Raw genomic sequence first — 48328 nt, 5'->3', positions numbered from 1 at the left:
GCTGCTGGACACCCAGCGACGCCTCCAGCGTCCTTGATGAACCGCCGTATGCGGAACCGCACGTACGGTGGTGTGGGAGGGCTGAGGGGGTGACCCCTCACCCTACCCGATGCGCACCGTTGCGGCTGTTATGGCGAGAAGCTGTCCGGCACTTCGGTCACGCGACGTTGCTTCATGCCGCTCATCCAGTCGCCAGCGGTGTTGTCCGTGCGGGTGGGCGCGCGTGGTGTCGTAGCGCTGCCTGTCAACGTGGCGGCCCAGGTCTTGATGGAAGCGTAGTCGTCCGTTGCGACGGTGGACGCCGGATCTGGCGAGAAGCGACCCGTAGCAGATAGCGCGGCATCGGGACGGCGCGTTGTCACGATGTGTTGATCTCCAGTCGCGATGGCATTCGAAGCAGGAACACGACGGTTCGCACTCGTGAATTGCGTTGTCCTGCGCTGTTCTGCCTTCAGCGATTTTGCATACGTCGTGCCTGTTGCGTCGCGCGTCGCCTTGCGCGATGACTTCACGTTCGCGCGGGCCACTTCAACGGAATGCCTGCGTGTGGGGCGCTGTGTTGCGTCACGAGCGGGTGGGGCGGAGGCGGTCGTAGCAGTCGCGGACTGCCTGCGATCCGGCGCTCGCGTCGTAGCAGCCAGCCTTGCATCGTCGTGACGTGTTGTGTCCTGCGCCGAACGAATTTGCGGTGCAGCAGGGACCTCAGCTTTCGCGACTTCGTCGGCGCCGGTGCCGGGTATTACGGGCGGGGAATGAGACGACGACAGCGCGATCCATGCGAGCACGGCCGCGCCACTGACCGCGCACACACCGTCTGCAACTATCCGCTTGCGACTGGACGCGCGTCGCGCAAGCGGCGGCATCCGCAGATCGACGTGCGCGGCGCGCGCCGGTGCCGCAGGCGCACCCGATGCCGCAGCGACAGAGGCGACGGTTGCCGGACTGGCGTTCTTCAGCTTGAGCGGTTCCCAGCGGCATGCAGAGCGAAATGCGTCCGCGCTCAGACAGAACGTGTGCAGCATTGCTGCATACAGCGCCTTGAGTTCGGCACGAAAGCTGATATTGGGCGGCAGTAGTGCCCATTCGCGACCAAACGAACGCGGCAGGCGTTCGAGCGGATGCGTTCTGGGCAGCGCCATGGCGCCTTCGATCAAGGTGAGGGGAATTGTCGACATCGTTCTTCTCGCGATGCCGCGTGGCTGAGGTTGGCCGCTCGACGTATGCCGCGACGCCGATGCACCGCGACATGCAGTGGCCGACCCCGACGCGGGCCGTCTCGGTAAAAGCCATAGCTGGAAGCGGCCGATGATGCCTTCGCGTTCAGGCGCCAACGATCAGAAACATCTGAAAGTGCCTGGCGTTATGTCGGGTTCTTTTCGCTGCGTCACATTGATGCGGGCAGACGCGTGTGATCTACGCGGCGACTGCGTCGAGCCGATAGACGTAGCGCAGCGCTGTGATGTCGACACCGCCCATGAAGTCCGGCTCCGCGCCCGCTGCCTGCCAGCCCTGTCGTTCGTAGAACGCGATCGCTGGCGCGTTGCCTTCGAGCACATACAGATAGAGCTGGCGCTCGCCCTGCGCGCGCGTCCAGTCGCACGCAGCGCGCATCAGCAGCTTGCCGACGCCGATTCCCTGATGTGCCGGCAGCGCATGCAGATTATCCAGCAGCACGCCCCATTGCGAATCGGTCTGACGTTCGACGCACACGAAGCCCATCGCTTCGCCCGCACGTTCGGCGATCACGACGAGCCTCCTGTCGGCGCCTGGCGCTGCGAGTCGCGCCTGCCAGTGCGCGGCGCGATCCCGCGCGACGTCGTTGTCCAGAAACGCGTCGGGCAGCAGGCCGCGATAGGTGGCCCGCCAGCTGACGGCGTGAATCGATGCGATGAGCGCGGCGTCATCGACAGTGGCAGGACGCAGGGTGAGATCGGACATGACAGAAGGTGCATAAAACAGAGGGTCGGCCGCGTAGTGTACCGCCCGTTGCGCGACGGCTTTAGTAAGCATTTTGTATGAAATGCAATGCGCCGTGAGGAGCGGTAATATCCTGCCCAGGAAGGCGCTCGCGTCCGTCCCAGGTGTTACACGGATATCGCGTCGATGCGCTGCGCATCACCATGAAAATGGCCCGCGGCGCTTCACATCCCGATGCTCATCCCGATGTTGCTGCGCGCGTCTCTCGCTGACGCCGTGGTCGTTTCAACTGCCATTCATCGTCGCCAGCGCGGTGAGGGGCCAATCAGAGAATGTCATGTCTACTGCGTCCCACGCATCTCCTTCAAACGAGTCGAAGTTCAAGACGGTATTCCGCGTGGTCAGCGGCAACTTTCTTGAGATGTATGACTTCATGGTCTACGGCTATTACGCTGCGGCGATCGCCAAGACCTACTTTCCGAGCGGCGACGAATTCGCATCGCTGATGCTGTCGCTGTCGGTGTTCGGCGCGGGCTTCCTCATGCGTCCGCTGGGTGCGATCGTGCTCGGCGCCTACATCGACCATCACGGCCGCCGGAAGGGGCTGATTCTCACGCTCGGTTTGATGGCGCTCGGCACGCTCACCGTGGCGGCGATTCCTGGATACGCGACGATCGGTGTGCTGGCGCCGGTGCTCGTGCTGTTCGGGCGGTTGCTGCAAGGCTTCTCCGCGGGCGTCGAACTGGGCGGCGTCTCGGTGTATCTGTCGGAAATCGCGACGAAGGGCAACAAGGGCTTTTATTGCTCATGGCAGTCGGGCAGCCAGCAGGTGGCGGTCGTGTTCGCCGCGCTGATCGGCGTGGTGCTGAACCAGATCCTGCCCGCTGACCAGATGACCGCATGGGGCTGGCGTGTGCCGTTTCTCGTCGGCTGCCTGATCGTGCCGTTCCTGTTTTTCATCCGTCGTTCGCTGCAGGAAACGGAAGAGTTTAAGGCCCGCAAGCATCGTCCTTCGATGGGCGAGATCATGAAGTCGATGGTGCAGAACTGGGGCATCGTGCTGGCCGGCATGGGCATGGTGATCATGACGACCGTGTCGTTCTACATGATCACCGCGTACACGCCGACGTTCGGCAAGGAAGTGCTGAAGCTCTCGTCGATCGACGTGCTGATGGTGACGGTGTGCGTGGGTGTGTCGAACCTGATCTGGCTGCCGCTGTCGGGCGCGCTGTCGGATCGCATCGGCCGCCGTCCGGTGCTGTTGACGTTTACGATTCTCACGATTCTCACGTCGTATCCGGCCGTGCAGTGGCTCGTCAGCGATCCTTCGTTCGTGCGTCTGCTGATGGTGGAGCTGTGGCTCTCGTTCCTGTACGGCAGCTACAACGGCGCGATGGTGGTCGGCCTGACCGAAGTGATGCCGGTCGAAGTGCGCACTGCGGGTTTCTCGCTCGCCTACAGCCTTGCGACGACGATCGGCGGTTTCACGCCGGCCATCTCGACGCTGCTGATTCACACGACGGGCAACAAGGCCGCGCCGGGCCTGTGGATGGGCGTGGCTGCAATCGTCGGCCTGATCTCGACGCTCGTGCTGTATCGCACGCCCGAGGCGCGCAACCAGTACCGCACAGCCTAGTTCGACGCACGCGCCGCACGTGTCGCACGGAGTGTGCGCTGCGTGCAGCGCGGCGTAACAGCGATGGATCGATCAGGAAGCCCCGCGTTCGCCATGAACGTGGGGTTTTGTTTTATGCGTCACGCAAAGCGAGCGCGACGGTCTGCACGACGTCGTCCCACGCGCCCGCTTCCGGCTGGCGCACGAGCTCGACGCCGGGATACCACGGGCTGCTCGACGCGCCGGCGAACCAGCGCCAGTCGGCGGCGAACGGCAGCATCAGCCAAAGCGGCTTGCGCATCGCGCCGGCAAGGTGGGCAATCGAGGTATCGATCGATACGACGGCATCGAGGCGTTCAATGATCGCGGCGGTATCCGCGAAGTCGGCGATGCGCTGCCCTAAGTGATGAATCGATGCGGCGCGCGGATGCGCCTGAAGGGCTGCGCGCTCCTGCTCTCGCAGGTCGGGTTGCAGCACGATCCAGTCGATGCCTTCGAGCGCGAAGAGCGGTTCGAGCGCGGCGAGGGGCATCGTCCGGTTTTCGTGCTGCTGGATACGGCCGGACCACGCGAGACCGATCTTGCGTTTCGCGTGACCGCCAAGCGAGCCGCGCCATTTGCGCTGGTACGCCGGCGGCACGCTGAGATACGGCGTGCGTGCAGGGATCGTATCGAACGTCGTGCCGAGCGCGAGCGGCAGGCTCAAGAGTGGGCAATGCAGATCGGCGCGCGGGCGCGGCGCGCCCTGCGCGATCAGCATGACGCGCCATTCCTGCGCGGCGGGTGCGAGAGCCGGCAGCAACTGCGGCTGCACTTCGAGCACGACGCGCACGCCGCGACGCGCGACAAGCGGCACGAAACGCACGAACTGGAGCGTGTCGCCGAAACCCTGTTCCGCGTGAATGAAAAGCGTCTTGCCTTCGATGGGTTCGCCGCGCCAGCGCGGCATCGGCAGAGTGACCGGCAGCGCGGTTGTCTCCAGCCGCCATTCGTATTCCGGCAGGCCGCGCGCGAAGTCGCCCTGCGTGAGCCAGACGAGTGCGCGGTTCATATGCGCCGACGCCAGATCGTCGCGCAGACGGAGCGCCTGATCGAAGGCGCGCACCGCGGCATCGAGCGCGCCGAGCGCGTGCCGTGCCGTGCCGAGTCCGAGCCACGCGAGACTGAACGCCGGATCGAGGCCCACCGCGCGCTCGAAATGCTGCGCGGCCTGCGCGTGCTGCCCGAGCGCGGCGAGTGCATTGCCCAGCCCGAACAGCGCGGGAGCGAGATGCGGTTGCATCGCGAGCGTTGCTTCGAATGCGACGACGGCTTCTGCGTGCCGCCCGAGTGCATCGAGCGTATTCGCCAGATTGAATTTCGCGGCAACAAAGCGCGGCTCCGCGGCGAGCGCCGCCTGAAACTGCGTAATCGCGTCGTCGGGCTGGCCGAGCGCGTTGAGCGCCATGCCGAGATTGTTGTGCGCGCCGGCGTGACCCGGGCGTAGCGTCAGCGCGCGCTCGAATGCGGTCACCGCCTCGCGATGCTGACCCAGCGCGTGCAGCGCGTTGCCAAGATTGTTGTGCGAGGACGCATCCGTCGGCTGCAACTGCAGCGATCTGCGGAACGCATCGGCGGCGTCTTCGTGCCGTCCGATCTCCGCGTATGCGTTGCCGAGGTTGTAGTGCGCCATCGGGAACGTCGGCGCGAGCGAGAGCGCGTTGCGAAACCGCTCGATCGCGCCGTCGAGGCGGCCGAGTGCCTTCAGCGCATTGCCGAGGTTCAGTTGCAGCGCGGCGTCGTCCGGGCGCAGGTCGGCCGCGCGCTTCACGAGATCGGCGGCGGCGGCGTGCTGGCCCTGCTGGTGGCGCAGAACGCCGAGCAGATGCAGGGCGTCGACGTGGACGGGGTCGGCGGCGAGGGTCGCGAGGTAATCGCGTTCGGCGTCGTCGAGTCGACCGTCACGATGCGCCGCCCAGGCGCGGTCAAATACAGGTTGCATGACGGTGGGAAGGCAGTTCGGTGAGACAGACGCCGCATTTTCCCACACTCGGCGCTCCACCCCCGGATTGACTCTGGAGCGTGCAGCGCATAACATATGAACAAGTGTTCACATGTATATCTTCAATGACTCCTTCGACTTTCGATGACCGCGTCGTTCAGCTCGCGGATTTGTTCCGGCTGCTGGGCGATCCGACGCGTTTGCGCATCGTGCTGGCCTGCGCGGAAGGGCGGCGCCCGGTGGGTGCGATTGCCGAACTGCTGGGCCTGTCGCCTTCGCTCGTAAGCCACCACCTGCGCCTGCTGCGCGCGGCGCGCATCGTGCGCGCGGAGCGCCAGGGCAAACAGGTGTTCTATCTGGCGGCCGATCTGCATATCAGCGCGATGCTCGCGGGCATGCTCGAACACGTGGCCGAGCCGGTCACAGAATTTTCCATGGATCAGGAAACATGAATACGAAGAACCGGAACCAGCCGGCCGAAGAGCGGGAAGACGAACACGCGCCGTCATCGGTCGAAAATTCTGGCACCGATGCCGGCGACAGCACGCGTATGCCCGCTTCGCAGATGAAGTACCGGCCGGCTTCCGCATCGGCGCATCGTCATGGCGCGGGTTGCGACCACGCGGGTCATTCGCACACCGCACACAATCATGTGGAGCACGCGGATCACAAGCATGCCGAAGACGATCATCAGCACGACGGTCACGCCGGACATAACCATGGCCACGGCCATAGCCACGGCCACGGCCACGGTGGCCATCACCACCATCACGCGCCGGTAGCGGGGCAGGGCCGCGCGTTCGCGCTCGCTGTCGGGCTGAATGTGGCGATCGTCGTGATCCAGGCGGTGTACGGCGTGCTCGCGAATTCGACCGCGCTGCTCGCGGACGCCGGCCACAATCTCTCCGACGTGCTCGGCCTGCTGCTCGCCTGGGGCGCCATCTGGCTCACGACGCGCCGTCCGTCCGCGCGTTACACGTTTGGTCTGGGCAGCTCGTCGATTCTCGCTTCGCTTGCGAATGCCGGGCTGCTGCTGTTTGCGTGCGGCGTGATCGTCGCCGAGGCGATCGGGCGTCTGTTCCATCCGGCGCCGGTTGCCGGTCTCGACGTGTTCATCGTCGCGACAGTCGGCATGCTGGGTAACGGCTTTTCGGCGTGGCTCTTCATGCGTGGTCAGGAAAAAGACCTCAACATTCGCGGCGCGTTTCTGCATATGGCCGCCGATGCGTTGATCTCCGCCGCAGTCGCCATCAGCGGTCTCGTGATCCTGTTCACGAACTGGACGTGGCTCGATCCGGTGATGAGCATGGTCGTGGTCGCGGTGATCGTGTACGGCACGTGGGGACTCGCGCGCGATTCGATGAGCCTCGCGCTCGACGCGGTGCCGCCGGGGGTCGACCTGCAGCGCATCCGCGAGTACCTCGGCTCGCAGCCGGGCGTCACGGGCGTGCACGACCTGCACGTGTGGGCGCTGTCGACAACCGGCAACGCGCTGAGCGCGCACGTCGTCATGCCCGACGGTCATCCGGGCGACGAATTCCTCGACGGCGTCGTGAAGACGTTGCGCGAGCGCTTTGAGATGCATCACGCGACGCTTCAGGTCGATCTCGGCACGACCGATCATCACTGCGTGCTCGATCGTCCTGCCGCCAGCCACTGACACGCCATTGACGCACCGCGTCGTCGGACGCAAATACGGCGGCGTACACTAGACCCCGTGTCAGTGTCTGGAGCCCTGCATGGCCGCTGTTCCTCTCGACGCGCCGCCGGTCCTCATCGTCGGCGCGGGTCCGACCGGGCTTGCTGCCGCGATGAGCCTCGCCCGGGCGCGCATACCGGTGCGCCTCATCGACCGGGCATTACAGCCCGCGCCCTGGTCGCGCGCGATCGGCATCCAGGCGCGCACGCTCGAACTGCTCGAACAACACCGTATCGTCGAACCGTTTCTCGAACTCGGGCACCGTGCACGCGCCGCCAATCTCTATTCGAACGGGCAACGCCGTGCGCGGCTCGATTTCGATCCGCTGCAGACGCGCTATCCGTACCTGCTCTTCATCGATCAATCCATCACCGAACGGCTTCTGACCGGACACCTCGAAACGCTCGGTGTCACGATCGAACGCGGCGTCGAGATGACGGGCTTCGCGCAGGGGTCGGCCGGGCTGAACGCGACGCTGCGACGCGCCGACGGTCACGTCGAGACGCTTCACCCTTCGTATCTGATTGCCGCCGACGGCGCGCATAGCGGCGTGCGTCACCGGCTCGGCGTGAGCTTTTCGGGCAAGACGTTCGAGCAGACGTTCCTGCTCGCCGACATCGTGGCCGACGTCGACTGGCCCGACGACGAGTTCCATATCTTCGCGTCCGGTGACGGGCTCGCCGGCATGTTTCCGATGGGCGAGGAGCGCTACCGGCTGATCGCCGATCATCCCCTTCAGCCGTTCGCGACCATGAGCATGAACGGCGAGGCGGCGCCGCCTTCGGAGATGCCTTCAACGCCGCCTTCGCTCGACGAATGCACCGCAATCATCGGACGACGCGTGCGTCATCCTGTGACGTTGAAATCGCTGAACTGGTCGTCGTACTTCCATCTGAACAGTCGCATGGTGGGCCAGTTGCGGGCCGAGCGCGTGTTTCTCGCCGGCGATGCCGCGCATGTGCACAGCCCGGCCGGCGCGCAGGGCATGAACACCGGCATCCAGGAGGCGTTCAACCTCGGCTGGAAAATCGCCCGCGTGATGTCCGGCGAGGCGCCCGACCGGTTGCTCGACACGTATCACATGGAACGTCATCCGATCGAACGCGACGTGCTGCGGCAGACGAGCTTCGTCACACAACTCGCCGAGGCCGACCATGGTCCGCTCAAGATGCTGCGTGAACGCGTGATGCCGGTGCTGTCCGCGCTCGGACCACTGCGCGACGCCGCACGCCGCACCGTCAGCGAACTGTCGATCCAGTACCGCCGCAGTCCGCTGACACTGGAGCGCGTGCTCGACGGCGGCCCGCGCGCGGGTGAACGCGCGCCCGATGCGTACGTGCACGTGCTGGATGGTCCACTGGGACGCGCGCCGGGCGTCGGCTGTCTCTATGACCTGCACGATCCGGCTTTCTTCTCGCTGCTGCTGCTGGTTGCGCCGGACACGGAAGAGGAAGCGACGCACGATCCGGTCACGGCCCGCGAGGCTGCGCGCGATGCGGACCTGAAGCGCTTCGTCGAAGAAATGGCGCCGCTGATGCCGGGCGCAATGCGCATCTGGCGCCTGACGGACGTGCAGGGCGAGGGCGGCCCGACGCTGACCGACTCCTACGGCCGTACACGGCCCGCGTTCTATCTGGTGCGACCGGATGGCTACATCGCGGCGCGCGGCCGGCCTGCGTCGGATCTGAACGGCCTGTTACGCCACTGCGAGGCGTGGTTCACCAAAAGCACGCAGGCCGAGCGCGACATCGGTTGATCCACGGCAGCGAAAAACCGGCGCATAAAAAAACGCCGGACGCATGGTGCGTCCGGCGCCCTGTGCTGCTACTGCGAGAATCAGGCGGCGACCGGCATCAGATCGTCACGATGTTTCGTGAGTGATTCCCTGACGATGGCCGACATCTCGACTTCGGTCGCGTCGGGTTTGTCGAGCGTCGCCAGAATCGCCCGACGCATCCGCGGTTCCCAGAAACGCCGGATGTGATCGGCGATGCTGGTCAACGCTTCTTCGTGATCAGGCAGCGAACCGAAGAAGTCGCCGATCCGGTTCGCCATGTCGATCAGGTTGTTGTCATCCATGTTTCGCCCTCATTTACCCGACGTGACGTTAGCCACTTCGCGCTGCTCGTGCAGATCGAGCTGCTCGGCGTTGAAGCGCGAGTACTCCTTCTGCCACTCGGACGGCTGTTCGACCGGCATCACCTGCACCGCCGTGACCTTGTACTCAGGGCAGTTCGTCGCCCAGTCGGAACTGTCGGTGGTGATCACGTTCGCGCCCGATTCGGGGAAGTGGAACGTCGTGTACACGACGCCCGGCTGCATGCGCTCCGTCACCTTCGCGCGCAGCACGGTCTGGCCCGCGCGCGATTCGATGCCCACCCAGTCGCCCGTCTTGACGCCACGTTCCTCGGCGTCGTGCGGATGCAGTTCGAGCCGGTCCTCGTCGTGCCAGCGCGAATTCTCCGTACGACGCGTCTGCGCACCGACGTTGTACTGCGACAGGATGCGCCCCGTCGTGAGCAGGAGCGGGTACTTGCGCGTGACCTTTTCCGGCGACGCAATGAACTTCGTGATCACGAACTTGCCCTTGCCGCGCACGAACGTATCGATGTGCATGGTCGGCGTGCCGTCCGGCGCGCTCTCGTTGCACGGCCACTGGATGCTGCCCAGCTGGTCGAGCTTTTTGTACGAGACGCCATGGAACGTCGGCGTGAGTCGCGCGATCTCGTCCATGATTTCGGACGGATGTCTGTAGTCCATTTCGTAGCCGAGCGCACGCGAAAGCAGCAGCGTCACTTCCCAGTCGGCGTACTGCGCGAGCGGCGGCATGACCTTGCGCACGCGCGAGATACGACGTTCCGCGTTCGTGAACGTGCCGTCCTTCTCGAGGAACGTCGCGCCCGGCAGCAGCACGTGTGCGTACTTCGCGGTTTCGTTCAGGAAGATGTCCTGTACGACGATGCATTCCATCGCCGACAGCGCGGCCGCCACGTGGTGCGTGTTCGGATCGGACTGGACGATGTCTTCGCCCTGGCAGTAGAGACCCATGAACGTGCCGTGCGTGGCCGCATCGAACATGTTCGGAATGCGCAGGCCCGGCTCGGGTTGCAGCGTGCAGTTCCATGCCTCTTCGAAGAGCGCGCGCGTCGTCGTATCGCTGATGTGCCGATAGCCCGGCAGTTCGTGCGGGAACGAGCCCATATCGCACGAACCCTGCACGTTGTTCTGGCCGCGCAGCGGGTTCACGCCGACGCCTTCGCGACCGATGTTGCCCGTCGCCATCGCAAGGTTCGCGATGCCCATCACGGTCGTCGAACCCTGTGCGTGTTCCGTGACGCCGAGGCCGTAATAGATTGCGGCGTTGCCGCCCGTCGCGTAGATGCGCGCTGCGGCGCGCACCGTTTCCGCCGGCACGCCGGTGACGTTGGACGTCGCTTCCGGCGCGTTTTCCGGCAATGCGACGAAGTCGCGCCATTGCTGGAACGCGCGGTCTTCGCAACGCTCGGCGATGAATGCGTCGGCGAGCAGGCCTTCCGTGACGATCACGTGCGCAAGTGCATTGACCATCGCGACATTCGTGCCGGGGCGCAGCTGCAGGTGGTGGACCGCCTTCACATGCGCCGTATCGACGATATCGATCACGCGCGGATCGATGACGATCAGTTTTGCGCCTTCACGCACACGGCGCTTCAGACGCGAGCCGAACACCGGGTGTCCGTCGGTCGGGTTCGCGCCGATCACGACGATCACGTCGGCCTTGTCGACCGAGGCGAACGTCTGCGTGCCGGCCGATTCGCCGAGCGTCGTCTTCAGGCCGTAGCCCGTCGGCGAGTGACATACACGTGCACAGGTGTCGACGTTGTTGTTGCCGAATGCGGCGCGCACGAGTTTCTGCACGAGGTACGTTTCCTCGTTCGTGCAGCGCGACGACGTGATGCCGCCGATCGAATCGCGACCGTGCTTTGCCTGGATGCGACGGAATTCCGAGGCGGCATAGCTGATCGCTTCTTCCCAGCTGACTTCGCGCCACGGGTCCGTGATCTTCGCGCGGATCATCGGTTTTTTGATGCGATCCTTGTGCGTCGCGTAGCCCCACGCGAAGCGGCCCTTCACGCACGCGTGGCCTTCGTTCGCGCCACCGTTCTTGTACGGCACCATGCGCACGACCTGGCTGCCCTTCATTTCCGCCTTGAACGAGCAGCCGACGCCGCAATACGCGCACGTCGTGACCACCGAGTGTTCGGGCTGGCCGAGCATCACGACGGTCTTCTCCTGCAGCGTCGCGGTTGGGCATGCGGCAACGCACGCGCCGCACGACACGCATTCCGATTCCATGAACGGCACGTTTTCGCTCGCTGCGACGCGCGATTCGAAGCCGCGACCGGCGATCGTCAGGGCGAACGTGCCCTGCGTTTCTTCGCAGGCGCGTACGCAGCGGTTACAGACAATGCATTTCGACGGGTCGTATGTGAAGTACGGATTCGACTCGTCTTTTTTGTCCTTCAGATGGTTCGCACCATCGAAGCCGTAGCGCACTTCGCGCAGGCCGGTGACGCCCGCCATGTCCTGCAGTTCGCAGTCGCCGTTCGCCGGGCAGGTCAGACAGTCGAGCGGGTGATCGGAGATGTACAGCTCCATCACGTTGCGGCGCAGCGATTGCAGACGATCGGTTTGCGTGCGCACTTTCATGCCGGCTTCGACCGGCGTCGTGCACGACGCGGGATAGCCGCGGCGACCTTCGATCTCGACGAGGCACAAACGGCACGAGCCAAACGGTTCGAGCGAATCCGTGGCGCACAGCTTCGGCACGTTCACGCCGACTTCGGCTGCCGCGCGCATCACTGAGGTACCAGCGGGAACCGTGACCGATTCGCCGTCGATTTCGAGCGTCACGCTGACGTCGGCGTGACGCAGCGGCGTACCGTAGTCGGTTTCGTCAAACGGATCGCGTGCCTGTGATTTGCACGCGCAGTTGCCGGAGCCGCAGCCACCAGCTTTCGGGTTGAGCACGTCGGACATGTTGTGGGGCTCCATCGTCAGGCCGCCGCCGCTTTGGGCGCGGTGTCGAGACCGAAGTCTTCGGGGAAATGGTCGAGTGCGGACAGCACCGGGAAAGGCGTCATGCCGCCCATTGCGCACAGCGAGCCGGCGACCATCGTGTCGCACAGGTCGCGCAGCAGTTGAACCTGCTTCGTCGAGGTGTCGCCGTTGCGGATGCGCCCGATCACTTCGACGCCACGCGTCGAGCCGATCCGGCACGGGGTGCATTTACCGCACGATTCGAGTGCGCAGAAGTGCATCGCATACTGCGCGAGGTCGGCAAGATTCGACGTGTCGTCATGCACGACGAGACCGCCGTGACCGACCACCGCGCCGACTTTCGCGTATTCCTCGTAGTCGAGCGGAATATCCCACTGGCTTTCGGGCAGATACGTGCCGAGCGGACCGCCAACCTGCACGGCGCGCGCTGGACGTCCACTCGCCGTGCCGCCGCCGTAGTCGTACAGCAGTTCGCGCAGCGTCACGCCGAACGCCAGTTCGACGAGGCCGCCCTGTTTGACGTTGCCTGCGATCTGGAACGGCAGCGTGCCGCGCGAGCGGCCCATGCCGAAGTCCTTGTAGAACGCCGCGCCCTTCGCGAAGATGATCGGCACTGTCGCGAGCGTGATCACGTTGTTGATCACAGTCGGCTTGCCGAAAAGACCTGCGAGCGCGGGCAGCGGCGGCTTCGCGCGCACAATGCCGCGTTTGCCTTCGAGCGATTCGAGCAGCGCGGTTTCTTCGCCGCATACGTAGGCGCCCGCGCCCTTCGCGACAAAGAGCTCGAACCGGTGTGCCGAGCCAAGCACGCTGTCGCCGAGCCAGCCGGCGGCGCGGGCTTTCACGATCGCCGCTTCGAGCGTCGCGATCGAATGCGGATACTCGCTGCGCACGTAGATATGACCGACGGTCGCGCCCGTCACGATGCCCGCGATGATCATCCCTTCGATCAGCACGTACGGATCGCTTTCCATCACGAGACGGTCGGAGAACGTACCGGAGTCGCCTTCGTCGGCATTGCAGACGATGTACTTCTGGTCCGCGAGCGCCGCACGTACCGTGCGCCACTTGATACCGGCCGGGAACGCCGCGCCGCCGCGTCCGCGCAGGCCCGATTCGATCAGCGCGTCGCAGGCCGCGGCGCCGTCCATTGCAAGCGCCTTGTAGAGACCGACGATGCCGCCGTTCGCCACGTAGTCTTCCGTCGACAGCGGATCGGTGATGCCGATGCGCGCGAACGTCAGACGCTGCTGCTTCTTCAGATACGGGATCTCGTCGACGATGCCGACGTGACGTGCGTGTGCGTTGCCTTCGATAAAGCCCGCGTCGAACAGCGAAGCGACATCGCTTTCCTCGACGTTCGCATAACCTGCGCGACCCGCGGGCGTTTCCACTTCGATCAGCGGTTCGAGATACAGGAGACCACGCGAGCCGTTGCGTACCACTTCGATGGCGATGCCGCGACGCGCGGCTTCCGCAGCGATGGCTTCAGCAATGGCGTCCGCGCCAAGCGCGAGCGCCGAAGAATCGCGGGGAATAAAGATGCGCGTCATACCGTTTCCTCCACACGTTGCGTGGCGGCAGCAAGGATCGCATCGAATTTCTGCGGCGTGACCCGGGCGTGCAGCGTGTCGTTGACCATCATGGCTGGCGATAGCGCGCACTGGCCGAGGCAATACACCGATTCGAGCCCGACCGTATCGGTATGGCTATGATCCGCGTCGAAGCGGCAGCCGGTGCGCGACTCGATATGTTTCGCAAGCGCCTCGGTGCCCATGCTGCGACACGCTTCCGCGCGGCACAGCTGCACCGTGACGCGCGCAGCCGGCTGCGTGCGGAAATGGTGGTAGTAGGTGATGACGCCGTGCACTTCGGCCCGCGACAGGTTCATTGCCTTCGCAAGCGGCCCGACGGCCTCGGGCGGCACGAACCCTGTTTCGTCCTGAATGGCGTGCAGGACGGCCAGCAACGACATCCCCGGGCGCGCATGGCGCTGGACGAGCTCTTCCGGCGTGACGGTTTTTGTAGTGTTCAAGTGGGGGCTCCTCCAAAGTCAAATATGCACTTGTGATTCATAATGTGTGCATCTATGCTTTTGTGTATCTGGTATATCTGAGTAGAAAGATAGGTGGACAACCCGTCTGCCGCAATAGGAAATATCGTTACATATATGAACTCATGATCAAGATCGAATGTCAGGCACAACTCGTGGTGCGCGATCAGGACGGCCGGGAGGCCAGTCTGACGGACGTTGTGCCGCTTCTCTCGCTCGTCAACGAATCCGGCAGCATTTCGCAGGCCGCCACGCTTAAGGGTTTGTCCTACCGTCATGCGTGGGGTTTACTGCGCGCCATCGAGGAGCGGCTGGGCGGCGCGTTGATCGCCAAGGAGCGCGGCCGCGGCTCGGTGCTCTCCGAGCTGGGGCTGGCGGTGCTGCGTGCACAGCGTCTGTGTGGCGAGCGGCTCGACGGCAACATGCAGGCGCTGGCGAGCGAAGTCGCGAGCGACCTGAACCGCTGGCTTGCGCCACCGACCGACAACGTCCGGATTTACGCATCGCACGGCTACGCGGTCGCGGCGCTCGTGACCGAGCTGGTGACGCGCGATATCGGCGTCGAAATCAAATACCGCGACAGTGGTGAATCGGTGACGGCGCTTGCGCGCGGCGAATGTGACCTGGCGGGCTTTCACCTGCCGCGCGGCGAATTTCGCGAAGCGTGCGCGGATGTCTATCGACACTGGCTCGATCCGCAGCGCCACGTGCTCGTGCATCTCACGCAACGCAAGCAGGGGCTCTTTCTCGCGAAGGGCAACCCGAAAGAAATCGCGGGCCTCGCCGATCTGAGGCGCGACGACATCCGCTTCGTCAACCGTCAGCCAGGGTCGGGCACGCGCATGCTGCTCGATCTCGCGTTGCGGCGCATCGATATCGATCCGGACCGCGTGAACGGCTATGCGTCGGCGGAACTGACGCACTCGGCGATTGCGGCGTTCGTTGCGAGCGGCATGGCCGACGTGGGCTTCGGTGTGGAGCCGGCTGCGCATCATTTCGGGCTCGACTTCGTGCCCGTGGTCGACGAAGACTATTACTTCGCGTGCGAGCGGCAGGCGCTGGAGCGCGCGCCGCTTGCCGCGGTGGTCGCACTGCTGCGTAGCGGCGCATTTCACGAGAGTGTCGCGCGGCTGGAAGGCTATGATCCGCTGCACTGCGGCGAAGTCTTCGATCTCGACACGGGCCTTGGCGGTGCGGTGGCGTAAGCGCGCGTAACATATGCAGCGCCCGCGGGCGCTGCACCGCCGCGCGGATTGCGATACTCTCTAAGCTTCGCACTTCGCTTTACGCGCGTATCACACTGCGCCGGATCCCTATGAAATTCCTGATCAATGTGTGCGCTGCCGCGATCTCCGCCGGCGCACTCTTCGGTACTGTTTCGATCGCGTTCGCGCAGAATTCGCCAGGCGTGCCGGGCGGCATCCTGCAGGACGAGTTCCGTCTGAAGGAGCATCCGCAGATGCCGTTCGCCGCTTCGGCACCTTCGAAGAAGTATCAGAAGGGCGATCCGTCGGCGCGTCGCAAGAAGGGCGACCTCGGCGATCCGAACGGCTGCAACCTGCAGTGCCCTGAAGACGAGTGATGTGGTGCGACGCCGCGAACCTGCGCGTCCGCGGCGTGTGTAACCAGACTGATCCCTTCAGCCTGCTTCAGGCCGCATCACGGCTTCGCCGTGTGCCACATGTCCTTGAAACCATCGCCGTTCATGTCTCCCGCCTTGGTGTCCTTCGCGAAGCGATACACCGGCTTGCCTTTATACGCCCACTGTTTCTTGCCATCGGCTGACGGAATCACCGTCCAGTCGCCCGAAGGCTTGTCGTACGAGTCCGCCATCGCGGCCGGCCACGCCGTTGCGCAACCGCCCGAACAGGCGCTTTTGCCAGGCGTCGTGTCCTTGTCGAACGTGTAGAGCGTCATCCCGTTTTCATCGACGAAACGGCCATCGACGGTTTTAGGCATTTCGGCGAAAGCACTTTGCTGGATCGCGAGAAGGGCGAGTAAAAGCATCGTCTTGCGCATGATGTGATCTCCTTTGTGGACGTTCTGTGATTGAGTTTAGGCGCTCAGCGCGAAGCGCACATGACGAAAGCGTCGTGTGCTTTCGATAAACGGACGCGGGTTGGGGATTATTCCGCACGCCTGGATTTTTATATCGCGTGTCGGGGAATTCGGTTTTCTGTGTAGGGATTTTCTGCGTCGGCGTAGTTTAATTCAAATTTATTATTCTGAATAAATAATCGATCGACTTGATCGAGTCCGGCTTTCTGATTTTATGGTCAGCTTGTTTTGGTGCCCGGTAAGGGGGTTGTCATGCGTGTGCCGTCGCCAGGGCACGACGGCCCGACCGGTAGGCTGCGTACGTGAGTTCGCCAATGCAAGGAATTCGTCCGGATTTAACGCGACGGGGCATTTTCCATCCCCTGTTTAAACCTGGGTGGGTCGATGTAAATAATCGTCATCGAATTTTATATTAAAAAAACTTCGGGCTATGATTCGCGTCGCTAGAGGGGATTATCCGCTCGGGCAAAATAAAATAACCAGTCATCAATGAGGTAACTGAAATGCAAAAGATCGAACGTACCGAACTGGCCAAGGCAGCTGTCGCTGGTGGTTGCTGCAAGTGTTGCTCGGCGCCGGCACCTGCCAAGACGGCAGCAAAACCGGCAGCGACGAAGCCGGTAGCCTGAGTATCGGCTAGCTGACAGGACGGCCCCGCAAGGGGCCGTCTTCATGTTGGCGCGCTTCATACGTCAATGAATATCGGGTCGCATGACGCCGCAGCGAGACTACGGGCTGCGCTGCGCAACAGCATCGGGCGCTGGCCGCTTTATCTACGCGGCGCGCTGATGGCGCGGATTCCGGCGGGAGCGATTGAGCCGCTTGCCTCAGCCAGGTCGCGCGTACGCGGCCTCGTCGACGCGCGTGCGCGCTGTCATGGCGCGATGCGTTGCGACATCGGCCGCGATGTGCTCGGGTCTGCGCCGTTCGATGCCCGACGCGTCGCCGCGAGCAGTGCGCGCGAGCGTCTGATCGATCAGCGTATCTACTACGGCAGGCTGTCGCGCGGCGTGGAAGTGTGGCCCGACCTTCACGCAGTGGCTGCGCGGCTCGCAGGCGAGATCCGCCGTCTGAAGGCAATCGACCCGAAACGTCCGGTCATCGTCTCACCGTTTCACTACGTGTCGCAGTACGCGAACATCTATGTGATCGACGCATTGCGCGCCGCGCTGGGTCTCGAGTCGATTGCTGTCGTCTCGGCGGTGCCGCGGGACACGTATGGCGATGACGACGTGCTGATCCCGGGCGTCGACGTGCTCTACACCTACGGCGATGGCGATCGCAACGGGCTTGGGCTGCGCGTTGCGCGTGCGCTGAGACGTACGGGTGTCGCGGTGCTGTTCGCCGACGTGCCGCCATTCGCGTTGCACCGCTATCCGATGGAAACCGTGGGCGTGTCGATGTTTGGGCGCCCTGCGCGGATTCACAACGGCGTGTTTCGTCTCGGGACGCAGTTCGACGCGACCCTGCTGCCGTTCTATCTACGTTTCGAAGCGGGTCGCTTTAGCGCGGAATTGTTCGAACCGCTGGCGCTGGCCGGGCAGGGCGCGCCGCAGCACCTCGCCGGATATATCGAGAGCGCGCTCATCGACAACTTCACGCACTCGCTCGTCGCGATCAATCCGTCGATGTACGCCTTCGCGCCAACGCGCTAGGCGCACGCCGTTTTTTCGTTGCGCTGTCCTGCTGCGCCCGTGCCGCACGCATGCCGCACGCGTGAAGGCAGCCGGCAGCCCGCACACACAGGTTATGGAACCCATCGATCTTCCGCAATTCAAGGACGTCTCATGGCGCTGGATCGCCTATGCGACGTCGGCGCTCGTGACCGTCGCGACGGCGTTCGCGTTTTTCCACGAAGTCGAACTGAAACAGGACGTGCGCGCGGAGATCGTGTCGCCGTCGGAAATCAAGATTCAGGGCATTGAAGGCCTCGTCGCGGATATCTACGTCCATCAGGGCGAGTGGGTTGCGCCAGGTGCGCCGCTCTTCCGGCTCGAACGTGATCTTTCGCTCGCGAGCGATGGGCGGCAGCGTCCCGCGTTCGACGAGCACATGCGCGACGAACAGATCGCCTCGACTGAGGCGCAGTATCGCCAGCGCAGGGCGGAACTGTCCGCGCAGCGTGAGACGTCGCAATTGACCGAAGCCAGCCGTCGCGCGGAAATGTCCGCACTCGACGAGCAACTGGCGCAGAACCGGCAACTCGTCGACGAATCGGCGCACAAGCTGACGCGGCTCGAGTCGGTGTCCGAGTACGTGACGGCCGATCGCATCGAACAGGCGAAGGCTGACACGCATCAGGCAAAAGTCGTGGTCGCGCAGAGCACGGCGCGGCGGCAACAACTCGTGGCGGAACTCGGTACGGCAAGAAGCGCGCAGACGGAAATCGACGCGCAGCTGAAAGAACTCGACGCGCGGCATGCGCGCGATCTTCAGGACATCCGTGTGCGCTTCGAGCAGAACCGGCAAAACATGACGATCTCCGCGCCGCGCGCAGGCACGGTGTCGTTTTCGGGACTGGTGGCGGGCCGCACGCTTGCGGCGTCCGATGTGGCGCTCGTCATCGTGACCGGTGAAGGCGGCACGTTGCGCGCTGCGCTGCGCATTCCTTCGCGTCGACGCGGTTTTGTGCGCGAAGGGCAGATCGTGCGGCTCAAGTTCGACGCGTTTCCGTATGCGAAATTCGGCAGCTACGAAGCGCGCATCGATTCGATCTCGCGCACGACGGTGCGCTCGCCGATGTCGCCGCCTTCGGGCGCATCGGAGCCGCGGGCACCGGAAGGCGACTACATGGCGTGGGCCACGTTGCGTGGCCACACCTTTGACTTCGAGCGGCAGCACTTCGAGATCCTGCCCGGCATGTCAGCGACCGCGAGCATCGTGATCGAGCGCCGGACGATTGCCGAATGGGTGCTGGCGCCGTTCTTCCGCATGCTGAGGGGATAACCGTGCGCGCGATCTATCAAAACGAAGTGGCCGAATGCGGCTACGCCTGTCTCGCGATGGTGCTCTCGCACTTTGGCCGCGCGACGGAAGTGCGCGAGCTTCAGACGTTCAGGCCGATCTCGTCGAATGGTCTGTCGCTGATGGACCTGTATGACGTCGCGGTCGAATTCGGTCTTGCCGTGCAGGCGTACCGCTTCGATATCGCCGATCTGCCCACCGTCAGGCGTGGCTCAATACTCCATTTTGGCGGCGCGCATTTCGTCGTCTTCGAAAAGTCCGGGCGCGGCTATGTGCAGGTGATCGATCCAGCGAGCGGCCGGCGACGTATATCGATGGAAACGTTCATGGCGAGCGTGTCCGGTTATCTGCTCGAATGTGCGCCCACGCCGTCGATGCCGCGCGTACGCAGCCGCTCGCGCGTGCCTGCGGCGCTTGCCCGCGTGCGTGCGCTCAATCCGCAACTCAAGGCGCAGATCGCGAAAGTGATGTTCGTCGCGCTCGGCAGCCAGTTTGCGATTCTGGCGATGCCGTATCTCGGCAACCTCGTGCTCGACGACGTGGTTGCCGCCGATAACCTGAATCTGCTCAACGTACTGATCCTGACGTTCAGCGCGATCTTCGTCACGGGCGCACTGAGCCATTACGTGCAGACATATCTCGTCGAGCTGCTGCACGGCTTCGTGCAGATGAACATGACCGAAGGGATACTCGCGCATCTGCTGCGCAATCCGGTGTCGTACTTCGAAAAGCGTCACGTGGGCGATCTGTTCGCGCGGGTCAAGGCACAGGATGAAATCAGCATCTTCGCCACGCGCACGATGATTTCACTGGGCATCAACGTGATTGTCGGCGTGCTCGCGCTTGCGTTGATGCTCGTGCAAAGCCTGCAGCTGACCGCGATCGCGCTGCTGGTTTTTGCGTTCTACGTCGTGATCTCGTATGCACTCTTCGCGGGGATGCGTGACACGCACGCACTCGTGCTCGAGGAATCCGCGCGCTGCGACGACACGTTGATCGAGACGATCCGCGCCGCGTCGCTCATCAAGCTCGCGCAGGGCGAAACGCGCCGCACCGCGATGTTCATGGCGAAGTACCGCGCCTATATTGCCGCGCTCGTTCATGGCGGCCGTCTCGCGAGCGCGCGTGATGCCATTCTCAAGCTCGTGAACTACGCCGACATGATCGCGATCACCTGGTTCGCGGCACGGTTGATGCTGGGCGGCGCGATCTCGGTCGGCGTGTTCTATTCGTTCCTGATCTACAAGTCGCTGTTGTCCGAGCGGTTCGCCGCGTCGATCAACGCGTTGTTCGAGTACTTCATGTTGAGCGTGCCGGTCGCGCGCGTGGGCGATATCGTCGATTGCGAAGGCGAGCGCTACACGCCCGCAAGCGATATCCATCGAACCGTCGAGGTCCGCACGTTCGAGCAGATCGATGTGCGCGACGTGACGTTTCGCTATGGCGTGTCGGACCAGCCCGTGCTGAAGGGCGCCAGTCTCACGATCAACAGGGGCGACAGGATCGTGATCATCGGCTCGTCCGGCAGCGGCAAGTCGACGCTGTTCAAACTGCTCGCCGCGGCCGAACCGTTGCAGGAAGGACAGATCACGCTGAATGGCATCGCGTGGCCGAATCTGACCGTCGACGAAATCCGGCGGCACGCCGTGCATATGCGTCAGGGCGACCTGATCCTGCACGGCTCGATTGCCGAAAACATTTCGCTTTTCGCGGGCAACGCCGATGAAGCACGCATTCACGCGCTGCTCGACGACGTTGGCTTGCTGCCTGACGTGATGCGTCTGCCGATGCGCACGCGCACGGTGATCAGCGACACTATTGCCAATATTTCCGCCGGGCAGCGGCAACGTCTGCTGCTGGCGCGCGCGCTGTACCAGCCGCGCGAACTGTTGCTGCTCGATGAACCGACGTCGAATCTCGATCCCGTTTCGGTCCAGCATATCGTCGCGTTGCTGCAGCGGCTCGATCGCACCATCGTCGTGATCACGCACGATATGTCGCTCGCATCGGCATTCGATGTGCGTTACCGGCTGGTCGAGGGCGTGCTGGTGCGCGATCTGGATTGTCACGACGCGCGTATCGAGGTGCTCACCCATGAATAAGCGCAAGGTGCTGGTCGCGTTGATGATCGTTGCAGGCGCCCGGTGTGCACACGCGGCCGATCTGCTAACCGTTGTCGAGCAGACTGCCGATCACGATGCGGAACTGGCAGCGTCCCGCGCGGGCGCACGCGCTGCGCATCAAGCGGTACCGAAGGCGCGTGCGCAGCTGTTGCCGCGCGTGGAGGGTGGCTGGGGACGCGCGTACAACCGCATCGCTACCGAGGACTTCCCGACCACCTCGTACTGGCAGAACGGCTGGACGGTGAGCCTGACTCAGCCGGTGTTCGACTGGAGCCGCTGGACGACGTACCAGCAGGCAGACTTCGTCGAAGCACGCGGCGCCACCGAAGTCGCGCGGGCGCAGCAGGCGTCGATCCTGAAGGCCGCGCGCGCCTATTTCGACGAACTCGCCGCCGAGGATGAACTCGCACGGGCGAACGACTATGCTGCGGCGCTGGATACGCATCTGGCGCAGCTGCATCGCCGGCAGCAGGCTGGCGATGCGACCGTGATCGATCTTCGCGAAGCCGAGTCAGGCGTGCTGCAGGCGCACCTGCAACAACAGGATGCCGAAAACACGCTGCAACTGAGCCGGCTCGCGCTGGAGCAGATGACCGGCCAGCCCTTTGCGGCGCTCTCGCGGCTGGCCGACTCTGTCGCGATGCCACGGGTCGAACCGGACGACATCGACGCGTGGGCCAATCAGGCGCAGGCACACGACTACCAGGTGCAGTTGAAGCAGATCGACTGGCGCATCGCAAAACTCGAAGTCGAAAAGGCGCGCGCTGCGCATCTGCCGACGGCCAACATCACGGCGAGCCATACGCCGGCGGGCGCCGGCTCTGGCTACTCGCGCCCGACGACAACGACGACGGCGATGCTGTCGGTGAGTATTCCGTTTTTTGAGGGCGGCGAAACGGAGGCACGCGTCGACGAGACGGTCGCTCTGGAGGACAAGGCGCAGGACGAGCTGACCCTGGCGGTCCGGCAGGCTGGCGCAAGCGCGCGCGAAAACTGGACACGCCTGCGCTCCGGTGCTGCGCGTGTCGAGGCGCTGGTGCGGCTCGTGCGGACGTCGAACGCCGCACTGGCCGCGACCCAGATCGGATACAAGGTGGGCAGCCGCGAGAGCACCGACGTGCTGCGTGCAGCCGATACCTTCTACGCAAGCCGGCGCGACCTGATCCGCGCGCGCTACGAGACGGTTCTGGCGCTGCTGCAGTTAAAGGCCGCGACGGCCGCACTCACATTCGACGAAGTGGCGAGCGTCAACGCATTGCTGGTTTCCGCGGCGAGCGGGGCGCCGCCGCAGCAGCCACTGCGCACGCCTCAGGTCGCACCGGCACGACCGTAGTGCTGAGCGCCTTCTCAATGACGTATCGAGTTTGGGCGCGCGCGCAATAAAAAGCCCCACGCAGCGTGAGCTGGGTGGGGCTTTTTATTGATCTGTTGCTGCTTGCTACGGGGTGTTTTGTGGTGGAGGCGGCGGGAATCGAACCCGCGTCCAGAAGCACTCTACGACCAGTTCTACATACTTAGTTCTATCTTTTGATTTAACCGGACCGACGCGGACGAACACGCTTCGGTACAGCGATTCACTGGGTTTTCGACCTTGGCGTCGTGACGCCGACAAGGCTTAACTGACGTATATGACCTCTGTCGGTATTGCTACCGGTCTTGCGACTCTAACCCGTCAGTGAGCCAGGCAGAGGACGGCGGCCCTTAGGCTGCCAGTGCGAACGTTTCGTCGTTTGCAGTTACGTTTTTCCCGCTGATTTACGAGGTTACGGGGCCTCGGTATGCCCTGGCCGCTTCGCAACCCCTGTCGAAACCAGGTCGCCCCCACGGTCGGATGGCCCACGTGCGCGGACCAACGAACATCTTACATTACAGCGACTTCCGCGTCACGGTTTGTCTGGAGCCGAGGCCGAAACCGCGCCTCGTGCCTGCGCGCCTTTGCGGGATTTGCCACGGCCGATTCGAACCGCGGTCCTGTCTGCGGCCACAACGACTTGTTCGACATCAGGTGATGTCGCGCAACAGGCGCTGCAATTCAGCCGTCGACTGCACGACATGCTTCGCGTGCCATTTCGCGGGCGGCAGGTCGTTGCCGCAATAGCCGTACGCGGCGGCGACCGTCACCATACCGGCGGCAAACCCTGCCTGCACGTCGCGCAGATCGTCGCCGACGTAGATGATGCGCTCGGGCGGGATCGCCATTTCCTGCGCCGCGTGCAGGAGCGGCGCGGGGTGGGGCTTCGAGTGAGGCGTCGTGTCGCCGCTCACGACGCAGACCGCGCGCTCTTCGAGACCCAGTTGCGCGACCAGCGGGTCGGTCAGACGCGCCACCTTGTTGGTCACGATGCCCCAGCGGATGCCGCGTGCATCCAGTTCGTCGAGCACGGCGTCGATGCCCTGGAAGAGGGTCGTCTCAATGCACAGGTCGGCTTCGTAGTTCGCGAGAAACTCCTCGCGCATCGAAGCGAATTCATGGTCGTCAGGACCAATGCCGAAGGCGCCGCCAATCAGGCCGCGCGCACCCGCCGACGCGAGCGGGCGCAGATCGTCGAGCGGCACCATCTCGAGCCCGCGCTCGTGGCGCATCTTGTTGACGGCGGCGGCGAGGTCGGGGGCGGTGTCGGCCAGCGTGCCGTCGAGGTCGAACAGGACGGCCTGGCACAGGCCGGTTGCTGCTTCGTCATCTTCACGTTGGGGCAGGGGCGTGGGGTCGCTCATGAAAGTGTGTTCGCAGGTTTCGGGTCGGTCAGGCGGGGCGGCGGCTGGCGAGCATGTAGTTCACGCTCGTGTCGTCGGCAAGCGCGAAGTGCTTGGTGAGCGGGTTGTACACAATGCCCTTGATGTCGTCGCTGACGAGGCTCGCGGCGCGCACGAAGCCCGCGAGTTCCGACGGACGGATGAACCGCGCGTAGTCGTGCGTGCCCTTCGGGAGCATCCGCGCAATATATTCGGCGCCGATCACGGCAAAGAGATACGACTTCACGTTGCGGTTGAGCGTCGAGAAAAACACCCAGCCGCCCGGCTTGACGAGCGTCGCACACGCGGCCACGATCGCAGCCGGTTCGGGTACGTGTTCGAGCATTTCCATGCAGGTCACGATGTCATAGGTACCGGGTTCGCGGGCAGCGAGCGCCTCTGCGGCGATTTCTTCGTAATCTACGGTTACACCACTTTCAAGGCTGTGAAGATCCGCGACCCCCAGCGCTTCACGCGAGAGGTCGATGCCTTTGACGTGAGCCCCCATTCCTGCCATCGATTCCGACAGGATGCCGCCACCACAACCGATATCCAGCACGCGTTTCCCGGCCAGCGATACATGTGAATCGATCCATTTGAGCCGGACCGGATTCAGTTCATGCAACGGTTTGAATTCGGCGTTCGGGTCCCACCAGCGATGGGCGAGATCGCTGAATTTCTGCAACTCGTGGGGATCGGCATTGGTCATGTCGGATTTGGGCCTTGATGAAAGCGGGTGAGCGGGCAGGCGAGGATAAACCCTGAGTATATAGGCCGTCGAACATGGCGGCAAAATGCCGCGCAATTGCAGCACGTCAGAGTCGCGAACCAGACGGCTTATGCGCTTTACGTGTTAGCACGGCTCTGATAATCGGCGTCTGGAATAAAAAAAGCCCCGCCGAAGCGGGGCTTTGATACTGCGGTAACTCTGTAACTTTACTGCTTCGAAGTACCGACAACTTCGACTTCCACGCGGCGATCCGGTGCGAGGCAGGCGATGAGTTGCTTGTGGTTCTTCTGGTTGCAGCCGGTCGTGACCGGGTTGCGCTTGCCCTTGCCTTCCGTGTAGATACGGTTGGCTTCGATGCCCTTGCTGACCAGGTATGCCTTGACAGCTTGTGCACGACGCAGCGACAGACGGTCGTTGTACTTGTCCGAACCGATACGGTCCGTGTAACCCGTTGCGACCACGACTTCCAGGTTCAGACCCTGGATCTTCGATGCGAGGTCGTCAAGCTTTTCCTTGCCAGCCGGCTTCAGGACAGCCTTGTCGAAGTCGAACAGGGCATCAGCTTGATAGGTGATCTTTTGGCTCGTGATAGCCGGGGCGACAGGCGCCGGGGCCGGCGGGGTCGGAGCCTGGGCTACCAGGGCGCCATCGCACTTCGCGTTAGCCGTTGCCGGCGTCCAGAACGCATCGCGCCAGCAAAGCTCGTTCGTGCCGTTCATCCACACGTATTCGCCGGTGCCGTTCACCCAGTTGTCGTTCGTGGCTTGTCGCGACGCCGGCACCGACTGTGCCGAGGCGGATGCAGCCATTACTGCGGTAGCTGCAATGAACGCGAGCTTTGAAAGTTTATTCATATTTCTCCTCTCGAAATTGAGATTACCGCAGGTTTACTGCGAGCTTGTTGACGAAGACAAGTCATACATTGCTCGAAGTATAACATTGGTGCGGAACAAAAGACGTGCTGTGTAGACTTCGAGCAGTGTCTAACTCTTTGTGCGTTGGCATTTTGCCATATCGTTCCCTTCCGACGATAAAAAAATCCTCCCCTGTTTCTTGCCCCCAACCAATTGTGGTGCATGCGCAACAAAGGAACTGTCCAGCTTTGGCGCACGTCCGTTTTGTTCCGGTACATGCCCGTATCAGGAAAATTCTACCGCGGGGCGGGCCGCTCATCCGGCACGCAGGAGCCGTTCCCGGTCCTCTCCCTAATAGGTATACGTACCCCCGGCGGGCACGGATGCCGGGCATGTTAGAATCGCGTGATGCGTTGCGTCTGCAGCGTCTACGCGAAGCCGGCTCATCCTGGGTTTCAGGTGGCCGTCCTTGCATGTAAAAGACACGGATAATGGATCAATTCGCTAAAGAGACTCTGCCAATCTCCCTAGAGGAGGAAATGCGCCGTTCGTATCTCGATTACGCGATGAGCGTAATCGTGGGGCGTGCGCTCCCCGATGTCCGCGATGGCCTGAAGCCGGTGCACCGGCGCGTGCTGTACGCGATGCACGAACTCAACAACGACTGGAACCGGGCCTACAAGAAGTCAGCGCGTATTGTCGGCGATGTGATCGGTAAATATCACCCGCACGGCGACACGGCTGTCTACGACACCATCGTCCGGATGGCGCAGGACTTCTCGCTACGATACATGCTCGTCGATGGGCAGGGTAACTTCGGTTCGGTCGACGGCGACAACGCCGCGGCGATGCGGTACACCGAAATCCGCATGGCGAAGATCGGCCACGAGCTGCTCGCAGACATCGACAAGGAAACGGTCGACTTCCAGCCGAACTACGACGGCAGCGAAAACGAGCCGGCCATTCTGCCGGCGCGCATCCCCAATCTTCTGATCAATGGCTCGTCCGGTATCGCGGTCGGGATGGCTACGAACATTCCGCCGCACAACCTGAACGAGGTTGTCGACGCCTGTCATCATCTGCTGAAAAATCCGGAAGCCACGATCGACGAGCTGATCGAGATCGTCCCCGCGCCGGATTTCCCGACCGCCGGCATCATCTACGGCGTCGCGGGTGTGCGTGACGGCTATCGCACCGGCCGTGGCCGCGTCGTGATGCGCGCCACGACCCACTTCGAGGAAATCGATCGCGGCCAGCGCATGGCGATCATCGTCGACGAGTTGCCGTATCAGGTGAACAAGCGTTCGCTGCTGGAGCGCATCGCCGAGCTCGTGAACGAGAAAAAGCTGGAAGGCATTTCCGACATCCGTGACGAATCCGACAAGAGCGGCATGCGCGTCGTGATCGAGCTGAAGCGCGGCGAAGTGCCTGAGGTGATCCTCAACAATCTGTACAAGGCGACGCAGCTGCAGGACACGTTCGGCATGAACATGGTCGCGCTCGTCGACGGCCAGCCGAAGCTCCTGAACCTGAAGGAAATGCTGACGTGCTTCCTGTCGCATCGGCGGGAAGTGCTGACGCGGCGCACTGTATATGAACTGCGCAAGGCCCGTGAACGCGGCCACGTGCTGGAAGGCCTGGCAGTCGCGCTCGCGAACATCGACGACTTCATCGCGATCATCAAGGCCGCGCCGACGCCGCCGATCGCGAAGCAGGAATTGATGGCGCGTCCGTGGGATTCGTCGCTCGTGCGTGAAATGCTGTCGCGCGCCGAAACCGAGAACGCGTCCGCGGGTGGCCGTGAGGCCTATCGTCCGGACGGCCTGAATCCGGCGTTCGGCATGCAGACGGATGGCCTGTACCGTCTGTCGGACGTGCAGGCGCAGGAAATCCTGCAGATGCGTCTGCAACGCCTGACGGGTCTCGAGCAGGACAAGATCATTGGCGAGTACCGCGAAGTGATGGCCCAGATCGCCGATCTGCTGGACATCCTCGCGCGGCCGGAGCGCATTACTGCGATCATCGTCGACGAACTGACGTCGATCCGCGCCGAATTTGGCGATGCGCGCCGCTCGCGCATCGAGTTGAACGCGACCGAGCTGAACACCGAAGACCTGATCACGCCGCAGGACATGGTCGTCACCATGTCGCATGCGGGTTACGTGAAATCGCAGCCGTTGTCCGAATATCGTGCCCAGAAGCGCGGAGGTCGCGGCAAACAGGCGACGTCGATGAAGGAAGACGACTGGATCGACACGCTGTTCATTGCGAACACGCACGATCACATCCTGTGCTTCTCGAACCGCGGCCGCGTGTACTGGGTGAAGGTGTATGAGGTGCCGCAGGGCTCGCGGAATTCGCGCGGCCGTCCGATCGTCAACATGTTCCCGCTGCAGGACGGCGAGAAGATCACGGTGGTGCTGCCGGTCAAGGAATTCTCGGCCGACCGCTTCATCTTCATGGCGACGGCGCTCGGCACGGTCAAGAAGACCCCGCTGGAAGCGTTCAGCCGTCCGCTGCGCAAGGGTATTATCGCGGTCGGTCTTGACGACGGTGATTACCTGATCGGCGCCGCGATCACCGATGGTCAGCACGATGTGATGCTGTTCTCGGATTCCGGCAAGGCGGTGCGTTTCGACGAAAACGACGTGCGTCCGATGGGTCGCGAGGCGCGCGGCGTGCGCGGCATGCAGCTGGACGACGGGCAGCAGGTTATCGCGCTCCTCGTTGCCGGCGACGAGCAGCAGTCTGTCCTGACCGCAACCGAGAACGGCTTCGGCAAGCGCACGCCGATTACCGAGTACACGCGTCATGGCCGCGGCACCAAGGGCATGATCGCGATCCAGACCTCGGAGCGTAACGGCAAGGTCGTCGCCGCAACGCTCGTCGATCCTGAAGCGCAGATCATGCTGATCACCAACACGGGCGTGCTGATTCGTACGCGCGTGTCGGAAATCCGTGAGATGGGACGCGCAACGCAAGGTGTTACACTCATCAGCCTTGATGAGGGCACGAAGCTTTCAGGTCTCCAGCAGGTTGCCGAGGCGGAAGCAGATGTCGAACTCGAAGGCGACGCCGACGGTCCCGCCGATGTCGATACGAACGGTGATGAGGGCGGCGCAGCCTGATCTGCGCTGACCTCGTGGGTAATGTGTACGTAACGGATGAACAAGCTGCACGAATCTGCGCCGACCTGTGAGGTTGCGGCGCGGTTCGGGCGGCAGGTAGTTCGATCTATTTCTCTTAGGGAGTAATGATGCAAAAACGATTCAAACAGTTGATGTTGCTGGCCGCTTTCGTTCCGACTCTCGCGATGGCGCAAGCACTTCAAACCCAGCAGGCCGCTCCGGCCGCAGCAGCAACTGCCGCCGCACCGGTTGATCCGGCCAAGCAGGCTGCGATCAAGGATCTGCTGGACGCGATCGACGCGCAGAAGCTCGTCGGCGCAATCGGTAACAGCGCGCAAATGCAGGCCAAGCAACTGGTTCCGGCGATCCTGTCGGACGCCCTGTCGGAAAACAAGTCGCTGACGGACAAGCAGAAGCAGGCTTCCGTCCCGACGCTGCAAAAGAACACGGTGCCGAAGCTGGTTGACTCGGCAGGTCAGGTATTCGCAACGGACTCGTTCCGCCAGGACGCGATGCAGGCTCAGTACGACGCGTACGCGAAGTACTACAGCACGCAGGAAATCAAGGATCTGACGGCGTTCTACAAGAGCCCGACGGGCCGCAAGTTCATCCAGGTGCAAGACCAGGTGGGCCGTGACGTCGTGAACGGTCTGATGCAGAAGTACATGCCGCAATCGATCAAGGCAACGCGCGACCAGGCTGACAAGGAAGTCGCTTCGGTCAAGCCGGCCGCCGCCACGAAGTAAGCGGGTCGACAGGCTCAGCCGGCGCTGCCGCAACCGGTCATACAGGGGCGCCCTGAGGGCGTCCGGGTTTGGCGGGTTGCCAGTGTCAGTGCGATAATGGCCGTTTGCGCGCACGCGCAGACGGCCATTTTCTTTTCAGGCGCGCAATCCCGCAGTTTCTGCGACGCGCCTGCTTCCGGGGTTTTCAAGATGCGCGTCTTTAATTTCTCCGCCGGACCGGCGGCCATGCCCGAAGAAGTCCTGCGCCAGGCGGCGGCTGAAATGCTCGACTGGAACGGCAGCGGCATGAGCGTGATGGAAATGAGTCATCGCGGGAAAGAATTCATGTCGATCCATGAAGAGGCGCTCACGGATCTGCGCGAACTGCTCGCCGTGCCGGCCAGTCATCGCATCCTGTTTCTGCAGGGCGGCGGTCTCGGCGAAAACGCGATCGTGCCGATGAACATGCTCGGCGCACGCAAGGACATCGATTTCGTCATCACCGGTTCGTGGTCGCAGAAATCGTTGAAGGAAGCGCAGAAGTACGGCGCCGCTCACATCGCCGCGTCGGGCCAGACGGCAGACGGTTTCACACGGGCGCCTTCGGTGGCGGAATGGAAGCTGTCGGACGATCCGGCTTATGTGCATCTGTGCACGAACGAGACGATCCACGGCGTCGAAACTTTCGAGATTCCGGATCTCGGCGATATTCCGCTGGTGGCGGATGCGTCGTCGCACATCCTGTCGCGCCCGATGGACATCGCGAAGTACGGCGTGCTGTTCGGCGGCGCGCAGAAGAACATCGGTATGGCCGGCGTCACGGTGGTGATCGTGCGCGAGGACATGCTCGATCGCGCGCTCGCTATCTGTCCGTCGGCGTTCGAATGGAAGACCGTCGCCGAAAACAATTCGATGTACAACACGCCGCCCACGTACGCGATCTACATCGCCGGGCTCGTGTTCAAGTGGCTGAAGAAGCAGGGCGGCCTTGCGGCCATGGAAGCGCGCAATCTCGAAAAGTCGAAGCTGCTTTACGACACGATCGATGCAAGCCGCTTCTATCTGAACAAGGTCGAGCGCAACGCCCGGTCGCGGATGAACGTACCGTTTTTCCTCGCCGACGAGGCGCGCAACGAAGATTTCCTGGCCGGCGCGAAAGCGCGCGGGCTGGTGCAGCTGAAGGGCCACAAGTCCGTCGGCGGCATGCGGGCGTCGATTTACAACGCGGTGCCGCTCGAAGGCGTCAAGGCGCTCGTCGAGTACATGAAGGAATTCGAACAACGCAGCGCCTGATTCCTGGCGCGCATCCTTTTCCGTATTCTCCGGCAGGGCCGTTTTCACGCATGGACGACGAACTTAATTCAAGACTCAAACCGTTGCGCGACCGCATCGACGCGATCGACGCGCAACTGATTTCCCTCCTCAACCAGCGGGCTGCGGTTGCGCTCGAAGTGGGCGAGGTGAAGAAGCATTTCAACGCGCCGGTGTTTCGTCCGGAGCGGGAGCAGCAGGTTATCGCGCGCCTGCAGGGCATGAGCGACGGGCCGCTCGCCGACGATCACATCAGCGCGATCTGGCGCGAGATCATGGCCGCGAGCCGCGCGCTCGAAAAAACCATCCGCGCCGCGTATCTCGGCCCGGTCGGCACGTATAGCGAACAGGCGATGCACGAGTACTTCGGGCAATCGATCGAAGGGCTGCCGTGTCCGTCGATCGACGAAGTGTTTCGTGCGGTCGAAGCCGGCGCGGCCGAGTTCGGCGTCGTGCCGGTCGAGAATTCGACGGAAGGCGCCGTGTCGCGCACGCTCGATCTGCTGTTGCAGACGCAACTGGTGATTGGGGGCGAGCTTGCGTTGCCGATTCATCACAACCTGCTGTCGCTCAATGGCGGCCTGACCGGCGTGACGCGCGTCTGCGCGCATGCGCAGGCGCTCGCGCAATGCCAGCGCTGGCTCACGGCCAACGCGCCGCATCTCGAACGTCAGGCGGTGGCGAGTAACGCCGAGGCCGCGCGCATGGCCGCGGAAGACCCGACGATCGCGGCCATCGCCGGCGATCGCGCGGCGACGCATTACGGCCTGCAGGTCGCCTACGCCCTGATTCAGGACGATCCGCACAACCGTACGCGCTTCGTGATGATCGGCAAGGAACCGGCGGGTGTCAGCGGCAACGACCAGACCTCGCTGATCCTGTCGGTCAAGAACGAGCCGGGTGCGCTCGTGAAACTGCTGGAACCGCTCGCGCGGCACGGCGTATCGATGACGCGTTTCGAGTCGCGACCGGCACGGGTCGGCACGTGGGAGTACTACTTCTACATCGACTTCGAAGGCCATCGCGACGACGCAACCGTCGTGGAAGCGCTCGCGGACCTCGAAAAGAAGGCTGCCTTCCTGAAGATTCTCGGCTCGTATCCGCGCTCGCGCTGATATCGCCGCATCACCCTTTTACCCGTTCAGCCAGCTGGCAAAGTCGATCTGGAGTTACTCATGACATCGCAATTCGGACCTTCCTATGTGCGCGAAATCGCGCCTTACGTCGCCGGCAAACCGATTTCGGAAGTTGCCCGCGAGTTTGGCCTCGACGAAGCGCGCATCGTGAAGCTCGCGTCGAACGAAAACCCGCTCGGCATGCCCGAATCGGCGAAGCAGGCGATGGTGAAAGCGGCAGCCGAACTCGGCCGCTATCCGGATTCCAATGCGTTCGAACTGAAAGCGGCACTGGCCGCACGCTACGACGTGCCCGCCGAATGGATCACGCTCGGCAACGGCAGCAATGACATCCTCGAAATCGCGGCGCACGCGATCGTCGAAAAGGGCCAGTCGATCATCTACGCGCAGTATTCGTTCGCCGTCTACGCGCTGGCGACGCAGGGCCTCGGCGCGCGCGCGATCGTCGTGCCGGCCGTGAAGTACGGTCACGATCTCGACGCGATGCTCGAGGCGATCACCGCCGATACGCGTCTGGTCTTCGTCGCAAACCCGAACAATCCGACGGGTACGTATATCGATGGCCCGGCACTCGAAGCGTTTCTCGACAAGGTGCCGCGCAACGTCGCCGTCGTGCTCGACGAGGCGTACACAGAGTACCTCGCGCCGCACAAGCGCTACGACTCGATCGCGTGGGTGCGTCGTTATCCGAATCTGCTCGTGTCGCGCACCTTCTCGAAGGCGTTCGGCCTTGCCGGTCTGCGCGTCGGCTTTGCTATCGCGCAGCCGGAACTGACCGACCTGCTGAACCGTCTGCGTCAGCCGTTCAACGTGAACACGCTCGCCCAGGCCGCAGCGGTCGCTGCACTGAACGACCAGGCGTTCCTCGAAGAAAGCGCAACGCTTAACGCGCAGGGCTATCGGGTGCTGACCGAAGCGTTCGAGCGGCTTGGCCTCGAATATGTGCCGTCGGACGGTAATTTCGTGCTGGTGCGCGTCGGCAGCGACGACAACGCCGGCAACCGCGTGAACCTCGGCCTCCTCAAGCAGGGCGTGATCGTGCGTCCGGTCGGCAACTACGGGTTGCCGCAGTGGCTGCGCGTCACAATCGGCCTGGCCGCCGAAAACGCGGCGTTCATCGCCGCGCTCGAAAAGACTCTCGCCGCCGCTGCCAGCTGAGCGGTCCAATTTGTTACCGCGTGCTGATACAGGCGCGCTTTTTCTGTGACCGCTGTGACCGCGTTTTCCTTTAACAAGCTCGTGATTTTTGGCGTCGGTCTGATCGGCGGATCGCTCGCGCGCGCGTTGCGCGAGCGCAGCGGCGTGTCTGGCGCGCGAAGCGTGACCGGCGTGGGCCGCTCGGCGGCATCGACGGCGCGCGCACTCGAACTGGGCGTGATCGACGCAAGCGCTGCGCTCGCCGACGACGCGGCGCTGCGCGCGGCGCTTGCCGGCGCCGATTTCGTGTTGCTGGCGGCGCCAGTTGCGCAAACCCAGCCGCTGCTTGAGCGCATCGCGCCGTTTCTCGACGACGCGACCATCGTCACCGACGCCGGCAGCACGAAGTCCGATGTGGTGGCCGCCGCGCGTGCCGCGCTCGGCGCGCGCATCGGCCAGTTCGTGCCCGGACACCCGATCGCCGGCCGCGAATCGAGCGGCGTCGACGCCGCGTTGCCCGATCTGTACGGCGGCCGCAACGTCGTGTTGTGTCCGTTGCCGGAAAACGATCCGCGGGACGTGGAGCGCGTCGCCGCGATGTGGCGAGCGGCCGGTGCGACCGTGTCGGACATGTCGCCGGGGCAGCATGATCGCGTGCTCGCTTCGGTGAGCCATCTGCCGCATGTGCTGTCGTTTGCGCTCGTCGAACAGATTCTGAATTCGCCGGACGCCGCGCTGAAGTTTTCGTTCGCCGCCGGCGGTTTTCGCGATTTCACGCGCATCGCGGCGTCGAGCCCGGAAATGTGGCGCGACATCTGTGTGGCGAACCGCGCCGCGCTGCTCGACGAACTCGACGACTACACGGCCGTGCTGACGCGCCTGCGCGCCGCGATCGAAGCCGGCGACGGTGCCGCGCTTGAAGCGGTCTTCGCCCGCTCGCGCGTGGCACGAACCGAATGGCAGGAACGCGGCGGCGCGAAGGTCGCGACCGGCGACGCCTCGAAATAACAGGACACACTCATGGAACATCTCGATCTCGGACCTTTTTCCCGTGCGTCCGGCACGATCCGTCTGCCGGGCTCGAAGAGCATTTCGAATCGCGTGCTGCTGCTGGCTTCGCTCGCCGAGGGCGAAACCACGATCACGAACCTGCTCGATTCCGACGACACGCGCGTCATGCTGGCCGCGCTCGAGCAACTCGGCGTGAAGCTCAGGCGCGACGGCGACACCTGCGTGGTCACCGGTACACGCGGCGCGTTTACGGCGAAGACGGCCGACCTGTTCCTCGGCAACGCCGGCACGGCGGTGCGTCCGCTGACCGCGGCGCTGGCCGTGCAGGGCGGCGACTACCGGGTGCACGGCGTGCCGCGCATGCATGAGCGGCCGATCGGCGATCTCGTCGACGGGCTGCGGCAGATCGGCGCGAAGATCGACTACGAGGAAAACGAAGGCTATCCGCCGCTGCGCATCCGTTCGGGCAGTATCGCGGCAGACGCGCCGATCCGCGTGCGCGGCGACGTATCGAGCCAGTTCCTGACCGCGTTGCTGATGACGCTGCCACTTCTGAAAACGGAGAGTGGCGTGACGATCGTCGACGTCGAGGGCGAACTGATTTCGAAGCCTTATATCGACATCACGATCAAGCTGATGGCGCGTTTTGGCATCGAGGTCGAGCGCCTCGGCTGGCAGCGCTTCACGGTGCCATCGGGCAAACGCTATCAGTCGCCGGGCGAGATCATGGTGGAAGGCGATGCGTCGTCGGCATCGTATTTCCTCGCGGCAGGTGCGCTTGGCGGAGGGCCGCTGCGCGTGGAAGGCGTCGGGCGGGCGAGCATCCAGGGCGACGTCGGCTTTGCGAACGCGCTGATGCGCATGGGCGCGAACGTGTCGATGGGCGACGACTGGATCGAGGTGCGCGGCATCGGCAACGATCACGGCAAGCTTGACCCGATCGACATGGACTTCAACCTGATCCCGGACGCGGCCATGACGATTGCGGTGGCCGCGCTGTTCGCCGACGGCACGAGCACGCTGCGCAATATTGCCAGCTGGCGCGTGAAGGAAACCGACCGGATCGCCGCGATGGCGACCGAACTGCGCAAGGTGGGCGCGAAGGTGGAGGAGGGCGAAGACTATCTCGTCGTCACGCCGCCCGCGAAGCTGACGCCGAACGCGGTGATCGACACGTACGACGACCACCGCATGGCGATGTGCTTCTCGCTGGTGAGCCTGGGCGGCGTGCCGGTGCGCATCAACGATCCGAAGTGCGTCGGCAAGACCTTCCCCGACTATTTCGAGCGCTTCATGGCGCTCGCCCAATCCTGAAGACGAACACCGAATTGACCCCATTCGACCTGACGCGCGACGCTAGATGAAACCGATCCGTCCCTTTCACCAGACGCCCGTCATCACGATCGACGGCCCGACCGCCTCCGGCAAGGGCACCGTGGCAGCGCTGGTTGCCGCGCATCTCGGCTTCCACCTGCTGGACAGCGGCGCGCTGTACCGGCTGGCCGCGCTGGCGAGCCTCCGCTACGACATCCAGGCCGACGACGCCGACGCGCTGACCGCGCTGATCGACGACCTGCACATCACGTTCCGTGAGGGGCTCGCGCAACTCGACGGCGTGGATGTTTCAGCTGAGATCCGCAAGGAAGAGATCGGTAACCGCGCTTCGGCAATTGCCGTCCACGCGCCCGTGCGGGCCGCACTGGTGGCGCGTCAGCGGGCGTTTCGCAAGGAACCGGGGCTCGTCGCGGACGGTCGCGACATGGGTACGGTGATCTTCCAGGACGCGACGCTGAAGGTGTTCATGACGGCCAGCGCGGAGGCCCGCGCCGCGCGGCGGCATAAGCAATTGATCCAAAAAGGAATTTCTGCTAATATAGATGACTTGCTCCGGGATTTGCGTGCCCGCGACGAGCGCGACAGCCAGCGTGCAGCCGCGCCGCTTAAGCCCGCAGCGGATGCAAGGCTTCTGGATACTTCGTCGCTGTCGGTCGACCAGGCGGTCGATCAGGTGGTGCAGTGGTACCAGAGCGTAGTGGTAAAAAGCTGACGCAATACGCAGTTGTAGTGCCGTAGGAGCTCCGCGAATCGTCGCGAAGCGTGTTTTAACCCCTTAACCCCGCGTGGCATTCGTCTTTTTGCCATATTCGTCTCAGCGAATTCGCTGGTCATTCCGGCCGGCAGGCAGCGCGAAAACCCGCAACTTCTGATTTTTATGTCCGACCTGCAAACCTCTACCCCGAATACCGAATCTTTTGCGGCTCTGTTCGAAGAGTCGCTGACCAAGCAGGACATGCGCGCTGGCGAAGTGATCTCCGCCGAAGTCGTGCGTGTCGACCACAACTTCGTGGTCGTGAATGCTGGTCTCAAGTCCGAAGCCTACATCCCGCTCGAAGAGTTCCTGAACGACGCGGGCGAGGTAGAAGTGCAGGCGGGCGACTTCGTTTCCGTCGCGATTGACGCGCTGGAAAACGGCTATGGCGACACCATCCTGTCGCGCGACAAGGCGAAGCGTCTGGCTTCGTGGCTGTCGCTGGAAAAGGCCCTCGACAACAACGAACTCGTGACCGGCACGATCACGGGCAAGGTCAAGGGCGGCATGACCGTCATGGTCAACGGTATCCGCGCATTCCTGCCGGGCTCCCTCGTCGATACGCGTCCGGTCAAGGACACGACCCCGTACGAAGGCAAGACCCTCGAATTCCGCGTGATCAAGCTCGACCGCAAGCGTAACAACGTCGTGCTGTCGCGCCGTGCTGTGATCGAAGCCACGCAAGGCGAAGAGCGCGCAAAGCTGCTCGAAACGCTGAAGGAAGGCGCGATCGTGGAAGGCGTGGTCAAGAACATCACCGACTACGGCGCGTTCGTGGACCTCGGCGGTATCGACGGCCTGCTGCACATCACCGACATCGCATGGCGTCGTGTGCGTCACCCGAGCGAAGTGCTGTCGGTTGGCCAGGAAGTCACCGCGAAGATCCTCAAGTTCGATCAAGAGAAGAACCGCGTTTCGCTGGGTATCAAGCAGCTGGGCGACGATCCGTGGGAAGGCATTTCCCGCCGTTACCCGTCGGGCACGCGCCTGTTCGGTAAGGTCACCAACATCACCGACTACGGCGCATTCGTCGAAGTGGAATCGGGCATCGAAGGCCTGGTTCACGTGTCGGAAATGGACTGGACGAACAAGAACGTTGCACCGTCGAAGGTTGTTCAGCTGGGCGACGAAGTCGAAGTCATGGTTCTCGAAATCGACGAAGACCGCCGCCGCATCAGCCTCGGCATGAAGCAATGCAAGCCGAACCCGTGGGACGACTTCAGCCGTAACTTCAAGAAGGGCGACAAGCTGCAAGGCGCAATCAAGTCGATCACCGACTTCGGCGTCTTCATCGGTCTGCCGGGCGGCATCGACGGTCTGGTTCACCTGTCGGACCTGTCGTGGAGCGAAACGGGCGAAGAAGCGGTTCGCAAGTACAAGAAGGGCGACGAAGTCGAAGCCATCGTTCTTGGCATCGACGTCGAGAAGGAACGCATTTCGCTGGGTATCAAGCAGCTCGAAGGCGACCCGTTCAGCAACTTCGTTGCAATGAACGACAAGGGTTCGATCGTCGACGGCGTGGTCAAGACGGTAGATGCGAAGGGTGCTGTGGTTCAGCTGTCGGCGGAAGTCGAAGGCTACCTGCGCGCTTCGGAACTGTCGCAAGACCGCGTGGAAGATGCACGCAACGTCCTGAAGGACGGCGACAAGGTCAATGCGATGATCATCAACATCGACCGCAAGTCGCGTGGCATCAACCTGTCGATCAAGGCCAAGGATTCGGCAGAGCAACAGGAAGCGATCCGCGGCCTGGCTTCGTCGGATTCGAGCTCGGCTGCAACGGGCACGACGAACCTCGGCGCGCTGCTGAAGGCCAAGCTCGACGGCCAGAACCAGTAAGCCTTAAGGGGTCTGCTGCAGTATGACCAAATCGGAATTGGTCGCCCAGCTGGCTACGCGATTTCCGCAACTTGTACTTAAAGATGCGGATTTCGCGGTGAAGACGATGCTTGATGCGATGTCGGAGGCGCTTGCCAACGGTCATCGCATCGAAATTCGTGGCTTCGGCAGCTTCGGCTTGAACCGCCGTCCTTCCCGCGTCGGACGCAATCCGAAGTCGGGCGAAAAGGTGCTGGTACCTGAGAAGTACGTACCGCACTTCAAGCCTGGCAAGGAATTGCGTGAACGCGTCGATGGTCGCGCGGGCGAGCCGTTGAAGGCCGAGTCGCCAGACGACGATCTGTGAGATTCAGCAGCGTCGTCAGCGTCCAGTGCAGACGGCAAAGACCAGAAAAAGCGCCTTCGGGCGCTTTTTTTTCGTCTGTGTCGACTGTCATTGCCCGGCGGTTCGTGCCTCACGGGGAACGCTTCAATTACAATACGGGTCACTTCGGCGCGGGCAATTCCGTGGCGCGACGCGTCATCAGGCCGGCGTCATCCTGCAACTGCCGTCAAGAGACTAACTCATGAAATTTATCGTCTGGTTGATCCGCGTTCTGGTGTTCGTGCTGCTGCTGGTGCTCGCGTTCGCCAATACGCAACCCGCCACGCTGAATTTCCTCGCGGGCTACGCGTGGCAGGCGCCACTGATCCTGATCGGTCTCGCGTTCTTCGTCGTCGGGCTGCTGGCGGGGCTGCTGTCGTCGATGCCGGCCATGGTTCGCCTGCGGCTTGAAAACGGTCGTCTGAAACGGGAACTGCGCGTCGCGCGCGAAACGCCTGTGGTTGTCGAAGAACCGCCGCTGCCGCCGCTGATCTAGTTTTCTTCCTGCCGCGTGCGCCGTCGGCGCACGCTGGCGTCCAACTCCCACTTCCGAACAATACGCATGGATCTGGATTTCTGGTGGCTGCTCGTCATACCTGTCGCGTTCGCGTTGGGCTGGATGGCGGCGCGGTATGACCTCAAGACGCTGCTGTCCGAAAGCGCCAATCTTCCGCGTTCGTATTTTCGCGGCCTGAACTTCCTGCTGAACGAACAGCCGGACCAGGCGATCGATGCATTCATCGAAGTCGTCAAGCTCGACCCTGAAACCATCGAACTGCACTTCGCGCTGGGCAACCTGTTCCGGCGTCGCGGCGAAACCGACCGCGCGATCCGCGTGCACCAGAACCTGCTGAGCCGCGCGGATCTGCCGGTTACCGAGCGCGACCATGCCCTGTTCGAACTGGGCCAGGATTTCCTGAAGGCGGGCCTGCTCGACCGCGCGGAGGAAACGTTCCGCTCGCTCAAGTCGGGCGATTATGCGATGGGCGCGCAGCGCGCGCTGCTTACGATCTACGAGATCGAGAAGGACTGGATCAAGTCGATCGACACCGCGCGCCAGCTTGAGACGATGGGTTCGGGCTCGCTCGAAAAGGAAGTCGCGCAGTTTCATTGCGAACTCGCGCAGGAAGCGCTGCAGCAGAAAAACGCCGAGGAAGCGCGCCGGCAACTCGGCCTTGCGCTGAAGGCGAATCCGCAAAGCGTGCGCGCGACGATCCTGTTTGGCGACGTCGACGCCGCCGGCGGCGCGCAGGAAGCGGCGATCGCGCAGTGGCTGCGCGTCGAGGAGCAGAATCCGGCGTATCTGCCGCTCGTCGCGGAAAAGCTGCTGAAGGCCTATCAGGCGCTCGGGCGTGGCGATGAGGGCGCGGATCTGATGACGACATGGATCGACCGCTATCCGTCGAACGATCTGCTCGACGTCGCATACCAGCATGTGGCCGCATTGCGTGGGCCCGATGCGGCGCATGCGCTGGCGCGCGCGCAGATGCAGAAGTCGCCGAATCTGTCGGGCATGACGCGTCTGCTCGAAGCGCAGGAATCGACGGCCGAAGAGCCGCGCCGCAGCGAGCTGGAACTGATGCGCACGTTGATCCGGCAGCGTACGAAGAACCTGCCGCGCTACACGTGCCAGAATTGTGGATTCCGGGCGCGTCTTTTCTACTGGCAGTGCCCAGGCTGCAGCGGTTGGGAGACCTATGCGCCACGCCGGGTCGAGCCGATCACGGCGTCGAACTGAATATCGGGCGCGGGACTTCTACCGGAAGTCGCGACCGGCATCGCAGCCACAGCCAGCGGCGCCGCACACGCATGATGTGCAACACGCAGGCACTGGCGCGATGCCCTGAGGGGCGACCTTCGCCCGCCGTAACAACCGGATTCGCCAGGCGAATCCATCACCGGAAACCCATACCGGAGCGCGTATGAAAATCACTATTATCGGCACGGGCTACGTCGGCCTCGTCACGGGCGCGTGCCTCGCTGAAATTGGCAACGACGTGTTCTGTCTCGACGTCGACCAGCGCAAGATCGACATTCTCAATAGCGGCGGCGTCCCGATTCACGAGCCGGGCCTGCAGGAAATCATCGCGCGCACGCGCGCGGCCGGCCGTATCCAGTTTTCGACGGACGTCGAGGCGAGCGTCGCGCACGGCGAAGTGCAGTTCATCGCGGTCGGCACCCCGCCCGATGAAGACGGCTCGGCCGATCTGCAATACGTGCTCGAAGCGGCCCGCAATATCGGTCGCCACATGACGGCCTGGAAGGTGATTGTCGATAAATCGACGGTGCCAGTCGGTACGGCGCAACGCGTGCAGGACGTGATCAACGAAGAACTCGCGAAGCGGGGTCTCGCCGGCAGCACGCAGCATCAGTTCTCGGTGGTGTCGAATCCGGAGTTCCTGAAGGAAGGCGCTGCCGTCGACGACTTCATGCGACCCGATCGCATCGTGCTCGGCAGCGACGACGACGAAGCGGGCATGCGCGCGCGCGAAAAAATGAAGCGTCTGTACGCGCCGTTCAACCGCAATCACGAACGCACGCTTTACATGGATGTCCGCTCGGCCGAATTTACGAAGTACGCGGCCAATGCGATGCTGGCCACGCGCATCTCGTTCATGAACGAGATGGCGAACCTGGCGGATCGCGTCGGCGCGGATATCGAAGCGGTGCGTCGCGGTATCGGTTCGGACCCGCGCATCGGCTATCACTTTCTGTACGCCGGGTGCGGCTACGGCGGCTCGTGCTTCCCGAAGGACGTGCAGGCGCTGATCCGCACGGCGGCTGAATCGGGCCCGGCGCTGCGCATTCTCGAAGCAGTCGAGGAAGTGAACCACGAACAGAAGGAAGTGCTGGTGCGCAAGATCACAAAGATGCTGGGCGACGACCTGACGGGCCGTACGTTCGCCGTCTGGGGTCTCGCGTTCAAGCCGAATACCGACGACATGCGCGAGGCGCCGAGCCGTCGTGTGATCGCGGATCTCGTCGCGCGCGGCGCGACGGTGCGCGCGTACGATCCGGTTGCGGTGGACGAAGCGCGGCGCGTCTTCAACCTGGATCTCGGCCACGACCCGGCGCAACTCACGCGGCTCAATTTCGCCGCGACGCAGGACGAGACACTCATGGGCGCGGACGCCCTTGTGATCGTCACCGAATGGAAGGAGTTCAAGAGCCCGGATTTCGTCCATCTCAAGGCGGTGCTCAAGTCGCCGCTGATTTTCGATGGCCGCAACCTGTACGAACCCGAAGCGATGACCGAACTCGGCATCGACTATCACTCGATCGGACGTCCTCATGCCGAACTTTCCGAATCTGCGGTCAGCGCATCAGCCGATGCCTGAGCACGCCATGCCCATCCCCGACGTGGGCGTCGTCCCGCGTACCCGGCTTGCGGGCGCGCGCGTACTGGTGGTCGGCGATGTGATGCTGGACCGCTACTGGTTCGGCGACGTCAACCGCATTTCGCCGGAAGCACCGGTGCCGGTCGTCCATGTGCAGAAGCAGGAAGACCGGCTGGGCGGCGCGGCGAACGTCGCGCGCAATGCGGTTGCGCTCGGTGCGCAGACGGGCCTGCTGTGCGTCGTCGGTCATGACGAGCCGGGCGAGCGCGTCGTGCAGCTGCTTCAGGATAGCGGCGTGGCGGCGCATCTGGAGCGCGATCCCACGCTTCTGACCACGATCAAGTTGCGCGTGCTGTCGCGTCAGCAGCAGCTGCTGCGCGTCGACTTCGAGAACACGCCGGCGCACGAAATCCTGCTCGCCGGTCTTGCGCGCTTCGACGAACTGCTGCCGTCGCACGATGTGATTCTGATGTCGGATTACGCGAAGGGCGGCCTCACGCATGTGACGCAGATGATCGCGCACGCGCATGCGGCCGGCAAACCGGTGCTGGTCGACCCGAAGGGCGACGACTGGGAACGCTATCGCGGCGCCACGCTGATCACGCCGAATCGCGCGGAGTTGCGTGAGGTGGTCGGGCAGTGGAAGTCCGAAGAAGACCTGCATGCGCGCGTGGCGGCGTTGCGCGCGTCGCTCGACTTCAAGGCGCTGCTGCTGACGCGCTCCGAAGAGGGCATGACACTCTTCACCGACGCAGGCGCGTTGCACGCTTCGGCGGTTGCACGCGAAGTGTATGATGTGTCGGGTGCGGGCGACACTGTGATCGCCACGCTCGCCGTCATGCTCGGCGCCGGCCTGTCGCTCGTCGAAGCCGTCGGGCTTGCGAATCGCGCGGCTGGCATCGTGGTCGGCAAACTCGGCACCGCTACTGTCAACTACGACGAACTCTTTCAATGATGCCGCGCACCGCCCGCCGTTCGCGTTCAGTCGCGATACGGGCTGCGGCTTGCGAAGGCTGAACTTCATTTCCGCAGGACGACCATGACTCTCATTGTCACCGGCGCGGCCGGTTTTATCGGCAGCAATCTCGTCAAGGCGCTCAACGAACGCGGCGAACAACGCATCATCGCCGTTGACAATCTCACGCGCGCCGACAAGTTCAAGAACCTCGTCGACTGCGAAATCGACGACTATCTCGACAAGACCGAATTTGTCGAACGCTTTACGCGCGGCGACTTCGGCAAGGTGCGCGCGGTGTTCCATGAAGGCGCCTGCTCGGACACGATGGAAACCGACGGCCGCTACATGATGGACAATAACTTCCGCTACAGCCGCGCGGTGCTCGACGCCTGTCTGGCGCAGGGCGCGCAGTTCCTGTACGCGTCGTCGGCGGCGACTTATGGCGGTTCGAGCCGCTTCGTCGAAGAGCGCGAAGTGGAGAAGCCGTTGAACGTATACGGTTACTCGAAATTCCTGTTCGACCAGGTGATCCGCCGCGTGCTGCCGACCGCGAAGAGCCAGATCGCCGGCTTCCGTTACTTCAACGTGTACGGGCAGCGCGAGACGCACAAGGCGCGCATGGCCTCGGTGGCATTCCACAACTTCAACCAGTTCCACTCGGAAGGCAAGGTCAAGCTGTTCGGCGAATACAACGGCTACAACCCGGGCGAGCAGACGCGCGACTTTGTCTCGATTGAAGACGTCGTCAAGGTCAACCTGTTCTTCTTCGATCATCCGGAGAAGTCGGGCATCTTCAACCTCGGCAGCGGCCGGGCGCAACCGTTCAACGACATCGCGTCGACCGTGGTCAACACGCTGCGTGCGCTGAATAGCGAGCCGGCGCTGTCGCTCGCGGAGCAGGTGCAACGCGGGCTGATCGAGTACATTCCGTTTCCCGATGCGCTGCGTGGCAAGTATCAATGCTTCACGCAGGCCGACCTCACGAAGCTGCGTGCGGCAGGTTACGACGCGCCGTTCCTGAGCGTGCAGGAAGGTGTCGATCGCTACGTACGTTGGCTGTTCGGCCAGCTTTAAAGCCTTCCTGCGCGTCAATACACTGGAATCTCCTGGTCGGCGGCAGTCGCCGGCCGGTTGCTCAAGGGAGATTCCATATGTTCAAAAAATTTCTGGTTCTGGCGGCACTGCTCGCTTCGTTCGCGCAGGCGTTCGCGTCGGTGGACGTCAACACCGCCAATGAAGATGCATTGCGCGGCATCAAGGGCATCGGCCCGGCACGTGCCAAGGCAATTCTCGACGAACGCAGCGCACACGGCCCATTCAAGGACGCCGCCGATCTCGGCAAGCGCGTGAAGGGCATGGGCGGCCACACGGTCGAGCGGCTGCAGTCCGAGGGCCTCGCAGTCGGTCCCGCCGGCGCGCAGACTACGGCTTCCGCGTCGGGCAAACCGTCACCGGCTGCGGCGGGCACGACTGCCGCCGCGAATACGAATGCGAATGCGAAAAAAGACAGCACGACTACCGTCGCCGTGAAGAAGTAACGCGGGGCAGGCGGCCGCGTGCATGTAGAACGACGCGGCCACCCGCGTGAAAGCGGGACGAGCTGCACGGGTTAGAACCACGACACGACTCCTTCAGCCGTCAACTGGATGACTGGCTCCCGCGGTACGCACCGCGGGTTTTTTCAGATATGAAGCGCGGAATGCGTGCGCGCCGGAGGTCGATGGTCGTGGCGTTGCTGACAGGCCTCCGCCCACACGGCCAGGAGGGCCGCCCGGCAGGCGCGGGCATGGTGGTTTAGAATCGGTGAATTCCGCGCATCGCTTTCCAGGCATTCGATATGGCTTACAAAACAATTGAAGACACGATCGGCAATACGCCGCTCGTTCAGCTTGTCCGCCTTCCGGACGACGAGATCCGTAGTCGCAACAACGTGATTCTCGGCAAGCTTGAGGGCAACAATCCGGCGGGTTCGGTGAAGGACCGTCCGGCGCTTTCGATGATCAGGAAGGCGGAAGAGCGCGGTCGTATCAAGCCGGGTGACACGCTGATCGAATCGACCAGTGGCAACACCGGCATCGCGCTCGCCATGGCTGCGGCGATCCGCGGCTACAAGATGATGCTGATCATGCCCGAGGACCTGTCGGTCGAGCGACGTCAGAGCATGGCTGCATACGGCGCGGAGATTGTTCTCACGCCAGTCACGGGCGGCATGGAATACGCACGTGACCTCGCTGAGCAGATGCAACGCGAAGGCAAGGGCACGATCCTTGATCAGTTCGCCAATCCCGACAATCCGCTCGCTCACTACGAAACCACTGGCCCGGAAATCTGGAACGATACGGAAGGTCGCATCACGCATTTCGTCTCGGCAATGGGCACGACCGGCACGATCATGGGCGTGTCGCAGTACCTGAAGGAAAAGAACGAATCGATCGAAATTATCGGTGCGCAGCCGGAAGAAGGATCGCGCATTCCGGGCATCCGCAAATGGCCGGAAGCGTATCTGCCGAAGATCTTCGATCGCAGCCGCGTCGATCGGGTCGAGAACGTGAGCCAGGCAGCATCTGAAGCGATGGCGCGGCGCATGGCCGCCGTGGAAGGCATCTTCTGCGGGATCTCGGCGGCAGGCGCATGTGAAGTCGCGCTGCGTATCGCGCGTCAGGTCGAAAACGCGACGATTGTGTTTGTCGTGTGCGATCGCGGTGACCGCTATCTGTCGACGGGTGTGTTCCCCGCCTGAGCCTCGCCGGTTCTCCGCGCCGCGTATCGCCAATAGAAAAGCGCCGGACCAGCCGGCGCTTTTTCATTCAGCGGCGTGATCGCCATCTCAGAACCGGCTTATTGCGCGTCCGTGTCGGAGGCCGCTGCGGCCGGCATGCCGCTCGAATTCGCGCCGGTGGCCGTCTCGCTCGCGACCTGCGCCTTGATGCGCTGCCCCAGTTGATACACGGCGAGCGCATAGAAGAAGCTGCGGTTATAGCGCGTGAGCACGTAGAAGTTTTTCAGGCCCAGCATGTATTCGGTCGGGCGGCCCGGCGTCGGCAGATCGATCATCGCGACGGGCGTCCCGGCTTCCGATGCAATGTCGAGCCCCGGTTCGTTCATCAGCATGCCCGCGCGCAGCAGTTGCTGAAGCGGCCAGTGCGGCTCGGGCTGACCATCGGCGGCGGCCTGGGCAACGCCCAGGCTTCCCGTGTCCGATGCAATCTTCCATACCACCGGGCGGCCCGTTTCCCAGCCGTTCTGCTTCAGATAGTTAGCGACGCTGCCAATCGCATCCGCCTGACTCGTGCGCAGATCGATCTGCTTGTTGCCGTCGAAGTCGACGGCATATTGCACGATGCTGCTCGGCAGGAATTGCGGAATGCCGATGGCGCCCGTGTATGAGCCGAGCACCGAGTTCGGGTCGATCTGCGCGTCGCGCGTCCACACAAGGTAGTCTTCGAGATTCTTGCGGAACGTCGCCTGACGGTCGGCGCGATTCGGTGTGTTCGGATAGTCGAAGGTCAGTGTGGTGAGCGCGTCGAGTACACGGAAGTTGCCCATGTAGCGCCCGTAAATCGTCTCGACGCCGATGATGCCTACGATCATTTCCGGCGGCACGCCGAACTGTTCATACGCACGTTGCAACGTCGCCTGGTTCGCGCGCCAGAAACGCACGCCCGCGTTGATGCGCACGGTGTCCAGAAAACGCGCCTGATACACGCGCCAGTTCTTTATCGAAGGCGACGGCGAAGGCGTTACGAGTTTCACTGCGGTCGCCGAGTAGCTCGTATGCGCGAACAGCGTGTGGAGCGTGCCGGAATCGAAATCGTAGCGGGCGACCATGTCGTCGATGAACGCATCGACGTTTGGATTGTTCGCATAGCGTTGCGGAACGATCTCTTCTTCGAACGTCTGCCCCTGCGGCACGGGTTGCTGCGGCGAACCCTGCGCCACGAGCAGGGGTGCTTTTGCCCGCGTGGTCTGCGCCTGCACCGCGGGCGACGCGCTGAGCGCGCATGCGGCGACGGACAGCGCGGCGGCAACGTTCACTACGCGAAGCCGGTTTCGTGCAGACAGGGCAAGCTTGACGGTCATAGGGCAGGGGTCGGTTCGGTGCGAAGGGGTTCGGCGCAGTATACCCGACGGCATTCGCAAAACCATGGCCAGAGCCCGTCGCGGCGAGCTGTTGTGGTAACTTGGCGTCTGATACGTGCGCCATCTGTGGTGCGCGCAAACGGAAGGAGACATGTCGCGCTGGTGCCGGTCGCCAGACGACAGAAGAACACGCTCATGGCAACTGGCTTCTATACCCACAACGACTGTCTGCTGCACGAAATGGGGCAATGGCATCCCGAGTGTCCGGCGCGCCTGCAGGCAATCGAAGACCAGCTGATCGCAAGTCGCATCGATTCGCTCATCGAGCGCGAGTCGCCGCCCCTCGCTGAAGACGAAGCGCTGCTGCGCGTGCATACGCAGGCGCATGTCGATTACATCCGCGGTCTCTCGCCGGAAGAAGGCTACGCCGCGATCGACCCGGACACGTCGATGAACCCGCATACGTTGCAGGCCGCGTTGCGTGCGGCGGGCGCTGCGGTCGCGGCGACCGATGCCGTCATCGAAGGTCGCTACGACAACGCGTTCTGCAGCGTGCGCCCGCCGGGCCACCACGCGGAGCCGGCGCGCGCGATGGGGTTTTGCCTCTTCAACAACGTTGCGATTGCGGCGCGTCATGCGCTCGAAGTGCACGGGCTTTCGCGCGTCGCGATCATCGATTTCGACGTGCATCACGGCAACGGCACCGAAGCCGCGTTCGCCGGTGACGCACGCGTGCTGATGTGCAGCTTCTTCCAGCATCCGTTCTATCCGTTCACGGGCGCTGACAACCAGGCCGCGAACATGGTGAACGTGCCGCTCTCCGCGCGCACGACCGGCATGGTCATGCGCGAAGCCGTCGATCTGATGTGGCTGCCGCGGCTGCATGCGTTCAAGCCGGAGATGCTCTTCGTGTCCGCGGGATTCGACGCGCATCGCGAAGACGACCTCGGCAACATGGGTCTCGTCGAAGCCGACTACACATGGCTGACGCAGCAGATCCGCACGATCGCGGATCGTTACGCGAAAGGACGCATCGTCAGCACGCTGGAAGGCGGCTATAACCTTTCCGCGCTTGGGCGCAGCGTCGTCGCGCATCTGCGCGCGCTCGCCGACATCTGAGGCGCGCAGGCCGGCCGTCGATGGGCTGCGGGTTTGAGCGTCAGCCCGCGCGCGCATGGATCCACTGGATCAGCGCGCCGATTACGCGCTCGCGGTCCAGGTCGTTCATCGTCTCGTGGTAGCTGCCCTCGTAGAGCGTGAGCGTCCTGTCCGGCGAGCCGGCGTGCGCGCCGAAATCGCGGCTGCCGTCGGGCTCGGTGAGCTTGTCCGCGGTGCCGTGCCAGACCAGCAGCGGCAACCGCAGCGACGCACGACCCCGTTCGATCCGCGCCATCGCATCGAGAATTTCAGCGCCGGTACGCGCGGGTACTGCAGCGTGATGTACC

General features: G+C 63.3%; 41 protein-coding genes and 1 other RNA gene (1 of these 42 cut by a window edge). 28 read left to right on the top strand and 14 right to left on the bottom strand.

The genetic code is table 11. The annotated features are described in order from the left end of the window. Positions 1 to 128: 128 nt before the first annotated feature. Positions 129 to 1175: a hypothetical protein gene (locus tag LPA36_RS18585; RefSeq protein WP_228879709.1), complete on the bottom strand. Its 1047-nt coding sequence runs from the start codon at positions 1173 to 1175 to the stop codon at positions 129 to 131. A gap of 238 nt (positions 1176 to 1413) precedes the next feature. Next, the gene (locus LPA36_RS18580; RefSeq protein ID WP_228879706.1) at positions 1414 to 1938 is read right to left on the bottom strand and encodes a GNAT family N-acetyltransferase; all 525 of its coding nucleotides are present in this window, start codon (positions 1936 to 1938) and stop codon (positions 1414 to 1416) included. 316 nt (positions 1939 to 2254) lie between these two features. On the opposite strand from LPA36_RS18580, the gene tcuC reads away from it, so the two are divergent. Next, the gene (tcuC, locus tag LPA36_RS18575; protein WP_228879704.1) at positions 2255 to 3553 is read left to right on the top strand and encodes an MFS transporter; all 1299 of its coding nucleotides are present in this window, start codon (positions 2255 to 2257) and stop codon (positions 3551 to 3553) included. A gap of 112 nt (positions 3554 to 3665) precedes the next feature. On the opposite strand, the gene LPA36_RS18570 is transcribed toward tcuC, so the two are convergent. Next, the gene (locus tag LPA36_RS18570; protein WP_228879701.1) at positions 3666 to 5513 is read right to left on the bottom strand and encodes a tetratricopeptide repeat protein; all 1848 of its coding nucleotides are present in this window, start codon (positions 5511 to 5513) and stop codon (positions 3666 to 3668) included. A gap of 125 nt (positions 5514 to 5638) precedes the next feature. Between LPA36_RS18570 and LPA36_RS18565 the strand changes: the two genes are divergently transcribed. From LPA36_RS18565 to LPA36_RS18555, 3 genes are all read left to right on the top strand, one after another. Beyond that, positions 5639 to 5965, top strand: coding sequence for an ArsR/SmtB family transcription factor (locus LPA36_RS18565; protein WP_228879692.1), 327 nt, complete (start codon positions 5639 to 5641; stop codon positions 5963 to 5965). Between the two features lie 113 nt (positions 5966 to 6078). Further along, positions 6079 to 7173, top strand: a complete 1095-nt coding sequence (locus LPA36_RS18560; RefSeq protein ID WP_228879767.1) for a cation diffusion facilitator family transporter — start codon at positions 6079 to 6081, stop codon at positions 7171 to 7173. 79 nt (positions 7174 to 7252) lie between these two features. Continuing rightward, positions 7253 to 8968, top strand: coding sequence for an FAD-dependent monooxygenase (locus LPA36_RS18555; protein WP_228879689.1), 1716 nt, complete (start codon positions 7253 to 7255; stop codon positions 8966 to 8968). Between the two features lie 80 nt (positions 8969 to 9048). Here LPA36_RS18555 and LPA36_RS18550 read toward each other — a convergent pair whose 3' ends face one another. From LPA36_RS18550 to LPA36_RS18535, 4 genes are read right to left on the bottom strand one after another with little or no spacing between them, the layout of a single operon-like run. Continuing rightward, on the bottom strand, positions 9049 to 9291 hold the full coding sequence (locus LPA36_RS18550) for a formate dehydrogenase subunit delta (RefSeq protein WP_228879684.1): 243 nt from the start codon (positions 9289 to 9291) through the stop codon (positions 9049 to 9051). Positions 9292 to 9300: 9 nt separating this feature from the next. Beyond that, positions 9301 to 12231: a formate dehydrogenase subunit alpha gene (gene fdhF / locus LPA36_RS18545; protein WP_228879682.1), complete on the bottom strand. Its 2931-nt coding sequence runs from the start codon at positions 12229 to 12231 to the stop codon at positions 9301 to 9303. Between the two features lie 17 nt (positions 12232 to 12248). Then, positions 12249 to 13805 carry a formate dehydrogenase beta subunit gene (locus LPA36_RS18540; RefSeq protein WP_228879679.1) on the bottom strand — a complete coding sequence of 519 codons (1557 nt, stop codon included), beginning with the start codon at positions 13803 to 13805 and terminating at the stop codon, positions 12249 to 12251. After that, complete coding sequence (locus LPA36_RS18535; RefSeq protein WP_267478604.1) at positions 13802 to 14287, bottom strand: NAD(P)H-dependent oxidoreductase subunit E; 486 nt, start codon at positions 14285 to 14287, stop codon at positions 13802 to 13804. The genes LPA36_RS18540 and LPA36_RS18535 overlap by 4 nt, the downstream gene beginning before the upstream one ends. A 143-nt stretch (positions 14288 to 14430) precedes the next feature. Here LPA36_RS18535 and LPA36_RS18530 point away from each other — a divergent pair, with 143 nt between their 5' ends. Both LPA36_RS18530 and LPA36_RS18525 read left to right on the top strand, forming a co-directional pair. Continuing rightward, a complete protein-coding gene (locus LPA36_RS18530) occupies positions 14431 to 15510 on the top strand; it encodes a substrate-binding domain-containing protein (protein WP_228879677.1) in 1080 nt (359 codons plus the stop codon). Between the two features lie 110 nt (positions 15511 to 15620). Further along, complete coding sequence (locus LPA36_RS18525) at positions 15621 to 15887, top strand: hypothetical protein (RefSeq protein ID WP_228879674.1); 267 nt, start codon at positions 15621 to 15623, stop codon at positions 15885 to 15887. A 77-nt stretch (positions 15888 to 15964) separates the two neighbouring features. Here the strand turns inward: LPA36_RS18525 and LPA36_RS18520 are convergent, their stop codons facing one another. Continuing rightward, positions 15965 to 16324: a COG4315 family predicted lipoprotein gene (locus LPA36_RS18520; protein WP_228879671.1), complete on the bottom strand. Its 360-nt coding sequence runs from the start codon at positions 16322 to 16324 to the stop codon at positions 15965 to 15967. A gap of 734 nt (positions 16325 to 17058) precedes the next feature. Here LPA36_RS18520 and LPA36_RS18515 point away from each other — a divergent pair. The 4 genes from LPA36_RS18515 (at position 17059) to LPA36_RS18500 (ending at position 22783) form a co-directional block, all read left to right on the top strand. Next, a complete protein-coding gene (locus tag LPA36_RS18515; protein WP_228879669.1) occupies positions 17059 to 18018 on the top strand; it encodes a lysophospholipid acyltransferase family protein in 960 nt (319 codons plus the stop codon). Positions 18019 to 18112: 94 nt separating this feature from the next. Then, positions 18113 to 19309, top strand: coding sequence for an HlyD family secretion protein (locus tag LPA36_RS18510; RefSeq protein ID WP_228879666.1), 1197 nt, complete (start codon positions 18113 to 18115; stop codon positions 19307 to 19309). Positions 19310 to 19311: 2 nt separating this feature from the next. After that, positions 19312 to 21429, top strand: a complete 2118-nt coding sequence (locus LPA36_RS18505; RefSeq protein WP_228879663.1) for a peptidase domain-containing ABC transporter — start codon at positions 19312 to 19314, stop codon at positions 21427 to 21429. After that, a complete protein-coding gene (locus LPA36_RS18500; protein WP_228879660.1) occupies positions 21422 to 22783 on the top strand; it encodes a TolC family outer membrane protein in 1362 nt (453 codons plus the stop codon). The genes LPA36_RS18505 and LPA36_RS18500 overlap by 8 nt, the downstream gene beginning before the upstream one ends. A gap of 120 nt (positions 22784 to 22903) precedes the next feature. Here LPA36_RS18500 and ssrA read toward each other — a convergent pair. The 4 genes from ssrA to ompA all read right to left on the bottom strand — a co-directional run bounded on the left by ssrA (position 22904) and on the right by ompA (position 25767). Beyond that, positions 22904 to 23273: a transfer-messenger RNA gene (gene ssrA / locus LPA36_RS18495) on the bottom strand. A gap of 178 nt (positions 23274 to 23451) precedes the next feature. After that, positions 23452 to 24165 (bottom strand): HAD family hydrolase, encoded by a 714-nt coding sequence (locus LPA36_RS18490; RefSeq protein ID WP_228879658.1) that lies wholly within the window; start codon positions 24163 to 24165, stop codon positions 23452 to 23454. 28 nt (positions 24166 to 24193) lie between these two features. Beyond that, positions 24194 to 24892 (bottom strand): bifunctional 2-polyprenyl-6-hydroxyphenol methylase/3-demethylubiquinol 3-O-methyltransferase UbiG, encoded by a 699-nt coding sequence (gene ubiG, locus LPA36_RS18485; RefSeq protein ID WP_228879655.1) that lies wholly within the window; start codon positions 24890 to 24892, stop codon positions 24194 to 24196. 227 nt (positions 24893 to 25119) lie between these two features. After that, complete coding sequence (ompA, locus tag LPA36_RS18480; protein ID WP_228879653.1) at positions 25120 to 25767, bottom strand: outer membrane protein OmpA; 648 nt, start codon at positions 25765 to 25767, stop codon at positions 25120 to 25122. A gap of 491 nt (positions 25768 to 26258) precedes the next feature. On the opposite strand from ompA, the gene gyrA reads away from it, so the two are divergent. The 17 genes from gyrA (at position 26259) to cysM (ending at position 45543) form a co-directional block, all read left to right on the top strand. Next, the gene (gyrA, locus tag LPA36_RS18475) at positions 26259 to 28895 is read left to right on the top strand and encodes a DNA gyrase subunit A (RefSeq protein ID WP_456095332.1); all 2637 of its coding nucleotides are present in this window, start codon (positions 26259 to 26261) and stop codon (positions 28893 to 28895) included. Positions 28896 to 29023: 128 nt separating this feature from the next. Next, positions 29024 to 29641 carry a DUF2059 domain-containing protein gene (locus LPA36_RS18470; RefSeq protein ID WP_228879761.1) on the top strand — a complete coding sequence of 206 codons (618 nt, stop codon included), beginning with the start codon at positions 29024 to 29026 and terminating at the stop codon, positions 29639 to 29641. Positions 29642 to 29830: 189 nt separating this feature from the next. Further along, positions 29831 to 30913: a 3-phosphoserine/phosphohydroxythreonine transaminase gene (gene serC / locus LPA36_RS18465; RefSeq protein WP_228879647.1), complete on the top strand. Its 1083-nt coding sequence runs from the start codon at positions 29831 to 29833 to the stop codon at positions 30911 to 30913. A gap of 50 nt (positions 30914 to 30963) precedes the next feature. Then, complete coding sequence (gene pheA / locus LPA36_RS18460; RefSeq protein WP_228879644.1) at positions 30964 to 32046, top strand: prephenate dehydratase; 1083 nt, start codon at positions 30964 to 30966, stop codon at positions 32044 to 32046. A 60-nt stretch (positions 32047 to 32106) separates the two neighbouring features. Then, the gene (hisC, locus tag LPA36_RS18455) at positions 32107 to 33225 is read left to right on the top strand and encodes a histidinol-phosphate transaminase (protein ID WP_228879642.1); all 1119 of its coding nucleotides are present in this window, start codon (positions 32107 to 32109) and stop codon (positions 33223 to 33225) included. A 45-nt stretch (positions 33226 to 33270) separates the two neighbouring features. Further along, positions 33271 to 34212, top strand: a complete 942-nt coding sequence (locus LPA36_RS18450) for a prephenate dehydrogenase (RefSeq protein ID WP_228879639.1) — start codon at positions 33271 to 33273, stop codon at positions 34210 to 34212. 12 nt (positions 34213 to 34224) lie between these two features. After that, positions 34225 to 35529, top strand: coding sequence for a 3-phosphoshikimate 1-carboxyvinyltransferase (gene aroA / locus LPA36_RS18445; protein WP_228879636.1), 1305 nt, complete (start codon positions 34225 to 34227; stop codon positions 35527 to 35529). 46 nt (positions 35530 to 35575) lie between these two features. Beyond that, positions 35576 to 36262: a (d)CMP kinase gene (gene cmk / locus LPA36_RS18440; protein WP_228879634.1), complete on the top strand. Its 687-nt coding sequence runs from the start codon at positions 35576 to 35578 to the stop codon at positions 36260 to 36262. A 165-nt stretch (positions 36263 to 36427) separates the two neighbouring features. Further along, the gene (rpsA, locus tag LPA36_RS18435) at positions 36428 to 38143 is read left to right on the top strand and encodes a 30S ribosomal protein S1 (RefSeq protein WP_090528989.1); all 1716 of its coding nucleotides are present in this window, start codon (positions 36428 to 36430) and stop codon (positions 38141 to 38143) included. Between the two features lie 22 nt (positions 38144 to 38165). After that, positions 38166 to 38489, top strand: coding sequence for an integration host factor subunit beta (locus LPA36_RS18430; RefSeq protein ID WP_090528992.1), 324 nt, complete (start codon positions 38166 to 38168; stop codon positions 38487 to 38489). A 220-nt stretch (positions 38490 to 38709) separates the two neighbouring features. Then, entirely contained in the window at positions 38710 to 39003 is a 294-nt protein-coding gene (locus tag LPA36_RS18425; protein ID WP_228879632.1) for a LapA family protein, read from the top strand. A gap of 66 nt (positions 39004 to 39069) precedes the next feature. Continuing rightward, positions 39070 to 40245, top strand: a complete 1176-nt coding sequence (gene lapB / locus LPA36_RS18420; protein WP_228879630.1) for a lipopolysaccharide assembly protein LapB — start codon at positions 39070 to 39072, stop codon at positions 40243 to 40245. Positions 40246 to 40429: 184 nt separating this feature from the next. After that, positions 40430 to 41845 carry a UDP-glucose dehydrogenase family protein gene (locus LPA36_RS18415; protein WP_228879628.1) on the top strand — a complete coding sequence of 472 codons (1416 nt, stop codon included), beginning with the start codon at positions 40430 to 40432 and terminating at the stop codon, positions 41843 to 41845. 7 nt (positions 41846 to 41852) lie between these two features. Continuing rightward, on the top strand, positions 41853 to 42800 hold the full coding sequence (rfaE1, locus tag LPA36_RS18410) for a D-glycero-beta-D-manno-heptose-7-phosphate kinase (RefSeq protein WP_228879627.1): 948 nt from the start codon (positions 41853 to 41855) through the stop codon (positions 42798 to 42800). An 84-nt stretch (positions 42801 to 42884) separates the two neighbouring features. Continuing rightward, entirely contained in the window at positions 42885 to 43877 is a 993-nt protein-coding gene (gene rfaD / locus LPA36_RS18405; protein ID WP_228879626.1) for an ADP-glyceromanno-heptose 6-epimerase, read from the top strand. Between the two features lie 77 nt (positions 43878 to 43954). Then, positions 43955 to 44341 (top strand): ComEA family DNA-binding protein, encoded by a 387-nt coding sequence (locus LPA36_RS18400; RefSeq protein WP_228879624.1) that lies wholly within the window; start codon positions 43955 to 43957, stop codon positions 44339 to 44341. Between the two features lie 299 nt (positions 44342 to 44640). Further along, on the top strand, positions 44641 to 45543 hold the full coding sequence (gene cysM / locus LPA36_RS18395) for a cysteine synthase CysM (RefSeq protein ID WP_228879622.1): 903 nt from the start codon (positions 44641 to 44643) through the stop codon (positions 45541 to 45543). 98 nt (positions 45544 to 45641) lie between these two features. Here the strand turns inward: cysM and mltB are convergent, their stop codons facing one another. Then, a complete protein-coding gene (gene mltB / locus LPA36_RS18390; protein ID WP_228879619.1) occupies positions 45642 to 46883 on the bottom strand; it encodes a lytic murein transglycosylase B in 1242 nt (413 codons plus the stop codon). A gap of 195 nt (positions 46884 to 47078) precedes the next feature. On the opposite strand from mltB, the gene LPA36_RS18385 reads away from it, so the two are divergent. Beyond that, a complete protein-coding gene (locus LPA36_RS18385) occupies positions 47079 to 48002 on the top strand; it encodes a histone deacetylase family protein (protein ID WP_228879617.1) in 924 nt (307 codons plus the stop codon). Between the two features lie 40 nt (positions 48003 to 48042). On the opposite strand, the gene LPA36_RS18380 is transcribed toward LPA36_RS18385, so the two are convergent. Further along, on the bottom strand, positions 48043 to 48328 hold the end of the coding sequence (locus LPA36_RS18380; RefSeq protein WP_228879758.1) for an alpha/beta hydrolase. 545 nt of this gene lie beyond the right edge of the window; the window shows 286 of its 831 coding nt (coding positions 546–831); its start codon lies off the right edge, out of view; it ends in the stop codon at positions 48043 to 48045.

Source organism: Paraburkholderia saeva, assembly GCF_907164555.1.
Taxonomy (GTDB): Bacteria; Pseudomonadota; Gammaproteobacteria; order Burkholderiales; family Burkholderiaceae; genus Paraburkholderia; species Paraburkholderia saeva.
The sequence above is the reverse complement of the archived record's forward strand: the minus strand, read 5'-3'. Positions and strand labels throughout refer to the sequence as shown.

Excerpts from the sequence above, each read along its gene's own strand:
- LPA36_RS18585 (WP_228879709.1), bottom strand. The coding sequence starts at position 1,175 with ATGTCGACAATTCCCCTCACCTTGATCGAAGGCGCCATGGCGCTGCCC.
- LPA36_RS18580 (WP_228879706.1), bottom strand. The coding sequence starts at position 1,938 with ATGTCCGATCTCACCCTGCGTCCTGCCACTGTCGATGACGCCGCGCTC.
- tcuC (WP_228879704.1), top strand. The coding sequence starts at position 2,255 with ATGTCTACTGCGTCCCACGCATCTCCTTCAAACGAGTCGAAGTTCAAG.
- LPA36_RS18570 (WP_228879701.1), bottom strand. The coding sequence starts at position 5,513 with ATGCAACCTGTATTTGACCGCGCCTGGGCGGCGCATCGTGACGGTCGA.
- LPA36_RS18565 (WP_228879692.1), top strand. The coding sequence starts at position 5,639 with ATGACTCCTTCGACTTTCGATGACCGCGTCGTTCAGCTCGCGGATTTG.
- LPA36_RS18560 (WP_228879767.1), top strand. The coding sequence starts at position 6,079 with ATGAAGTACCGGCCGGCTTCCGCATCGGCGCATCGTCATGGCGCGGGT.
- LPA36_RS18555 (WP_228879689.1), top strand. The coding sequence starts at position 7,253 with ATGGCCGCTGTTCCTCTCGACGCGCCGCCGGTCCTCATCGTCGGCGCG.
- LPA36_RS18550 (WP_228879684.1), bottom strand. The coding sequence starts at position 9,291 with ATGGATGACAACAACCTGATCGACATGGCGAACCGGATCGGCGACTTC.
- fdhF (WP_228879682.1), bottom strand. The coding sequence starts at position 12,231 with ATGTCCGACGTGCTCAACCCGAAAGCTGGTGGCTGCGGCTCCGGCAAC.
- LPA36_RS18540 (WP_228879679.1), bottom strand. The coding sequence starts at position 13,805 with ATGACGCGCATCTTTATTCCCCGCGATTCTTCGGCGCTCGCGCTTGGC.
- LPA36_RS18530 (WP_228879677.1), top strand. The coding sequence starts at position 14,431 with ATGATCAAGATCGAATGTCAGGCACAACTCGTGGTGCGCGATCAGGAC.
- LPA36_RS18525 (WP_228879674.1), top strand. The coding sequence starts at position 15,621 with ATGAAATTCCTGATCAATGTGTGCGCTGCCGCGATCTCCGCCGGCGCA.
- LPA36_RS18520 (WP_228879671.1), bottom strand. The coding sequence starts at position 16,324 with ATGCGCAAGACGATGCTTTTACTCGCCCTTCTCGCGATCCAGCAAAGT.
- LPA36_RS18515 (WP_228879669.1), top strand. The coding sequence starts at position 17,059 with ATGAATATCGGGTCGCATGACGCCGCAGCGAGACTACGGGCTGCGCTG.
- LPA36_RS18510 (WP_228879666.1), top strand. The coding sequence starts at position 18,113 with ATGGAACCCATCGATCTTCCGCAATTCAAGGACGTCTCATGGCGCTGG.
- LPA36_RS18500 (WP_228879660.1), top strand. The coding sequence starts at position 21,422 with ATGAATAAGCGCAAGGTGCTGGTCGCGTTGATGATCGTTGCAGGCGCC.
- LPA36_RS18490 (WP_228879658.1), bottom strand. The coding sequence starts at position 24,165 with ATGAGCGACCCCACGCCCCTGCCCCAACGTGAAGATGACGAAGCAGCA.
- ubiG (WP_228879655.1), bottom strand. The coding sequence starts at position 24,892 with ATGACCAATGCCGATCCCCACGAGTTGCAGAAATTCAGCGATCTCGCC.
- ompA (WP_228879653.1), bottom strand. The coding sequence starts at position 25,767 with ATGAATAAACTTTCAAAGCTCGCGTTCATTGCAGCTACCGCAGTAATG.
- gyrA (WP_456095332.1), top strand. The coding sequence starts at position 26,259 with ATGGATCAATTCGCTAAAGAGACTCTGCCAATCTCCCTAGAGGAGGAA.
- LPA36_RS18470 (WP_228879761.1), top strand. The coding sequence starts at position 29,024 with ATGCAAAAACGATTCAAACAGTTGATGTTGCTGGCCGCTTTCGTTCCG.
- serC (WP_228879647.1), top strand. The coding sequence starts at position 29,831 with ATGCGCGTCTTTAATTTCTCCGCCGGACCGGCGGCCATGCCCGAAGAA.
- pheA (WP_228879644.1), top strand. The coding sequence starts at position 30,964 with ATGGACGACGAACTTAATTCAAGACTCAAACCGTTGCGCGACCGCATC.
- hisC (WP_228879642.1), top strand. The coding sequence starts at position 32,107 with ATGACATCGCAATTCGGACCTTCCTATGTGCGCGAAATCGCGCCTTAC.
- aroA (WP_228879636.1), top strand. The coding sequence starts at position 34,225 with ATGGAACATCTCGATCTCGGACCTTTTTCCCGTGCGTCCGGCACGATC.
- cmk (WP_228879634.1), top strand. The coding sequence starts at position 35,576 with ATGAAACCGATCCGTCCCTTTCACCAGACGCCCGTCATCACGATCGAC.
- rpsA (WP_090528989.1), top strand. The coding sequence starts at position 36,428 with ATGTCCGACCTGCAAACCTCTACCCCGAATACCGAATCTTTTGCGGCT.
- LPA36_RS18430 (WP_090528992.1), top strand. The coding sequence starts at position 38,166 with ATGACCAAATCGGAATTGGTCGCCCAGCTGGCTACGCGATTTCCGCAA.
- LPA36_RS18425 (WP_228879632.1), top strand. The coding sequence starts at position 38,710 with ATGAAATTTATCGTCTGGTTGATCCGCGTTCTGGTGTTCGTGCTGCTG.
- lapB (WP_228879630.1), top strand. The coding sequence starts at position 39,070 with ATGGATCTGGATTTCTGGTGGCTGCTCGTCATACCTGTCGCGTTCGCG.
- LPA36_RS18415 (WP_228879628.1), top strand. The coding sequence starts at position 40,430 with ATGAAAATCACTATTATCGGCACGGGCTACGTCGGCCTCGTCACGGGC.
- rfaE1 (WP_228879627.1), top strand. The coding sequence starts at position 41,853 with ATGCCCATCCCCGACGTGGGCGTCGTCCCGCGTACCCGGCTTGCGGGC.
- rfaD (WP_228879626.1), top strand. The coding sequence starts at position 42,885 with ATGACTCTCATTGTCACCGGCGCGGCCGGTTTTATCGGCAGCAATCTC.
- LPA36_RS18400 (WP_228879624.1), top strand. The coding sequence starts at position 43,955 with ATGTTCAAAAAATTTCTGGTTCTGGCGGCACTGCTCGCTTCGTTCGCG.
- cysM (WP_228879622.1), top strand. The coding sequence starts at position 44,641 with ATGGCTTACAAAACAATTGAAGACACGATCGGCAATACGCCGCTCGTT.
- mltB (WP_228879619.1), bottom strand. The coding sequence starts at position 46,883 with ATGACCGTCAAGCTTGCCCTGTCTGCACGAAACCGGCTTCGCGTAGTG.
- LPA36_RS18385 (WP_228879617.1), top strand. The coding sequence starts at position 47,079 with ATGGCAACTGGCTTCTATACCCACAACGACTGTCTGCTGCACGAAATG.